We start from the raw sequence: 57,671 nt of genomic DNA on the forward strand, positions 1-57,671 counted from the left end.
CATGACCTCAAACCCTTCTGGTATCTAGCTTTTATGAGAATTTAGCAAACCCTAATTATCTGCTTCTAATGCACCTTTCCCTTGGGATTCCTAGCCCAAATTGGGAATGTAAATTTTGATTACAGCATTTATCAGGTTAAACTCTTCATCATTCGCTACACCACCAAGTCTTTAAAGGAGGGAAACGAACCTGAAACCCATCGTCTTTATCGATACCGAAATTGAACCGAAAAGTGGAAAGATACTTGATATCGGCGGTATCAAGGGCGTTGGCAGTTCGTTTCACTCCAATTCGATGGTTGACTTCGCCAAGTTTCTCTATGGGTCGGAATATGTTTGCGGTCACAATATCCTCAACCATGATTTGAAGTACATTCGCAAGGCCCTCATTGATGCTGGCCTTGATGATCCAAATATCATTGATACGCTGTTTCTTTCGCCGCTTCTTTTCCCAGCTAAACCTTATCATAAGCTGCTCAAGGACGATAAGCTGCAAACAGAAGACACCAACAATCCGCTGAATGATTCCATCAAAGCCAAAGACCTTTTCTTTGATGAGATTGCAGCTTTTCAGCAGGCAGATGCCGGTTTAAAACAAATCTATTATCAGCTCTTGAGAGACCAAAGGGAGTTTTTTTCCTTCTTTCATTTTCTTGGCTACCAAGTAGATACTATCAATCTCGAACAAGTAATTCGTGAAAAGTTTCATTCCCAAATCTGTGCAAACAGTGATCAGGCCATGATAATCGTAGACTATCCCATCGAACTATCCTACTGTCTGGCGCTGATCAATACGGATAACCGGTATTCCATTACCCCACCCTGGGTTTTGAAGAACTATCCGGCAGTAGAGCGGATCATGTTTTTATTAAGAAGCAACCCGTGCCTGACAGGCTGTGGGTATTGCGATCAGGCGCTTGACGTTCATCAAGGGTTGAAACGTTTCTTTGGCTTTGATGATTACCGAACCTATGCCGGGGAACCTTTACAGGAGAAGGCCGTCCAAGCCGCCGTTGACAACAAATCTCTGTTGGCCATCTTTCCTACCGGTGGCGGGAAGTCTATTACCTTTCAAGTACCGGCCTTAATGAGCGGGATCAATACCAAGGGGCTGACCGTGGTCATCTCCCCTTTGCAGTCCTTGATGAAAGACCAGGTGGATAACCTGGAAAAATTGAATATCACAGATGGGGTGACGATTAATGGTTTGCTGGACCCCATCGAAAGAGCCAAAGCTTTGGAACGAGTAGAAAATGGTTCAGCCTCTATTCTTTATATATCGCCGGAATCGTTGCGTTCCAGGACCATTGAACGTTTGCTTTTAGGGAGAAATGTGGTCCGTTTCGTGATCGATGAAGCTCACTGCTTTTCATCCTGGGGTCAGGATTTCCGGGTGGACTATTTATATATCGGGGACTTTATTAAAAGCTATCAGGAAAAGAAAAGTCTTCAGGAAGGGATCCCTGTTTCTTGTTTTACGGCGACAGCCAAGCAGAAGGTGATCGAAGATATTCGGGCTTATTTCAAGGAAAAGTTATCTCTGGATTTGGAAGTTTTTAGTTCCAACGCCTCCAGAACCAATCTTCATTATGAGGTGTTCGAGAAGCATGATGAGGAGGACAAGTACAACACCCTTAGGAATATGATCGAAGCAAAGAATTGTCCGTCGATCATTTATGTCTCACGTACCCGTAAAGCAGAAGGATTGGCGCAACGATTAAGCCAAGACGGTTATCTGGCCAGAGCCTACCATGGTCAGATGGACAATCAGGAGAAAACCGAAAATCAGGATCTCTTTATGCGGGGAGAGATTCAGATCATGGTAGCCACCTCTGCTTTTGGCATGGGGGTGGATAAGAAAGATGTTGGTTTGGTCATTCATTACGACATCTCCGATTCCTTGGAAAATTACATACAGGAGGCAGGAAGAGCAGGACGGGACGAAACTATTTCGGCCGCCTGTTTTGTGCTGTTTAATGACGATGACCTGAGTAAGCATTTTGAGATGTTGAATCAGACCAAGCTGAGTATCCAGGAAATCCAACAGATCTGGAAGGCTGTTAAAGATATCACCAGATCACGGGCCAAGGCATCCCAATCCACCTTAGAGATTGCCCGCAAGGCCGGTTGGGATGATAGTATCATGGACATTGGTACCAGAGTGACCACGGCGATTGCTGCCTTGGAAAACGCAGGTTATCTGAAAAGAGGTCAAAATAGCCCGAGACTCTACGCGAACAGTATTTTGGCCAAAAATGCCGAAGAGGCCATTCAGAAGATTTACAGTTCCAGTCGTTTTAGTGATCAACAAAAGGAACAGGCCACGAGGATTATTAAGAAGCTGATTTCCAGTAAAAGCAAAGGACGCTCCGGTGATGAAGTGGCGGAAGCAAGGGTCGATTATATCTCCGATCATTTGGGTATTGTGAAAGAGGAAGTCATCCAGATTGTCAGTCTTTTGCGGGATGAAAAGATTTTAGCGGATTCTCAAGACCTGAATGCCTTTATCAAGAAAAAGGATAGTAAGAAAAATTCCCTGAGTATCCTGAAGACCTATGGGCAAATCGAAAAATTCCTCCTCACCATAATCAGCGATGAGGAAAAAATCATTCACCTCAAGGAGCTGAATGAGCAGGCTGAAGCGTCGGCCTGTGAAGATGTCTCGCCCAATAAGATCAAAACCATTCTGAATCTTTGGGTGATCAAAAACTGGATCAAACGACAGACGACACCCCATTCTAAAAACCATCTTGCCGTTCTTACGCTTTTTGACACAGAAACCTTGACAGCAAAGCTGGAAAAACGCAATGATATCGCCCAATTTATTTTAGATGAACTGTATGAGCTAAGCAAAGCAGACTCCGGTACGGAGGAAAGCAGTCAGGAGGAAGTGCCGGTTGCTTTTTCTGTTTTGGAATTAAAAGATAAATATGCCCAGAGATCCACTCTCTTTCGGAGCAGCGCGACGACGGAAGAGATTGAAGATGCACTTTTCCATCTTTCCAGAATCGAAGCCTTGAAGATAGAGGGCGGCTTTATGGTGGTTTATAATGCGCTGACGATTGAACGTCTGGAGAAGGACAATAAAAAGCGTTACAAAGTAGAGGATTACCAGAGACTGGAACAGTATTACCAGAACAAAGTCCAGCAAATCCATATTGTTGGCGAATATGCCCGGAAAATGATCAGGAATTATCAAGAGGCCCTGCAATTTGTTGATGATTATTTTAAGTTGAATTACCTATCCTTTCTGCATAAATATTTTCCGGGCAGCCGTCAGGACGAAATCAAACGAAACATTACACCCTCAAAGTTCAAACAGCTGTTTGGCGAATTATCACCGACCCAACTTAAAATCATCAATGACAAGGAGTCGAAAACCATTGTCGTCGCCGCCGGACCGGGAAGCGGTAAGACGCGGATTCTGGTGCATAAGTTGGCATCTCTGTTGTTAATGGAAGATGTCAAGCACGAGCAATTGCTGATGGTGACATTTTCCAGATCGGCTGCTACGGAATTCAAGCAGCGTTTGTTAAAGCTGATCGGCAATCCCGCCCACTTCATCGAGATCAAAACCTTTCATTCCTACTGTTTTGACTTATTGGGCAGAGTGGGATCCCTGGAAAAGTCAGCCGAGATCATTCTGGAAACGATTAAGCGGATCAAGAACGGACAAGTAGAACCGGGCAGGATTACGAAAACGGTCTTGGTCATTGATGAAGCACAGGACATGGATGCCCATGAATTTGCCTTGGTCAAGGCTTTGATGGAACAGAACGAGGGGATGCGGATCATTGCCGTTGGAGATGATGACCAGAATATTTTTGAATTCAGGGGCGCAAGTTCCAAATATATGGAGAATCTGATTACGGAACCAGATGCCGTAATGGTTGAACTGGTTGAAAACTACCGGAGCAAGCGCAATCTCGTCGATTTTACCAATCAGTTTTTAAGGCGCATTCCGAACCGCTTAAAGCAGACGCCCATTATGGCTGTCCAGAGTGACAATGGCAAGCTTAAACGGGTCCGTTATCGAAGCCGTCATTTGATTACTCCGTTAGTCCAGGACATCCTCGCGGAAGAGCTGACCGGAAGCACCTGTGTTTTGACGAAGAAGAATGAGGACGCTTTACAGATTGCCGGACTGCTCATCAAGAACGGCAGGCAGGCCAAACTGATCCAGTCCAATGAAGGGTTTAATCTCTATAACCTGTTGGAAATTCGGTATTTTCTGAGCCGCCTCAATTTGGCGGACGATGTTTACATTATCCAGGATGATCTTTGGGAAACTGCTAAAAGGAAACTGGCAGGGCAGTTTAGCAGCAGCCTGAATTTAGAGAGCTGTCTTAATCTGATCCAAGAGTTTGAGGCGGCGAATCCGAAGTATAAGTATAAGTCTGACCTGGAGATCTTTATCCGCGAATCCGTGCTGGAAGATTTCATTGGCGAAAATAAGGAAACGATTTTTGTGTCAACTATTCACAAGGCCAAAGGCCGGGAGTTTGACAATGTCTTTCTGATGTTGGACCAATTCAACCCTGGAACGAACGAGGGGAAACGTCAGCTTTATGTTGGGATGACCAGGGCAAAACACAATCTTACTCTTTACGATAACGGGAGCTATTTGGATTCCATTAAAACCGAGGGGATGCAGGTGGTTCTTGATTCCCAAACCTATCTGCCACCCCCGGAATTGGTTATGCAATTATCCCATCGGGATGTTCAGTTGGATTTTTTCCTATACTATCCGCATTTGATTAAGGAGCTGAATAGTGGGGATTTCCTTGCTTTTGACGAGAATGGCTGTAGTAATTCCAAGGGACAAGCCGTTGTCAGATTCTCCAAACAATTTTTAACACAAATAGGGTCACTGAGGCATAATAATTATGTGCCGAAAACAGCCAAAATAAGATTTATTGTCTACTGGCAGAAAGAAAACACTGAGCGTGAGGTTAGAATTGTTTTGCCGGAGCTTTACTTTGAGAAAATATTGCCATAATCGTTCTGGTCTTTGATACCGTACTGATGGAATCAAGGCGGCAGATTAGCATGGGCAACTTTGCCCTGGGTTAAAGTTAATTTCGGCAACGGGTCCCCGGAGGTCAAATTCGTCAGCGCTGACGAATTTGACTTACTACCAGGCCATTCTCCTGCTGGGAATTCAGGAAGATGAGTGGGAGGAATTTATCCAAAGAAACTCTACTCACTGATAAGTAAGCAGAGTTTCTTTCTCATTTGGAATTAAATTCTTCTTTATTAATTCCGAGTTGCTGTTTTAGAATCCGACTGAATAATCCTTTGCCGATTTCACCAGTTGATTTTGAAACCGCCGTCCTACGAATTGATCCATCGGACATAGCTTTTTCGTAGATTTTATCTCTGCCGTCTTGCCGAAGTAACTTCCATCCATGCTTTTTTAGGTAATATTCTAAATCGCTCCAACTAGCCATGTAACATATTTACCACTGCTTCAAGATCATCTTCTAGCAACACTCGAAGGATATAGTTGGCGTGGGATCGGCGATTGGTGCTATTGTAATAACGGCTAAAGTCGGCATAGTAATCTTTGGCATATTCGATAAGGTGATCAGCTAATTCATTTCGTAATTCATCTAAAGTGGCACCATCGGCAATAATATCGGGAATCTGCTCGATACTACCAGCATAACGACCATCTTCATCCTGATCAAATTCGATTGTAAATTCATAAATGGATAATGTATCTTTTAAATAGCTTTGTGACAAAGCCACAATAACATCGCGATTTCGCTTAACTACTTGGGGCTTTTGGTGAACTACATCGTCTATAAAGCCTCCAAAGTTAGCTCTAACCTCTGTTGCGCTCAATAATGCTTGCATAAACATCCTCTCCTCACCTCCAAGTATAATGCAAAAAGTACGGAATGTACATAGTGTACTTTTTGCATTATACTCATATCATTGACTAATGATACCTAACTACGATCAGAGCGATCTAAAAAAATTCTTCCCTCAGAGGATGGCTTGTTAATGAAATTGATGTTGAAAATAGAATTGATATTTACTATGATTTCTACTCTACAGTATGCGGAAACTATTCTTTTACTCTTGTAAAGCCTTGGAAAGAGTGGAAAATGGTTCGTTAAACCGTATACGGTGTGATTCGTTTCAGCCGTGTTTGGGCTATCCCAAAGGATAAAGAAAAGTCGATAGATGCTTGGTTGAAATCGGAATGAAAAAATGATGAGAGATTGTATTGATTTATTCTCTGTTTACATTGGCGGGTTATAATATCAGACAGGTGGTGATAGAAATTGAATAAAATTCTGTTGGTGGATGATGACCAAAACATCCGTGAACTTGTATGTACTGTATTGAAAAACGAGGGGTTTCTCGCCTTTGAAGCATCTGACGGGCGGGAGGCTCTTAAAAAAATGACCGAGGTGAATCCAGAGCTTTGCATTATTGACATTATGATGCCCAATATGGATGGGTTTGAGCTATGTCGCCATCTTCGGCAGTCTTATGAAGATATGCCAATCCTTATGCTGACCGCGATGGACGACATAATGCAAAAAGTTAAAGGGTATGAGCTTGGAACAGACGATTACCTCACCAAGCCGTTTGAAGCGGTGGAGCTTATCATTAGAGTAAAAGCATTGCTGCGGCGCTATAAAATTCTAGCGTCGGAAATTATACAAATAGGCAATCTGACAATTGATAAGGGCAGCCACACAATTCATGTGGATAACAGCTGTATAGGTGATATACCCATGAAAGAATTTGAGCTTCTCTATAAACTGGCCCGCTCACGAGGTAAAATACTTTCTCGCGGGGATCTTATAGAGGATATTTGGGGCTATGACTTTGAGGGTAACGAACGCACACTGGATGTTCATGTCAACCGTCTGCGTGACCGCTTCCCGCCGGACCGGCATCATTTCAAAATCACAGCGGTGCGTGGTTTGGGATATCGACTGGAAGTGGTTTCGTGATAAAGGGCTTGAAGGCAAAATTACACTTCGCTTTGAATTCCTTTATCCTCATTGCCTGCGCTTTTACCGTTGGCTATTTTATAGCCGCACTACTTTTCAAGGTAACGGGGCAGCCGCCTGAATTATTACGGTATATCATTTCCGGATTCATCGGACTATTATTTCTTTGGGCAGCGTTTTCGCTCAAGCCTTATAAAGAAGACAAATGGATAGCTGGCATGTTTGATGCTCTGGAAAATATGGCCCAGGGGAATTTTAACGTGCAAATTGAAAAAGACAATCATGGATTTTTAGATGAACTTACCGAACGCATCAATATAATAGCCCAAGGTTTGGGGTCTATGGAAACATTGCGGCAAAATTTTGTCGCCGATGTTTCCCATGAGATACAGTCCCCCCTAACGTCTATCAGCGGATATGCAGCGCTTTTGGAAAACGATGCCCTCACCCACGCCGAGCGAATGCATTACATCCAAATAATCCAAGTGGAAAGCAAACGGCTGTCTAAGCTCTCCGCTAATCTGTTAAAACTCTCTTCATTAGACATCGGCGTCACTTCCCTCTCGCTGACAAAATTTCGCTTAGACAAACAACTACAAAACATCTCTATTTTACTTGAACCGCAATGGTCGAAAAAAAACTTGCTACTTGAAGCTGAGCTTGACAAGGTAACTATTTACGCAGATGAGGAACTTCTTTCGCAAATGTGGATTAACCTTATGCACAATGCCATCAAGTTTACAACCGAGGGCGGCACAATTCACATTGCCCTGACGAGAGACACGGAAAAAATATCCTGTACTATGGCTGATACCGGCGTGGGAATCGCGCCGGAAGATCAACTCCATATTTTTGAACGTTTTTACAAGGTCGATAAATCCCGCGACCGTACCATCGGCGGGAATGGTCTTGGCTTGTCGATGGTGCGGAAGATTGTGGAGCTGCATGGCGGCAAAGTGACGCTGGAAAGCGAGATTGGGAAAGGATCGACGTTTACGGTCAGCCTCCCTGTTTCAGACTGAGTTTACATTGGTTTATATTCAATTTATCCCCCGTTTATTTTGCGTTGGTACAATGACGTAGAAATGAACGGGGGAGGCGGAGCGCAAAGAACGCACTAAATTCGAGGTTGATGCTGTGATTTGCTGGCTAACGGGGTATGATAATTCTGGTTTGCAAGCGCAAATTGTGAAGAATGTCGATTACGAAACCTTCTTTTGCAAAGCCCCGCAGATCAACCCGAACGCCGATAAAATACGAGAGTAGTCTGCGGTGTTCGCGTAGAGAAAATCGATGACCCGCTTATGCAGAAAATCCGTTGGCTTGACAAATTGGCAAAGGGCAAGCCAATGGAGAAGGTTTTGAGGAGTTGAGGTTGAACCGACGCCTGGCATGAAGGCGCGGTTAATGTCGCCTATGCAGCCGACATGATGCTCTGCCCATCACAGTTCGTGGGTAAATAAAAATTATGCCAGCGATTGGAATCGCTTTGTCCGCCAACTCTCCGCCACCAACAAAGAAGAAGCGAGTAGATATCTGTTCAACGATAAGATGCAGTGGGTGGATATTGCTGTTTAGTCCGTGCTCTCATCCAAGATCCAAGTGGTGATCTAACGTGGAACCTAGAGGTTCCTTCTTAATTATTATAGTATATAATGTGGTTGTATTCATGAAAAGACAATGTGTGTGCAACATTCAAATTCATAGTACCTTTTGAAGGAATGATATTAATGGATAACAAACCGCGAATTCTAGTTATTGAGGACGAAAAGCCTATTCGTAATTTTATGTGTGTATCCCTTGAAGCACAGGGCTACAAGTGTATTGATACCCAACATGGTAAAACAGCCGTTTCCCTAGTTTCCGCTCATAATCCGGATATTATAATTATAGATCTGGGACTTCCGGACATTGATGGCCTTGATGTGATTGCCATGGTAAGGCCGCTTACTAAAGCCGCCATCATTGTGGTATCGGCGCGTGGGCATGAACGAGAAAAGGTTGAAGCCTTGGACAGCGGTGCAGATGACTATTTGACAAAGCCTTTTAGTGTGGTGGAGCTGTTGGCCCGGATCAGAGTAGCACTTAGACATTCAAATCAACGCAGTCAACCTGAAAATCAATCTCCTGCCGTATTTTTAATTGGCGACTTAAAAATTGACTATGAAAAACGCCGTGTTTTTCTTGCCGATGATGAAATACATCTGACACCTATGGAGTATCGACTGATGGCGTTAATGGCCAAATATCCGGGAAGAGTATTAACTCATAAATTTATACTAGATGAAATTTGGGGTGCATTTTCGGGAAATGATACACAATCACTTCGGGTATTTATGGCGAATATTCGCAGAAAAATCGAAAAGGAACCTGCTCAGCCAAGATATATTCTAACAGAAGTTGGTGTGGGATATCGACTGGCGGACGAATAGACGAAATAGACGAAATAGACGAATAGATGAAAAAAGATAGTTTGATCTAAGGGATACCTTGAATGTTTTCAGGGCAGCCCTTTCTTTTTTTGTCTAAAAATCTTTACACAATACTTATACCAGTCATGTTGTTCTTAACACTGTCTTTATAGGTTTTCTGTCAAACTATGAATTGTAGAAATTAATTTATTAAGCTGATTCGAGGTGAAATTGATGAAAGTCGGCACAGGTGTACGTGGTTCTTTTGAAAAAAAAATTGAACAGGCTGTAAGTGCCTTGCAAGCAAAGGATTATGTTACCGCACAGGAGTATCTCAAATATGCAATGTTAGAGAATGAAAATAATAACGCTCCTGAAGTTCACAATCTTTATGGTGTACTTGCCGAGTTTACAGGAGACTTGAGCTTAGCTGGTAACCACTACCGGGCCGCTTATGCACTTGACCCGACCTATAAACCGGCAAGCAGAAATTTAGAGAGAATAACATCGTTCTACTACAGTCCTAGGGATATGAACCCGGATTTTGGCGACCAGCCCGAAAGGGAAGAGGTAACAAATTATGTCCTTGAGTTTGACAACAAGAATATTGGACATTTAAGAAAAAGGAGCCAATAAAACGAAGTGCTAGTGGGTAGTCAAAATGCCAGAAACCACGTTTCTTGCAAAATGTTCCAATGGGTAGAGTAACGTATAAAATGCATGGACATATATGGTAAGGAGTTGATAAAAATGGGAGCAGTTTTAGCGATTTCAGCGCTCATTGCCCTGGCGTTGCTCATTTATCTATTCTATGTTTTATTTAGAGGTGAGGAATTATGAGCCATATTGTCTTAGAGGATATACTCTATTTGGTCCTATTGATTGGGCTTTCCATTCCCTTGGGCATTTATATGTATAAGGTTATGACCGGGCAAAAGGTGTTTTTAACCCCTGTGTTTTCTCCCGTTGAGAAGGGAATCTATAAAATTATGGGGGTTCGTGACGATGAGGAGATGGGGGCGAAACAATACGCTTTGGCGGTAATCGTCTTCAGTGTCATATGTCTTATTTTTCTCTGGGGGCTGCAAATGTTGCAAGCATTTTTGCCTCTAAACCCCGAAGGTATTGAAGGAACAAGCTGGCATTTGGCGTTCAACACATCTGCAAGCTTCGTTTCAAATACAAATTGGCAGGCTTATTCCGGCGAATCTGCGTTGGCCTATCTGTCACAGGCCTTGGGACTTACCGTCCAGAATTTCGTGTCGGCAGCGGCAGGAATTGCCGTATTGTTTGTCTTAATCAGAGGATTTATTCTCAAAAAGAAAACTACCGTCGGAAACTTTTGGGTGGATTTGACGAAAACAACACTCTATATTTTGATTCCGCTTTCATTAATTGTCGCGATTCTGATTGCATCTCAGGGCGTGGTACAGACTTTCAGTCCCTATAAGGATGTTGTGACGCTGGAAGGCGGAGCTGTTCAGACCATACCCTTAGGTCCGGCGGCAAGCCAGATCGCGATTAAGCAGCTTGGAACAAATGGCGGTGGATTTTTCGGTGTCAACTCAGCTTTTCCCCTGGAGAATCCGACGCAGCTCTCCAACTTGATACAGCTTTTGTCCATCTTGCTGATTCCAGCGGCGCTTTGTGTCTCTTTTGGAAAAGCGGTAAAGGACAGTAAGCAAGGCAGATCAATCTATAGTGCCATGATGATTATATTTGTGCTTTCCCTTGTAGCTGTAACAGTCAGTGAACAATTTGCCGCTCCGGGCTTTGCGGGGGTAACAGCATCGGCCAGTATAGAAGGAAAAGAAGTCATTCACGGCATGGGAACATCGGCATTATGGGCGACGGCAACTACTGCGGCTTCCAATGGTTCGGTAAACTCCATGCATGATAGCTTTACTCCCCTCGGTGGGATGGCCCTCATGTTCCTGATGCAACTTGGTGAAATTGTCTTCGGAGGAGTTGGGAGCGGACTTTACGGGATGCTGGCTTTTGTCCTGCTCACGGTATTTATTGCCGGATTAATGGTTGGCCGGACGCCCGAATATTTAGGCAAAAAGGTTGAACCCTTTGACATGAAAATGGTGTGTCTGATTGTTTTGACTCCTCCGCTGTTAACGCTCCTTGGTACGGCTGCTGCCGTTATAATGCCCGACGCAGCGTCATGGTTGACAAATTCCGGTGCTCACGGATTTTCGGAGATTCTATATGGCTTTTCATCCATGGGCAACAACAACGGAAGTGCTTTTGCAGGGTTTAACGCGAACACGATATTTACCAATCTCACAGGTGGGATTATCATGCTATTGGTTCGCTTTATTCCAATGGTGGCGGCAATTTTTCTGGCAGGGAATCTTGCCCAGAAGAAGACAGTGGCTGCCGGCGAAGGAACGCTGTCAACCACCAATACCATGTTCGTCGGGCTGTTGATTGCCGTAATATTTATTATCGGAGCCCTTAGCTTTTTGCCCGCCTTAACCCTTGGCCCGGTAGCGGATTATTTTACAAATCACTAGAATGAGGGGATAAGATATGTTAGAAAAAAGTTTCAACAAAAGTATCTTCAGAGACGCGATACGCCAGTCCTTTATAAAGCTTGCGCCTCGCGTACAGGTTAAAAATCCTGTCATGCTGGTAGTGTATATAGGGGCTATCCTTACAGCTGCTTTGTATATACTATCATTGACAGGAATCAAGGATGAGAATTCAGGATATATCCTTACTATATCCCTTATATTGTGGTTCACGGTATTGTTCGCCGATTTTGCGGAAGCCATTGCGGAGGGACGCGGACGTGCGCAGGCCGACAGCCTTAGGAGCGCTCGAAAGGATGTTAAAGCTAAAAAGCTAAAATCAGCATCCAATATCGAAGACCATACCGAGATAATATCCAGCAATCTGAAAAAAGGGGACATCGTCTTTGTAAAAGCAGGTGAACAGATACCGATGGATGGTGAGGTAATTGAAGGAGCTGCGTCCGTGGATGAAAGCGCCATTACCGGTGAATCCGCTCCGGTCATCCGTGAATCCGGAGGCGACAGAAGCGCAGTTACCGGAGGTACAACCCTGGTTTCCGATTGGCTGATCCTCCGGGTCACTGCTGAGCCGGGAAATAGTTTTCTTGATAAAATGATCGCTATGGTGGAGGGAGCCTCCAGAAAGAAAACCCCGAATGAAATAGCACTTCAGATACTGCTTGTAACCCTCACTGTTATTTTCCTTGTGGTAACCGCGACACTGTTGCCTTTCTCAGGTTTCGCCAGCAGTCAGGCAGGAGCAGGCTCGGCAATTTCTGTTACAAATGTGATCGCCTTGCTTGTATGTCTGGCACCGACAACCATCGGGGCACTCCTTTCCTCCATCGGCATTGCAGGTATGAGTCGCTTGAATCAGGCCAATGTGTTGGCCATGAGCGGCCGCGCTATCGAAGCGGCGGGTGATGTGGATGTGCTCTTATTGGATAAGACAGGTACTATTACACTTGGAAACAGGCAGGCCAGTGAATTCATCTCATTAAAAGGGGTAACAGAGCAGGAGCTTGCCGATGCCGCACAGCTTTCCTCCCTAGCGGACGAAACTCCCGAAGGCAGAAGCATTGTAATACTCGCCAAAGAGCGCTTCGGCATCAGGGGCCGCGATCTATCCAAGCTTGGCGCAACCTTTGTTGGATTTACGGCCAATACAAGAATGAGTGGCATCGATTATCAGGGCAATGAAATTCGCAAGGGTGCTGCCGATGCGATAAAGACTTTTGTAATTGACAAAGGCGGTGATTATCCTGAGGAATGCGAGAGGGCCGTCGAACGGGTTGCCGGTGAAGGCGGGACTCCTCTTGTGGTTGCTAAAAACAACATTATCTTGGGCGTTATTTATCTGAAGGATATTGTCAAGAACGGCGTTAAAGAACGGTTTGAAGATTTGCGAAAAATGGGCATTAAGACAATCATGATAACCGGAGATAATCCAATGACAGCTGCCTCAATTGCGGCGGAGGCGGGCGTAGATGATTTTCTCGCCGAAGCAACACCGGAAGCCAAACTGAAATTGATTCGGGATTATCAGGCGAAAGGGCATCTTGTGGCCATGACCGGTGACGGTACCAACGACGCTCCGGCACTTGCTCAGGCAGATGTGGCAGTGGCGATGAACACGGGAACCCAGGCCGCCAAGGAAGCGGGAAACATGGTGGATTTGGATTCAAGTCCCACCAAGCTCATTGACATTGTGAGGATTGGAAAGCAGCTTTTAATGACCAGAGGATCACTGACTACGTTTAGTGTGGCAAATGATGTAGCAAAGTATTTCGCCATCATCCCGGTGCTTTTTTTCGGTATCTTTCCTCAATTGACAGCGCTTAACATTATGGGTCTTACCAGCACTACAAGTGCTATACTTTCGGCTATTATCTACAATGCGCTGATTATTATTGCCCTGATTCCTTTGGCACTGAAGGGTGTTAAGTATCGTGAAATGTCGGCTGGAAAGCTACTCCAACAGAATATGCTGGTTTATGGATTGGGAGGGATTGCCGCACCCTTTGTGGCAATTAAACTGATTGATATGTTGCTGACCGCCTGCGGCATTGTGTGAGGAGGATGGATATGAGTAAGATTATAAAAGTGTTTAGACCTGCGATTTTATGCTTTGTTGTGATGACTTTACTCTGCGGTGTCATTTACCCCGGTGTTGTGACCGGAATTGCACAAGCGGTGTTTCCCAAGCAGGCTAATGGCAGTATCATTAGCGTGACATTAAACGATGGAACTAAGAAAGATTTTGGCTCCGCATTGATCGCGCAAGAATTTACAAAACCTGAATATATGATCGGAAGACCCATGGGTACGACAAATCTGTCCCCTGTCGGAGAAGAACAGGAAAAGCTTGTGAAGGAACGGATCGATTGGTGGCATGCCCTTGATCCAAATAATACTGCGGATATTCCTATGGACTTGGTGACCGCATCCGGCAGCGGCGTTGATCCTAATATTACGCCGGAGGCTGCTGAATATCAGATTGCCCGCATCGCAAGGGAAAGAGGTATCCGTGAAGACGCGGTAAGAGAAATAATTAATAAAAATACTACAGGAAGATTTCTGGGCTTTTGGGGCGAACCGGCGGTAAATGTTCTGAAGGTAAATCTGGGGCTTGATAGCTTGCTTTAGAACGAATATACTGAAATACTTAAGAGGGTGATTTTATGGTAAATTATGATAAAGAGCGACCGAATCCGGACATTCTCTTAGAAGGTATTCGTTCTAGTGAATCACGAGAAACAGGAAAACTGAAAATTTTCTTTGGTTACGCTGCAGGTGTTGGAAAAACTTACGCTATGCTTGATGATGCCAGAGAACAATTGAAAAGTGGCATTGATGTGGTTGTCGGGTATGTAGAACCGCATACTCGGCCTGAAACGATGCAATTGCTTGATGGATTGCCAGTATTGCCACCAAAGGTTGTGGCGCATAAAACTATTCAACTTAAAGAATTCGATTTAGACGCGGCTCTCAAAAGAAAGGCTCAACTGATATTGGTTGATGAACTTGCGCACTCCAATGTTGATGGAGTGCGCAACAAAAAACGATATCAGGATATAGAGGAGCTTCTCAATGCAGGTATTGACGTCTACACAACAATTAACGTTCAGCATATCGAGAGCCTGAATGATGTGGTGCAGGATATCACAAAAATAAATGTGCGGGAAACCGTTCCTGATTATATGTTTGACAGCGCTGACCAGGTGAAATTGATAGATATTGAACCGGATGAATTATTAAGGCGTTTTGAGAGAGGAAAGATTTACCGACCGGAACGGGCTGAAACAGCTCTAAACAATTTTTTTACCAAGGAAAATCTGCGGCTTCTGCGTGAAATTGCCATGAGGAAAGCGGCGGACAGGATTAGCCATGATAATCAGAACGAGCGGTGCATGGCTGAAAAGATGGCCAGCATTAAGCTGCTTGTTTGCATCAGTACCTCGCCATCTTCCGCAAAATGTATTCGTTGGACGGCAAGAACCGCCGAAGCATTTCATGCTCCATGGATAGCGGTTTATGTGGAGAATATGGAAAGCCAGTATTTTACGGAAAGCGAAAATAATTACATTCGGGCTAATTTGGATCTGGCTGCACGATTAGGGGCCGAGATCGTGACCCTCAATGGGCATGACGTGGCTACTGTTGTCGCGGAATATGCAAAACTTTCCGGAATCACTAATATTGTCATAGGAAAAAGCAGGAATAGAAAAAGCCTGAAGAACATATTTGAAATGAATCTTGAGGATAAGCTCATTTCCCTGCTGTCAAGTATTGAAATTCATATCATTCCAGGCGATCCCGCGCAAAATCCATATCGGAAGCCAAGAAGGAAGCAGACTAGGAAAAATCTGTTTCTGTCATGGTATGATACGCTTAAAACCAGCGGCCTTTTGACGGCAGCTACCTTGCTTTCCATGGGTCTGCGTTCTCTGGATATCGGTGACCATAATATTATTATGGTGTACATCCTATCCGTATTGCTTGTTTCAAGGATTACTATGGGATACTTTTATGGCATTGTAGCCTCTGTATTAAGTGTGATTGCATTTAATTTCTTTTTTACTGTCCCGTATTATACACTTAATACAATACAACCAGGTTATCCGATTACCTTTGTCATCATGTTCCTCGTGGCATTTATTACAAGCGCGTTGACCGTCCGCATTAAAATACAGGCGCGGCTTGCAGTGGAAAGAGAGCACCGTACAGAAGTGTTATATGAAATCAATAAAAAGCTGCTCGTAACCAGGGGACTTAAAAATATCGTAGCCTTGACGAATGAATATATTACAAAGCTCTTTGTCCGTTCAGTAATTTTTTACACCCAGGATCCTGGAAATAGCTCGACAGGAGCCTTAATGCAACCGCCTTCAGATACCGACGCTTCTTTCATGTTAACGGAAGATGAGCGCGCAGTTGCTCATTGGGTATTTATTAACAAAAAGCGAGCGGGTGCGGGCACGGATACCCTCATGGGCGCAGGCGCTTTTTATATGCCCGTGATCTCACAGGGTAATGTTCTTGGTGTGATTGGCTTATCCTGTACCAAGGGAAACCTCAGCCAAAGTAACCGCTCGTTTTTACGAATGATTGCTTCACAGGTGGCAATGGCCTTGGAACGCCAGTATTTATCGGATGAACAACGCCGAATATTACTGGAATCTGAAAAGGAAAAAATGAGAAGTAATCTGCTGCGTGCGATTTCGCATGACTTGCGTACTCCTCTTACGGGTATTTTGGGTGCCAGCTCTGCCATTCTTGAAAACCGTCTGGACCTGCAGACCCATGATAAATTGGTTACACATATTAAAGAGGACTCTCAGTGGCTTATCCGCATGGTTGAAAATCTCCTCTCCGTCACGCGTATCAATGAAGGTACAATGAATGTCGCAAAAGCACCTGAAGCTGTAGAGGAAATCGTGGCGGAAGCCATCAGCCGCATCCGAAAAAGGTTTTTGGATCGAAAAATATCCGTAAAGGTTCCCGATGAACTGTTGATGGTTCCCATGGACGGTACACTTATTGAACAGGTCCTGATTAACCTTATCGAAAATGCCATCAAGCATTCACCAGAGGACTCTGTGATTGAGGTGAAAGTGGAAAACAGCGGGGGCCATGCAGTGTTTGAGGTAATCGATAGCGGCAAAGGAATTGCCGAACAGGATTTTCCCTATTTATTTGAGAGCTATATCCCCAATGGGCAGCGAAGTTCAGATTCTTCAAGAGGTATGGGAATCGGCCTAACCATCTGCATGTCCATCATTAGGGCGCATCACGGAAAAATGGAAGCAGCCAATAAAAAGACAGGCGGCGCGATCTTTCGGTTTACCTTACCTCTGGAGAGAGGTGAAGATAGTGAACTCGTTCAACTAAAGTAGAACATCGAGTCTTCGGTGGACTCTACCCCCACCGAAGCAGATCCGGGGTACCACTCCCACTTGTAGAAAGTGGGAGTCTCACGCTTGGATCAAATGGCTTCTTTAACAAATCCTCCTGACAAGCATCTGAAATCATGTTACAATATAAGTGTTAAAGTAAAAAATTGGGAGTCATTTATATGAGCGAGTTTCTCTCAAGGCTTCCGGAGGAATTTCAAAAAGATATATACTCTGCAATCGAGATCCTTAAGAATGCCGGATGCAAAGAGATATTCATTTTCGGCTCATTGGTTACGGATACTTACAGGGAAGATTCTGATATAGATATTGCTATAAAAGGATGTTTACCTGAAAATTATTTTACGTTGTTAGGGAAATTATTGACTACATTAAGTCGTCCTGTGGATTTGATCAATTTAGATAGGGACGACTCATTTACACAATACCTTGAAAAGGAAGGTAATCTTTATCGCGTCTCCTGAAAAGATATCTCAAAATGGAATGAGTTAAAAAAACTGACAGACCCTGTGATTATTGTATGGTTAGAATTTAAGATTGAATTGAAGACATTTATGGATAACCGAATTTGAGTAAAGACGTTGCCAAAACGTCTTTTTTTAGTATCAGACCCGCATATTATCCAGAGACATTTAATCAATCGTACCCATATTTCTATGAACTCTTCTGTGTTCTCGACAGCTTCAAGCCAGACAGAAAGTACAAAGTAAGGAATGAATCATTGATGCCTACGATATATAATAATGTTTGTTCCGGCCTTTGTCCGGCGAGTTGCAGATTAAAAACACACGTGCAAAATGGGATACTTACTGAAGTTAAAGGGGATCCCCATGACCTCTATACCTTAGGAAGATTATGTGCCAAGGGTTATACATTATTAGAGAGTGTTTATTCACCGGAGCGGGTCATATACCCTATGAAACAAATCGGAAAAGGAACGAATTCCTGGCAGAGAATTTCCTGGGAACAGGCCCTAACAGAAATTGCCAAGATTATTATCCGCATTAAAGACGAACAGGGGAATTTATGGCCGGTTTGCCTTGACCAATCTTTAGGCACCAAGGGTGTACTTAACCGAAGTGTAGAAGGCTTTTTTAACAGTATAGGGTTAATTACGAAGATCATCGGTTCACCTTGCGAATCTGCCGGAAGTGACGCTTTGAGGTTAAGTTATGGCTCTTGTAAAAAGCCTGCCCCAGAAGACATGCTTAATTCTCAATTGATTATCATATGGGGTGGAAATCCTGCAGTCACTTCCCTGCATCAGATGCGTTACGTTTTTGAGGCCCAGGCAAGAGGGGCTATGATCGTGGTTGTTGACCCGATCTTTACGGCAACTGCTGCAAGGAGTGATTTATATTTCCAAATTAATCCCGGAACAGACGGAGATTTGGCTTTGGGAATTGCTAAAGTTTTATTGGAAGAGGATCTCCTTGATCGTTCTTTCTTAGAGAACTATACGAAGGGTTGGCCGGAATTTCGTTCGTTACTTAAGAGACTGGATTTAAAGGATCTAGCCTCAAGAACAGGAATACCAGTGTCTGAAATCACTGAACTGGCCCGGATTTATGGGGGCCATAAACCCGCTACCCTTTGGTTGGGATGTGGTGGACAACATACTCCAACCGGGGGGCAAAATTACCGCTTAATTAATGTACTGCCGGCTCTGACGGGCAACATCGGAATTGCCGGGGGTAATGTCCATTACTTTAGTAAGGATATAGGGGATTTCCCAAGCGTATTTACTGATCTAAGCGCTACAGAGGCCTGGAATAGTCAAGACAAGAAAGAGCTTTTAGAGCATCGTAGACTAGGGACAGGGGGGGTGGCATCCCTCAGGACACTGGACCCCCCAATTCAATTGCTCTGGGTAGCCGGTCGAAATCCCGCGAGCCAGGATCCGGATTCAGATAAGGTTAAACAAGGGTTTCGAGAAATTCCGACGATTGTGGTTGCTGATTTATTTATGACTCAGACTGCTCAATTTGCTGATTATTTTTTGCCCGTCACAACTCCCTTTGAAGCCGAGGACATTGTCATTTCATGCTGGCACTATGGAACGGCAGTCAATGAAAAAGCCATTGAGCCTGTGGGTGAGTGTAAATCAGATTTCCAGATTATAAGAGAATTAGCAGCGGTATTGAATCGTATGACACCTGGTTTTAGCAGGTTTCCGGTAGAACGTGAAGCTGCAGAATGGTTAGATCTGGAGATGCAAAAGCTCTATCCCTTGTTAGGAATAGATCATTACCTTGAACTCGCCGGTGGATATCAGCGGGTAAATTTAGCACCGGTGCCTTGGCAGGATAAGCTATTTCTAACTCCCTCAGGCAAGTATGAATTCCCTCTTGAGTATAGTAAGGTTCAAGGAACTCCACCCTTTTTAAACCCTTCTGCGGTGCCGGGATCTTCGAAGGTATATCCTTTTCGGCTTATAAGTAGACGAAGCAGCTTTTTGCTCAATTCACAATTTGGAAATTCGGCGCGTTTAAAGAGCCTGGAGAATTCATCGGTTATCTTGATTAATCCAGAAATCGGCCGATTGAAAAATATCGTTACAGGAGATAAAGTAAAGCTTTACAACCAGCTGGGTGAGCTCGGTTTTGAAGCCTATCTTACTCCCAGTGTTCCACCGGAGGTGGTCGTGGCTTACGTTGGAGCGGAGTCTGGAGGAGATGGCTTGAACACGCTTGTTCCTTTGGCAGAAAATGATTTGGGTGATGTTATTATGGGGGTAAAAGGATTTTCCTTCCACCAAAGTTATGTAAATCTATATAAGGTTATTAAATGATTAACCAAAAAATATTTTTAGTTGATCCAAATCGTTGTCTCGGGTGTAAAACTTGTCAAATAGCCTGTGCAGTTCAACACGGTTTACCCCCGGGGGTCTTTTTGCGTAAGGTTGAACTTGTAGAGCTTTCAGGCCCAGCGCAAATTATTAAGTACTATATTTCCACTTCCTGTCACCATTGTGCCAATCCTGAATGTTTTCGTCTCTGTTCGGAGGGTGCCTATCGAAAACTAAGGAACGGGGTCGTTGTATTTGACCAGGCTAAATGTACGGGTTGCGGCACATGCCTGGGTAGTTGTCCTTTCGGAGCTCCGATCATTAACCCTTTGAACGGAAAAGTGATTAAATGTGATATGTGTTACGGAAAAATAGAGGATCATGAAAGCCCCTATTGTGTTGCCTCCTGCCCTGTCGGGGCCCTGAAAGTTATAGACGCCGAAGATGTTAAGGGGATGGCTTTAGACTTAAAACGAAGGTTACCGGGAATGCCAAGAATTGAGATTACTCAACCTTCCGTCCGTTATGTTGCTGTCGCGATGGGGCAACAGATTTTTCGCAGGAGGGTTCCAAGAGAGGGCGGAAGAGAGTGAATTCGAGAACTAAAAAAGTCATCTTTTCTTTGAAAGACATGAAAAGGTTTATTCGGAAAATATTATTAGTTTAGATTAGGAGTTCTTTACTTTCGTGACAGAATAAAAAGGGGTTTTCCAAAGTGGAGAACCTCTTTTTATTGTGAGTTTCAACACAGGTGCTGGGTGAATGTATGTCGAATCTATAAAAAATTGCAAAGTATTATGAGCATAATACATATAATTACAGAAAAATGAGAGACACAGAATAGATCCTGAGCATGTTAATGGGATGGATTTAGACAAAAATGAACTTTACCAGGACTTCCAAGAATTCAGATTATTCAACCTTCGGTCCGCTATGTTGCTGTAGGATGGGTAAACAGATTTTTCCTAGGAGGGTTCCAAGAGAGGGCGGAAGAGAGTGAATCCGAAGGACGAAAGAAATAAGTTCTTCTACGGATTAATTTCTAGTTTGGCACAAGGAAAAGATATCCCCTATTTGACTCTGCTGCTGGCACAGGAAATGGGCGGTCCGGTGCTTGTAACCAATGGGGTAAATAGAGTTCTCGCCTTTCATGATCCAATCGGCACAGGACCTAAGGTTGGGGAATTTTTCCCTGTCCCAGTAAATCTTAATACGAGTCCTCCGAAACAAAATTCAAGAGATTTTGCGGAAATCGATCTTCACTATGGTCAATTTGAAGAAGAAGAACGCCTACTGAAGTATTGTTTCTTGCCGATCTATGTGAACAGTCGTGTGCTTGGTTACTTGATCGTGTTTGTTGAAGCCTGGGATCTTGAAGGTTCGAAGAAGGAATCCCTATGGTCAGCAAGCCTGGCATTTTCCTTGGCCCTAAAAAGTATATGGGAAAAAAGCAATGAGCATGAACTGTATCAGGATGAATTCATTCGTGACGTATTGTACAATGATTATGAATCAAAGACCAGTATCTATGAAAAAGCACATTTATGGGGTTGGAAGTTTCAGGGCCCCTTAGCAGTCGCTGTTGTTGAAATGGACCCAAGTAAACTAAAGATTGCTCGGGAGCTTGGCCCAAGACTTTTTAACCGGCAGATTCCTATTTATGCACTCATCAACGATCAAATGATTATAATCCTTTCTTTGGAGCACTTAAAAAAACCTACGGCGAGAGACAATCTTGATAAGTTTCTTTATGAATTCTTGAGACGGTTAGAAGGTTCAGGGATTAAGGCGGTTAAGTTGGGCGTGGGTTCCACGGTAGAAACGGTGACGGATCTTTACAAAAGTTATCAGGAAGCCAAAGTCGCTTTGGAACTGGGACGTATATTTAAAAAGGGTACAATTTGTCATTTTGAGGACATGAGAGTTCTCAAATTCGTTTTAACTCAACCTGCTCGAGAATTAAAGGATTTCTTTCAATCGAATCTAGGTGCACTTCTTTTGTATGATAAGGAAAAGGAAACTGACCTTATATCTACGCTGCAGACCTATTTTGATTGCCATTGTCAGGTTTCGAAATGTGCCAATACCCTTTACATACATGAAAATACCTTGCGAAACCGTTTGAAAATAGTCCAACAGGTTTGTGGCTGCGATTTGCGCCGAATCGATCATTTGTTGAATCTCTACATTGGGTTACACATTTATAAAATGGATGCCGAAGAGTGAAATTAAGTTGTTTCTCCACCTTCATGGTGGAATGTTAATGGGATTTTCCATAGGGAAGAGCCCTTTTTTTTGTGGTTTTCGACATAGGTGCCAGATAAATAGATAACGAATTAAGTAGGTTAGTAGGTTTTCTTTTAGTATATTAACCTAATTAAAGAGAATTTGGAGAATCAGTGAAGGGAGATTGCAATAGTTATAATTAAAAACTTCAAAACGATAGATAAAGGCAAACTTGGTGAAAGCCAAGGACGCAAAGCCATGGGTCTTCCATGTTAAGCTGAAGATAGCCGGGTTACCATGTATATTACTTTGCTATTAACAAAGCCTTTGTCGTCGCCATGCCTGTTTAGGATGGCGATTTCTTTATTCTTTTATACTAAAAAGCCCTAAGTAACACGGGATAGGATAGGAGAGGTGAAGTTAGATGAAGAAATTGCTTATTGTGGATGATGAAGCTTTCATGCGGCTTACCATTCGAAATATGATGAATCATTATGATATAGAAATCGTCGGAGAAGCTGCCAATGGAGTGATAGGCGTTGAAATGTATAAAGAATTTCGCCCTGATGTTGTGACCATGGATATTACCATGCCGGAAATGACGGGTATTGAGGCTCTCAAGAAAATTAAGGCCTTTGACCCTCAGGCAAAGGTGATCATGCTCTCGTCCTTGGGAGAGGAGGGGATGGTTATAGAAGCTATACGCAGTGGCGCAAAAACATTTATCGTTAAACCATTTAAAGAGAAGTTTTTCAATCAAATAATTTATGATGTGCTAGGTATTTAAAGTGAACTCCAAGTTAGAAGGGGGGGATTAAATTGTCGAACGGGTTTGTCAATGAACCTATGCTGGATCTCTTCATTTTTGAATCAATGCAACTGATTGAGCAAATGGAAAGCTTGATCATAGCTAATGAAAGGTCCGGCTTTTATACTTCCGACGCCATCAATGAGATCTTTAGAATAATGCATACCATCAAAGGATCCTCAGCAATGATGCTCTTTAACACTATCTCAACCTTGGCCCATTCTATGGAAGATCTCTTTTTTGTCCTGCGTGAGGACAAGCCCCAGAATGTTGACTATACGGATTTATCAGATTTAGTGTTTGAGGGGCTTGATTTCATCAAAGTGGAGATCCATAAAATTAGAAATGGAGATGAAGCAGACGGCAATCCTTCTGAATTAATTAATAGTTTGCGAGTCTTTCAAGCCTCGATCAAAGGTCAAGATTCCAGCCCCGAAGCAATGAATTTTGCGGGTCAAACAGACTCTCATGAAAATCCTTCCCCGGAGAAGCAACAATATTACATAAGTAAAGTTAGTAGGGAAACCACGTCCTTACAGAACACATTTCAGGCAACCCTTCGTTTCGAACCAGATTGTGGCATGGAAAACCTGCGAGCCTTTGGGGTGGTTAATGATCTGGGAGATCTTATGGAGGAGTATTACCATGTGCCGGAGGATCTCGATCATGAGGATAGTGCCCGAGCTATTGGTGAACAAGGATTTACACTATTTCTAAAAACAGATCGTTCCTGGGAAGAAATTCATAGAGTTCTGATTCAAACAATCTATTTAAAGGACCTTCAGTTAACCCAGGCGCAAAATAGTGATCTATTAAATAATCAAGACTTAGAAAGGAAAATTTTGCTGGAAGACAGCTCAGATAAAGTTTCTGATTCTTCGAATCGAGACCGGGTGACCAGGGACTTTGAAGGGAAAGAAATTCATTCTGCGGTAACCCAGCAGAGTATTATCAATGTTAGCGTCGCTAAATTAGACCAGCTGATGGATTTAGTGGGAGAAATGGTGATAGCCGAAGCCATGGTTATCCAGAACCCAGATTTAAACGGCCTGGAGTTGGACAACTTCCAAAAGGCTGCACGGCAGTTACGCAAAATCACAAGCGAGATGCAGGACATGGTCATGGCGATTCGCATGGTCCCTCTCACAGCGACCTTCCATAAAATGCACAGGATAGTACGAGATATGGGCAAAAAACTGGGTAAGGAAGTGCAACTTGAGATTATTGGTGAGGAGACGGAAGTTGACAAGAATATCATTGAGCATATCTCCGATCCGCTGATGCACCTGGTGCGGAATGCTCTTGACCATGGGATTGAATCCGCTGAAGACAGGCAGGCCAAAGGTAAGGTACAGGGCGGAACCATTTCTTTGGAAGCAAAAAACGCCGGAAGTGATGTCCTTGTTATTGTAAAAGATGATGGAAAGGGATTGAGTAAGGATAGGATTCTGAAGAAGGCCAGGGAGAATGGATTGCTCTATAAGTCTGAAGGTGATATGACAGACAAGGAAATTTTCAATCTTATCTTCCTTCCGGGTTTCTCCACCAAAGATAGTGTCTCCGAATTCTCCGGACGGGGTGTGGGGATGGATGTGGTCACGAAGAACATTGAGACTGTAGGAGGGTCGGTTTCCATAGCTAGCACTTTGGACAAAGGAACGACGATCACCTTGGCAATTCCCCTGACTCTGGCAATCATAGATGGGATGAATATCAAGGTGGGAAACTCCCGTTATACCATACCCATTATCTCGATTAAGGAGTCTTTCAGACCAAAAGAAGAAGACATAATCACTGACCCAGATAGTCATGAAATGATTATGGTAAGAGGTCGGTGCTACCCGATCTTGCGTCTGCACGAGCTATATGGAGTTAAGACTGAGATTATTGACTTTGTCGATGGAATCATCATTATGGTCGAACATGACAAGAAATCCCTTTGTGTCTTTGCAGACGAACTTTTAGGTCAGCAGCAAGTCGTGGTAAAGGCTTTGCCTGAATATATACAGAGATTAAAAAAGATAAGCGGACTGACCGGATGTACACTGTTAGGAGATGGAAGCATCAGCCTAATCCTAGATACTGCAGGGTTAATAAGTTTATAAGGATCTTGGCGTCCTTTTAATAATTAGTGGTATAGATGGAAAGGGGATGAAGACATGGCTGACGTTATTGAAAATACTATGGAATTGGAGGAAGATACTCAAACAGGTAGATTTTTAACCTTTTCACTGGGCCGGGAAAGCTATGGTATTGAAATCAAATACGTAACAGAAATCATAGGTATCCAGGCTATCACAGAAATCCCTGAACTCCCCGAATATGTCAAGGGCATAATTAATCTGAGAGGCAAGATCATCCCTGTCATGGATGTCAGGCTTCGTTTCAAAAAAGAGGCCAGAGAGTATAACGATAGGACCTGCGTGATTGTGGTGGACATCAAGGATGTGTCCATAGGACTTATTGTGGACAGTGTTTCAGAGGTGCTTACAATTCCGGAACAAGGGATTGTTGAACCTCCAAAAATGAATAAAGGCTTCAATAATAGGTATATCAAAAATATTGGCAAAGTGGGGAACGATGTGAAGCTGCTGCTGGATTGTGAAAAGCTGCTGACAGAAGATGAACTGGAAGATTTAAGTGAAGTACAATAATTTTGAGGAGGAATTTCTTATATGAAATGGTTTTATAATTTAAGGCTTGCGGCGAAGTTAATAATTAGCTTCATACTTGTTGCAATTTTGGCTGGCGTTGTTGGTGTTGTTGGTATTGTCAACATAAAGAGTACTGTTACAAATTATACAGACTTATTTGATCAGTATGGGAAGCCATTAAGTTCCCTTGGAGATGCAATGTCAAATTTTCAAAGAACGCGTGGTAACTTAAGAGATTTGATGTTAGAAGAAGATCGCAGCAAATATATAGATAATATTAAGAACTATGATGAGAATGTAGATATTAGTTTAACGGAAATTGAGAAAACCATTAATACCGACGCGACAAGGTCTGAATTTAATGATATGAAGTCAAATTTGGTCAAATATAGGGCTATTGAAGATAAAATTATTCAAAGTGCTGTCGCAGGCCGTATAGACGAGGCACATGCCCTTTTTCGCGGGGATGCTCAAACATTAGCAACATCCATTGATAATTCTCTAAATAAGCTGCAAGAGATCAAAGTGACTAACGGAAATCAGAAGTCAGACGATTATTCGGCCACGGCCGATAGAACAGTAATCATAATGATCGTCGTTGTTGCGACGGCAATGATAGTTGCAATTATACTTGGTATCTTCATATCCCGTATCATAAGCAAGCCAGTTACTAAAATGGTTGAGGCAGCTGATAAGCTCGCAATTGGGGATGTCAATGTAAATGTTGAGGCAGACACTACGGATGAAATCGGTAGCCTGGCAGAATCCTTTGACAGGATGATAGCTAATATCCGTGGTCAGGCTTTGGCTGCTGAAAGGATAGCCTCGGGTGACCTGACTGTCGAGGTTGATGTTAAATCAGACAACGACCTGCTCGGTAAAAAGTTGTCTGAAATGGTGCTCAATAATAATGAAATCCTATCGAACATCGCCTCTGCTTCAGAACAGGTGGCAGCAGGATCGAAACAGGTATCAGATTCAAGTATTGCCCTTTCACAAGGAGCTACTGAGCAGGCAAGTTCCATCGAAGAGCTGACGGCATCTCTTGAAGAAATATCCTCCCAGACAAAGCTAAATGCCCAGAATGCCAATCAGGCTAACGAACTGTCGGAAAACGCCAAGGTAAACGCTGTAGAGGGTAATGCTCAAATGAAGGAAATGCTCAAAGCTATGGAAGAAATCAATGATTCTTCGGCAAATATTTCTAAAATTATCAAGGTTATTGATGAAATCGCCTTCCAAACTAATATCCTGGCTCTCAACGCTGCAGTCGAAGCTGCCAGGGCAGGTCAGCATGGTAAGGGTTTTGCTGTGGTAGCAGAGGAAGTAAGAAACCTTGCCGCACGTTCTGCAAACGCAGCCAAAGAAACGACAGATATGATCGAAGGTTCCATCAAGAAGGTTGAGGGAGGTACTAAGATCGCCAGAGAGACTGCCGAGGCTCTCATTAAAATAGTCACCGGCATAGAAAAGGTTGCCTACCTTGTCAATGACATTGCGGTTGCTTCCAATGAGCAGGCTACAGGCATTGGACAGATTAATCAGGGAATCATGCAGGTATCTGAGGTTGTGCAAACTAATTCCGCTACTTCCGAAGAAAGTGCGGCTGCAAGTGAAGAACTTTCCAGCCAGGCTGGACTTTTAAAAGAAATGGTTAGCAAATTTAAACTTAGACAGACTACAAAAACCTCTGGCAAGTTCGATGAATTAAGTCCGGAACTATTAGAAATGCTGGAGAGTATGTCCAAAAATAAAAACCGAAATTCAAGCCCTATGCAAGAGGCCTATGCCGAGGCGGCTGCAACAAAGACGAAGATTGTCTTAAGCGACAAGGAATTCGGTAAGTATTAACAAGTAGTTCCGTTGAACCGGCGCAAAGGTTTTCGTTCAGTATGCGGATGTGTTTCAGGCACACAAGAAATGGTATGGAGTGAGCCGCAAGGTGCGCTCCATACCATTGAAAGGCAGGTGACTCTATGCTTACAATGACCAATCAAGAATTTAGTCAATTGGCGGCTTACATAAAAGCAAATTACGGAATTAATTTGAAAGAGGAAAAGCGAGCTCTGGTAACCGGTCGGCTTCATCATGTGCTTATCCAAAACAACTTCAGAAACTTCTCGGAGTATTATGAGCACATTCTTACGGATAAAACCGGAAATGGGGCAGCTACCCTAATCAACAAAATCACGACCAACCATACCTTCTTCATGAGGGAAACCGACCATTTCGAATATTGCAAAGCTCAAGTGCTTCCTTACCTGGCCAACCAAGTCAAGGCAAAGGATTTGAGGATTTGGAGTGCTGGGTGTTCCTCCGGGGAAGAGCCATATACCCTGGCCATGGTTATCGATGAATTCTTCGGGAAAGAAAGACTATTGTGGGATGCCAAAGTATTGGCGACGGATATTTCAAGCAGAGTGCTTGAAGAGGCAAAAAAAGGTGTCTATAAAAATGCGGAGATAGCTACCCTTCCTGCTCAGTGGCGGCTCAACTATTTTAGGAAAATTGACAATGAAAAATCTGTCCTTGTCGATAGGATAAGGAATGAAGTGATATATAGAAAATTCAATCTCATGGACAGTTCCTTCCCCTTCAAGCGTAAGTTCCATGTGATATTTTGCCGGAATGTGATGATCTACTTTGATGCCCAAACAAAATGGGAATTGGTTAATAAATTTTTCGACTTATTGGAGTATGGAGGTTACCTGTTTATCGGACACTCAGAATCACTTAACCGTGAAGAATCAAAGTTTAAGTACATCATGCCTGCAGTATATAGGAAGGAATAAAAAACAAATTGAAAGAGGCGAAGGTTAAATGAAGAAATTATTAATTGTCGATGATGCGGCTTTCATGCGACTTTCCATTCGAAATATGATGAATAATTATGATATAGAAATAGTAGGGGAAGCTGCCAACGGGTTAATGGGCGTTGAAATGTATAAAGAATTACACCCTGATGTTGTGACCATGGATATTACCATGCCAGAGATGTCCGGTATCGAAGCACTCAAAGCCATCAAGGCTCATGATCCTCAAGCTAAAGTAATCATGGTATCAGCCATGGGGCAGGAGGGAATGGTCAAAGAGGCTATCATAAATGGAGCAAAAACCTTTGTGGTTAAACCGTTTAAGGAAGAGTTTCTATATCAAACCATTAGTAAAGTGTTAGGTCTTTAAAGTGATTTTAGTCTGCTAAGCCAATTGAGACAATATTCAATGGAGCATACCCAATACAGCTGTGGTATGTATACCCTTGTTATTTGAGAATGAATCACAAATTGAGATTAACCTATCATTTGTCGAAGATATATCTTAAGGAAAGCTGTTGGTGAAGCGATGGATAGTATAAGAATGCAGGTTTCCCAGTGTAAGGTTGGAACTATTCTTGCTGAAGATGTAAAAACCTATCATCGTATCACTTTGGTTGTCAAAGATTCAGTTTTGAATCAATATATCCTAGATCGCTTAGTTGATTATGGACTTACCCATGTTTGGGTTTATACTTCGGATGCATTAGTACCGAAGGAAGAAACTAATAGAGAGAAAGAACTAATCCAGACAAGTTATGCAGAAGCCGCTCAAGTCCTTAAACAGGTTCTGCGAGAACTATCCTTAGGTAAGAAATTAAACTATACCCAGATTACACAACTTTCAAAGTTAGTGCTCGGAAACATTACGAATCGTGTCAATGTTATTAAGTACCTAAATAATATTAAAGACAAAGACGAGTACACTTATACTCACTGTGTCAATGTTGCTTTTTATGCCATGCTCATAGCCAAATGGCTTAATTTATCAAATGGGGAAATTGAGGAAGTCATACAAGTTGGGTTGCTGCATGATATTGGAAAAGTCTTCGTGCCTGATGAGATCTTAAATAAACAAGGAAAATTGTCAGAAGAAGAATTCGATGTCATGAAAAATCACGTGCTACTGGGATACTATAGCATCAAGGAATTGATGGACATTAGTCCATTGATTAAAGAAGGTGTGCTTTCACACCATGAGAGGTCGGATGGTTCAGGTTATCCCTATGGTTTACGTGAAAATGAAATCCATTTATTTGCTAAAATTATTGCTATTGCGGATGTCTATGATGCTATGACTCAGGATAGAGTCTACAAAAAAGGGGTAAATCCTTTTGAGGCCTTTGAAATGTTCCAAACCCTCGGCATGGGTATATTCGATATTGAAGTATTAACTGTCTTTCTTAAAAATTTAGCCATGAACTTAACGGGTTTGAATGTGATTTTGGAGAACGGTGAGAGGGCTGAAATTGTGTATGTTCCTCCATATGAGATCACTAAACCAGTGCTTAGGACAGGAACAACCTTTATTGACATGACCCAGTCGAAGACTAAAATATTGAGCATCTTTTAGGCAAAAAATAGGTGATATCGTCCAAATCCAAAGCACGATGTTGAAAGCATGACCAGAGTGGAATTGCAACAGGCTGTCAAGGACAGAGACCAGGCTATTCAGGAGAAGAAATCCCTCCAAACATAAAGTCAAATGGTGTGGCTTTAATTCTGTTTACGCTCAGATTAGGATTCCGCAGTGATCGATCTCATGCTGAATGATCTGCGCAGCATAGCCGGCAAAATACAATGCAGACGCTGCAAATCCAACTTCATTTATTCCGTCAATATAATAGGGTGAAATTTGAGGGGGGTATCCCCTCTTTTGTTATTATTTATGGTTAAGGAAGGTATTTGCACACCATAAAAAGTTTTTCAAGGATACAGAAAAGATAGATTGGTGTGCTAACCTATACTTGGAGGCGAAAAAAATGGCTTTTGAATTTTTATTGGTTGAAGATGATCCAGAGATTAGAGAAATCATCACAGACTATTTTATGGAGAAAAGCGAGGGGACTTTTAAGATAGATTCTGCCGAGTCAGGGAAGGAAGGTCAGCAAAAATGTCTCGACCAGGACTATGATTTAGTTCTGCTGGATGTCATGCTGCCGGAGGTGGACGGATTTACAATTTGCCGGGAGGTTAGAAAAAGGAGTAATGTGCCTATTATTTTTATCACGGCCAGGCACCAGGAGCAGGATAGATTGTATGGGTATAATCTGGGCTGTGATGATTACATAGTTAAACCTTTTTCCCTCCCAGAGCTTTATGCCAAGGTTACGGCTCTGATTAGACGGGCCAAAGGCACGGTGAGAAACGAAGTAATGACAGCGGGGAGGATAAGCTTGAATCCCTACCGTTATACGGTTATGGTCAAGGACACAGAGGTATTCCTGGCCCCCATGGAATTTGCCGTTCTAAAAATACTCATGGAGAATTGCGGTCGGTTAGTGAGCCGGGAAAGCCTGCTCATCCGAATTTGGGGATATGATTTTGAAGGGAATGACAGAGTGGTGGACAACCATGTAAAAAAATTGCGGAAGGCCTTAGGGGATGCCTCAAAGCAAGTTAAAACCGTGATCAAGAGAGGGTACAAATTGGAGGGGTAGACATTGAAACGGAACAAAATTAAGCGGACAATCTATATCCGCATTTTTGGTGCTTTATTTGCCACCTACCTGGTGCTTATGACAGGCTTTAGCCTATTCCTGATAGCTCAGGAAAAGAAAGAGGGGGGCTGGGAACTCCGCACCTTAGCCTTACAGGTCAATAATACCATCAGTGGTATACTGCAGGATAATCTTGACAGTAACAATCAGCTTGCGGATATGGGCAAGCTTAAAAAGGAATTAGTGGGAAAGCCTTTTTTCGGCTATTTAGGGACGGAAGTCGCCATATTCTCAGGGGATTATCGTCTGATTTTCAATACCAATGACAACTGGTTATGCAGCTATACAGAGTATCGTGAAGGAAGTAAAAATTATATAGGCAATGGATCTTTAAACCCCAAGGATTGGTTCAAGGAAAAAGAAATTAACGAGCTGGAAAATTACTTGAATGCCAATCCCAAGGCGGAAAAGGCTGGTGATCTTTCCGGGTATTCCCTTCATTTGGAGGGGTTCTGGGTGGATAATGAAATGATTATTCCTGACAAAATAAGTGTTGTGACCATGTATGCAGAAACCTTTGATGAAGAGGGAAGTGTAAGGTCAAGCGGTGGAACCCATTTAAATGACATAGTCTATACTTCAGGTTATGAAAACACCAAAAACTTGCCCTATTTTGAACATGGTCAAATCCAGCCTGTTAATGAGGGTTTCCAGGATAAGGAGCAAGCAATCAATCTGCGTAATTTGGTGTCGGATCAAGAAAAATTAAAGGAGGCTGTTAAACAGCCGGGGATTGTCTTATGTGAAAGGGTTAATTGGCTGACCTATCGCTATTACTTGCCCCAGCCATACCAGAATACTGTAAAAGTAACCGATGACCAGAACAATTACAGTGAATTCTGGACAGTTTTTGCCCGTGATGTGAATCTCTGGGATAAATGTGCCGGGACTTTGATTTTCGTATGGGTCAGCTGCTGGATAACCTTCGTTATGGCAGGCCTTATACTTGCAGCCCAGACTTATAAGACTTACCAAAAGAGGGAAGAGCTTGAAAGATTTCGCAAGGAAACAACCAATGCTTTAGCCCATGATTTGAAAACCCCTTTAAGTATTATTTCCGGGTATGCCCAGAATCTTATGGAAAATGTCCAGACAGAGAAACGGGAGCACTATGCGGCTGGTATCCGGACTAATGTCAATCGGATGGATAAGATAATCCGGGAAATGCTGGAGTTATCAAGATTAGAGTCTGATTTATTACCAATAAAATTTGAGGAGGTATCTCTTGGTGAAGTGTGTGCTGAAATAATTGAACGTTACAAGCAAGTAAGTGCTGAAAAATCCATCCTGACCCTCCTGGAAGGGGATGCAGTGATCAAAGCTGATCATTCTTTACTGGCCAGAGTGGTTGACAATTTTTTTGTCAATGCCCTTGACAGCACACCTGATGGAGGAACTATTCGGATAAGTATAGCTGACAATAGATTTGAATTTTATAATAGCGGCAGCTATATCCCTGAAGAGAAGCTGAGGGAAATTTGGCAGCCCTATAGAAAAGCGGATGCATCACGCGGCAATACAAAGGGCACAGGCCTTGGTCTAGCTATTTCCCGTACAATTCTGGAACTATATCACTTTTCCTATGGGGCTCAAAATGGCGATGATGGGGTAATATTCTGGTTCGAATTTGTTTAAATTAACAAAGCATCTGCTGGATAAAGGAATGTTTTTCCCAAGGAACCAAAGAGCATGAATCCAAGTCAAGGTATGGGATTCATGCCCTTTGGTTCTGGAGAGGGAAGCTTGCACCCTATTCCCTTATACCTTTCCGAGGAGGATAGCCCTTGATTTTAGTAGACTTCTCGGGGGGGATTGAATATTTAATGAGTTAATTTCGCACGATTAATAGTTTGTGGTACTTGTTCCAACCAACCATTCTCAACCATTATGTCTACTCCATCCTTGTCAAATTCCAAAATCTCTAAGGTGAGACGGGTAAAGTCCGTAATAATATCTTTCCTTGAACTACCAGTCAGTCCAATTCCATAAGCTAAAATTATACGTGCCATAGCTATTGTTGTATGAAATACCATAAGTCTGTCACTGTAAGGAGATTGTGTTGAGTCTGTAATGAGGTCATTAAGAATTTTAGGTTTAGGTAAATCATCGTTTTCTAATAAAGAGCCCAATACTTCTAATTGTTTATCGGCTATTGTTATCCCATGGTTGAGGAAATTTCTTACTTGATTGGATTTTGTAACTTGGGCAAAACCTTGTTTTAGAGCTCTCATTCCGATCTTGAAATCCATGATATTGAAAATATTACTAATCTCGATTGCGTTCAGAGGTCTAACGCTTTTTGAGAAAAATGAGCCATAGTAGGTTTTATCATGGACAAATTCTATGCGATCAGGAAGTTCAATATTAGGTGACTTGGCGAAAAGCCCCTTCTCTAAGAGGACTTGATCCACTTTTTGAATAACGTCTCTTGATTTTCCGATAGCTTCAAAAAATAAGCTTTTAATATCGGTGCGGGAAGAATCACTAAAAGCTAAAGTATGATTAGCTAAAATATATTTTGTCATAAGTTTTGTATACCTAACCGAAAATTCTTCAGCAAACAAGGGTGGAGCATTTATATCAACATCTTTTTCGCCAAAACCCTTTGGAACAGGGTGATGGATGGCATTGAATATTCCCTCCATAGCGCTTATATTTTGGCTGGCTACATCTAGAGCGAGTTGTAAAACCTTATGAAAAGCTGGGTCCAGGGATCTTGCGACCATATGTTTTAGCATGGTCACAGACATACATTCGGCCATATACGTTACCCAAAGATGACTTATTTCTGAGGATGTTGCATGAATGTTAGCTAAATTGTGGTGTGTAGCTTCAATCGGAATAGGCTGGGGTTGGTTTTGATTTAATTGCTGCAAATTGTCCATAATATTACCTCCTGTTGATTTATAGACTTAGGTTACCTTTGGATGTCCATAATTATTTTGGTAAGATTTACCAAAACTGAAAAGGGAAAGAACAGCGTTTTGTATTGCCGGTGGTGGTAGATTGACACGGCATCATTTTATCTCCTCAAGGCATGTGGAGTGCGCGTTAGCCATTGGATGTATAGATAACATTCAATGGCTTTTATATTAGAGAACATATTCAGAAATTGATATGCGTTGTGCCATGCCAGTTCTTGGGAGAAACCGTATTCACTCAATGCGGTAGAGGAATCAAAATAGCCGAGAAAATACCTGACACCAGAAAAGGTTGATGCAACCAAAGATCTTTAAAGAATTTTCAATGTATTTTTTAATACTAACTAACCAATGCTTGCATTTTCAAAATGATTTGATAGACTGTAACAGAAATGTAATTTAAGAAAGGCACGAATTTTCATGAAAAGATTAGAGGACGTGGTCGAGCTGGTGAGTGGTTCGCCGCAATTTAGGATTAAAGAAGTGTTTGATGATAAAGCGCCACTTTACATCTATTATGGACAATCCGATCTGGAAGAAGATTTGGTTGGCCTGGATTCTAATCGTCGTGACAGCAAACAAGTGCGAACCTTTGACAAGGTAAATACCCTTTGTCCAGGTGACGTGGTTTTCAGTTTGATCTCGGGAAAATCCACTCTGGTTGGTGTGAATCATCAGAGGTATCTGTACACGCAAAACTACGTTAAGTTAGTAACTGACGAAAAGGTTGCTGCGAAATATCTTGTTTACTTACTTAATGAAGATCAATCCATTAAGAAACAGGTTCAAATGGGCTTGCAGGGTTCTCAAGTTCTAAAATACACGCTGAAACAAGTGAAAGAACTTGAATTGCCGGATTTGCCGGCCATAGAAACACAGCGACTGATCGGTGAACTTTATTTCAACCAATTGCGGCTGGAAGCCTTAAGAAATAGAGCGGCAAATTCAGAAACCATCATCGTATTGGAAAAGCTTAGGGAGGCGAGCAGGAAATGAAGGAGAAGGAATTTGAAACAGAACTCATTCAGTACATGACCAGTGGCACAATCGCCAAACCGGAGCATCTGGAAGGCATCGGCGACTTTATGGCCAAAGATGCAAAGGCTGATTATGTAGTGAAAACCAAACTGTGGAACTATGAACCCAATATTAAAACAACAGCACAACTCTGGGATAACTTTAAGGCGATCTTGGAACAACACAATCAAAACACCCTTGACCATCCTTTAAGTGCTGTGGAATTTAATCAAGTGAAGAAAATCATCTCGGACCTTCGGACACCTTACGAAGCGGGGCAGTTCTTGTATGGCTTAAATGGTGTGTCCCAAATCGAGATTGATTTAGATGATGGACGTCATGTCTTCCTGACGGTTTTTGATCAAAAGCAAATCGGGGCCGGGGATACGGTTTATCAAGTGGTCAATCAAATTTATCGACCGGCAGTTATCACTGGAAAACAAAAGTGCTATTTTGACACGACCCTCTTGATTAATGGTCTGCCCATCATTCAAATTGAGGAAAAGCGTGACACACGTAATGTCAATGACGCCCTCAATCAAATGCACCAATATGCCAATGAAAATCAGTATCGTGATATTTTCTCTACGCTGCAGATTTTGGTGGCCATCACGCCCAACAATGTGAAGTATATGGCCAATACTACGCCGGATAAATTCAATAAGGACTTCGCCTTTAACTGGCAGCGCAAGAGTGACAATACCATCGTGCGCAACTGGAAGGAATTTGCGGATTCCATGCTTTCCATCCCCATGGCCCATCAAATGGCCACCAACTACATGATTTTGGACGGAACAAAGAATAAACAAATGTTAAAGGTGATGCGTCCTTATCAGGTGTATGCGACCCAAAAGGTGATCGAGAGCTTAAAAGGTGTCGATTTTGAATTCGGTATGAATAAGGTTGGTTATATCTGGCACACAACCGGCTCGGGAAAAACCATTACCAGTTTTAAAACCGCCTGGCTGGCCAGCCGTATGCCTAAAGTGGACAAGGTTGTCTTTGTGGTGGATAGAATCGCTTTAACCAAGCAAACCATGGAAAACTACCAAGCCTATGATCCGGATGCTGCAGAAGACACTTGGGGCAGCGTTCAAAACACAGACAACACGACGGATTTGAGCCGTAAGCTCAAAAGTAAAGACAATAACATCATTGTGACTTCCGTGCAAAAGTTGGATACGTTGGTGAAACGCAAAACTTTTAAAGCCCCGGATAAGAACATCGTATTTATCGTGGATGAAGCCCACCGTTCAACCGGCGGCGACTCATTTAAGGCAATTCAAAAAGCTTTTAAGAAATCCGCTTGGGTGGGTTATACCGGAACCCCTATGTTTGATGAAACAACCAGCGGGCTGCGCACAGAAGAAATTTTTGGCCCCCTATTACACGCTTATACCATTCGTGAAGCCATTGCGGACCGCAATGTTTTGGGCTTCAAAGTGGACTTTGAGACAACCATTGATGAAAAACAAATGAAAGAAAACTATCTTCCTGGGTTTTACCGGGAGCGCCATCCTAAATGGAGGGAAGAGCAAATTCAAGAGAAAATCAACCATCTCACTCAAGAGGATATGGATGATGCCATTGAACCCAGTTTCTACGATGAAAATCCGGATCACATCAAGTTGGTCGTGGAAGACATTTTCAAAAATTGGCGTAATCGTTCCAATGGAGGCAAATATAATGCGTTATTTACCACTCACGTAGGTGGCGGTAAGGCAAGTACGCCCATGGCCATGATGTATTTTCACGAGTTTCAGCGTCTTAACGAAGAACATAAGCAGAAGGGCGGGCAGACCTTAAAAGTCGCCGTTACCTTCAGTCAAAATACATCGAATAATGATAGCATGTTAGCCGCAAATCAAGGCTTGCACGAGGCCATGAAAGCGTATAATGCTGAATTCGGCACAGCTTTTGGGATGGAGGATGTTTCAGGCTACACTCAAGACGTGACTTCACGGTTAAATAAATCAGCTACGGACGGGAAATCCCTGGATTTGGTGATTGTGGTGGACCAACTATTGACCGGTTTTGACGCGCCGGAACTGAACACCCTTTATGTGGATAGAACCCTGAAAGGTGCCGGGTTAATTCAAGCTTATTCCAGAACGAATCGTATTGCGGATATGCAAGAGAAACCATGGGGACGTGTGGTCAATTACCGCTGGCCTGCGCAAAACGAGAAGTTGATGAATAAAGCCCTGGCTGTTTATGCCAATAAAGACTCAGCCATTTTGTCTGTTGATGAACAGCGTAAGTCTAACCAAAAGGATGGTATTATCGCTAAACCATTTGAAGATGTATTAAATGAAGTGAAAGAAGTAGTTGGGAAATTGAGCAGCATGACGACTGGATTTCAACAGCTGCCACCCTCTGAAAAACAAAAGGACCATATGCTTGAACTGCTCCGTGAATATAACAGAGGCATGGCAAAATTAAAGCAATATGATCCCGATGAAGTTGAGGGTGAAAACGTCGGATTTAACTATGATAATCCGGATGAACTAGTAGAAAGGCTGGGGATGACTTCAGAGCAGGAAGTCATGTTGACAACGGTCTTAACCAATGAACTCAAGTCCCACATTGTCAAAGAGAAAAAAATCCCTCTTTATCAAATCGAACTGCGGATGACCCACGTGAAGGATGTTAAAGTAGATTATGATTATCTTACGGAGCTGGTAGAACAATTATTGAACCAAGTTCACGAAGGCAAAAATGAAAAAGCCAAAGAGACCCAAGAGAAAATCAACCAATTTGCCAATGGGCTGGATGACCGCAACTATGCTACGAAGATTATCAATGCGGCTGTGGCCATCGTCAAAGGTTACTTCCCGCCTGCAGGTTCCGGCTTCAAGTATCCTGCGCGGCTAAGTGACAGTGAACAAATCATCCGGCAGGCGAACAATGTTAGCCTGGATCGCATGTTTCTTGACTTCCGGGTGAAGTGGGGAATCACGGATATTATCACCAGTGCGGGGATGCGTGAGCTGTTCAGCCGTCATCGCTACGGTTTGCAGGATTTGGATGATACCGGGCAAATCCGCGACATTATCTCTCAAGCAAGTTCCGGTTATCAGACCCTTGCCCATGCTAAAGATATACAGGCCTTACCTAAAATGAAATACCGGAACGGTTTGCGTGAAGCAATTTACCAATTAGCGGATGAATTGGCGGAAAGTTAAACCGGTCGAAGGAATTGCAGGGGAGGGTATAATGAAGGAAATACAGTTTTTAATGTATGACGCCGCTGAAAAAGTGGAGGTCCTTGTTCAAGATGAAACGATTTGGGCAACCCAAAAGACGATTGCAGAATTGTTCGATGTTGGCATTCCAGCCATTAGCAAACACTTGAAAAATATCTTCCAGTCTGGAGAATTGGATGAAAAAGTGGTGGTTTCCATTTTGGAAAATACCACTCAACATGGCGCAATGGAAGGGAAGACACAGACGAACTCTGTTAAATACTACAACTTGGATGCGATTATCTCCATTGGCTATCGTGTGAATTCCCAAAAGGCAACGAAGTTTCGTATATGGGCCACGGATGTCTTAAAAGAATACATCCAAAAAGGCTTCAAGATTGATGTGGAACGGATGAAACAGGGAAAAGCTGTTTTTGGCAAGGATTACTTCCGTGAGTTGCTTGAAACCGTTCGTTCCATTCGCGCCAGTGAGCGGAGGATATGGCAGCAGATCACAGATGTCTTTGCGGAAATTTCATTCGATTATGATAAGAACTCAGATATTACCAAGAAGTTTTATGCGACAGTACAAAACAAGTTTCATTACGCGATTGCAGGGAAAACAGCTGCTGAAATTGTTTATGACAGTGCCGATAAAGACAAAGAGCATATGGGGCTTACTTCTTGGCAGAATTCACCTGACGGACGAATCTTACAGACAGATGTTGTGGTTGCAAAGAATTATCTCTCCCAAAAAGAAATTCGCAGCCTGGAGCGTAACGTATCAGCCTACTTTGACTATGTAGAGCGTCTGCTTGAAGGTGAAACCTTATTGGGAATGCAGGACTTTGCGGTAAGTATTGATGAATTCTTGAAATTCAGCCGCTATGAGATCTTGGAGGGGCATGGGTACATTTCGCAGAGTGCAGCTACGAAAAAGGCGATTGGTGAATATAAAGAATTCGACAAGCATCAAAAAATTGTTTCTGATTTCGATAGGGAAGTTAAGAAACTACAGGGAGAGCAGAAATGAGCGAAAGCAAAGAAAAGGTGCCCAAGATAAGGTTCCCGGGATTCACTGATGCGTGGGAACAGCGTGCATTAGGTAAAATGGGCGATACATTCACTGGACTGTCAGGCAAAGCTAAGGAAGATTTTGGACATGGTGATGCTAAATTTGTCACTTATGTTAATGTCTTTAGTAATGCAATCTCTAACCCTAATGGTGTGGAAAGTGTTGAGATTGATGATAAACAAAAACAAGTTAAGTATGGTGATGTGTTCTTTACAACGTCATCTGAAACACCTGAAGAAGTTGGAATGTCGTCTGTATGGCTTGAAAATACTAAGAATGTGTACCTAAATAGTTTTTGTTTTGGTTACAGACCAACAGTAGAATTTGATCCGTATTATTTAGCATTCATGTTACGCTCATCATTAATTCGGGAGAAATTTATGTTCTTGGCCCAAGGTGTTTCGCGATACAACATATCTAAGAACAAGGTGATGGAGATGAAAGTTCCAGTTCCCAAACTTAACGAACAACGTAAAGTGGGTGCGTTCTTCGCTTGCCTTGACCACCTCATCACCCTTCATCAGCGTAAGCTAAATAACCTAAAAAATTTGAAGGCTGGGTTGTTTCAAAAAATGTTTCCGAAAAATGGCGAGGATTTTCCAGAAGTTCGTTTCCCCGGATTTACTGACGCTTGGGAACAGCGGAAGCTGGGGGAAATATACACAGAGAGGAAAGAACGAGGATACGATTCGTTACAGATCCTTTCCGTTTCCATCCATCATGGTGTTTCAAACGAAGAATTAGATAGTGATAATTTAGGGAAGAAAGTGCGCAGAAGCGAAGATAAGTCTCTATATAAACAGGTTCATTTCGGTGATCTCGTTCTTAACATGATGCGTGCGTGGCAAGGGGCAATTGGAGTTGTAAAGTCAGAAGGGATGGTAAGTCCTGCATATATTACAGCTATTCCCAGTGCAGAGCTTTACCCTCTGTTTATGGATTATTGTTTACGCCGGGATGAAGCAATTATTCAGATGGACAATCTCTCTTATGGAGTCACCGACTTCAGAAAAAGACTATATTGGGACTCGTTTATTAACGTTTTGTGTCGCATACCTTCTGTGCCTGAGCAGGAGAGAATTACGGCCTTTTTCACCAACCTCGACCACCTCATCACTCTTCACCAGCGTAAGCTGAAACACTTGCAAGAACAGAAGAAAGCATTACAGCAACAAATGTTTGTCTAGGAGGAAAACACAACATGAGTAACATACAAACCATTACAGCAAAGCTGTGGGCGATGGCCAACGAGCTGCGTGGCAACATGGATGCCTCAGAATACAAGAACTACATTTTGGCCTTTATGTTTTACCGTTATCTGTCCGAACATCAGGAACAGTATTTAGTGGACAATAATGTTCTTGATGTGGCCGATGGCGAATCCATCAATAAAGCCTATTTAGAACAAGCCAAGGTTGACGATTTGAATGACTACTTAGAAGATATTTCTTCAAGTTTAGGCTATGCCATTGCCCCCCTTGATACTTGGGAATCTTTAGTTCAGAAAATTGATAACAGCATGGTGGTTCCAAGTGATTATCAAACGATTTTTGATAACTTCAATAAGAACGCCGAATTAAACAAAGAAGCCGTAAAAGATTTCCGTGGTGTGTTTAACGACATCAACCTGGGCGACTCCCGTCTTGGTTCCTCGACCAATGAACGGGCGAAATCACTGAACCGTATTGTCAAGCTGGTTAATGGTATTGATTACAAAGGTGAAGATGGCAAAGATATTCTTGGCGCAATCTATGAATATCTAATCGGTCAGTTTGCCGCCAGTGCAGGCAAAAAAGGCGGGGAGTTCTACACACCTCATGAAGTTTCTAAGATTTTGGCTAAAGTCGTAACGGATGGGTTAGAAGAATCGGATCATACGTTTTCGGTGTATGACCCGACTTGTGGCTCCGGGTCATTGCTGTTAACCGTTCAAGATGAGTTGCCTGGCGGCGATAAGCCAGGGGGGATCAAATTCTTTGGTCAGGAAAAGAATACGACAACCTACAACCTAGCTCGTATGAACCTGATGATGCATGGCGTTTCATTTAACAACATGACTCTGTCTAATGCCGATACCCTTGAAAGGGATTGGCCCGACGGACCGGATGCCAAGGGTATTGACCACCCGCGCTCTTTTGATGCCGTGGTTGCCAATCCTCCTTATTCTGCTCATTGGGACAATAGCGAAACAAAACTAAAAGATCCACGTTTTAGCGAATATGGTAGGCTCGCTCCGAGAACTAAGGCAGATTATGCCTTCATTTTACACAGTTTATATCACCTGAATGATAGGGGAGCAATGGCCATTGTCTTGCCCCATGGTGTCTTGTTCCGCGGTGCGGCAGAAGGTGCCATTCGTCAAACCATCATTGAGAAAAACTACCTAGATACAGTGATAGGGTTACCTGCCAACTTGTTTTACGGTGTAGGAATTCCAACCACGATTTTAGTATTCAAGAAAAATCGTAAAACAAAAGATATCTTGTTTATCGATGCCAGCAACGAATTTGAAAAAGGTAAGAATCAAAATAAACTTACTCATGAAAACATCAATAAGATTATTGCAACTTACAAAAATCGTGTGAATGTTGATAAATACGCTCACGTGGCATTACTTGAAGAAATCAAAGAAAACGAGTTTAACTTAAATATTTCTCGCTATGTAGATACGTCTGAAGAAGAACAAGCCATTGATCTTGATGAAGTGAATAAGCAGCTAGAGCAAGATAAACAAGAAATCGCGGAGCTGGAAGCTAAGATCAATGAACAGTTGAGAATTTTGGGAATTAATGTCTAGGAATTGATTGGAAGGGTCAAGGATATTGTTTCTTGACGCAAAGAGCTAAAAGCACGATGCGTTTTTGTAGATGCCGCCAAGGGGATAACAGCTTCGGGGGCATCTTATTCAAGGTTGGCCATTACCGATGTTCAACAAGAATATAATGAGGTTATAAACAAACTTTCCGTTTAATACCATATATTTTGCTCCTGGTGACAGCTACGCTGGTAATACCCCTACATGGGCGCAATACTCAGCTTATCTTAAGTGTTGCTGCCGTTTCTACTCCCTCTCTCCTTGATGTTATAATTAATAGGTATACTAAATGTAATTGTATACCTAGGTATACCACGGTATTATTAAGTGTTTAAGGTATACTTAAAGTGAGTGAAATTTAAAGCGCATGGGTCTATGATCAAGCCAAACAACATTTTTACTTTAATACTGATTTGGAAAAACACTTCACCGAAAATCTAATAAACAATTCCGTTCTTTCTAAAAAACTGTAAAAAACGTTATTTTTTACAGTTATGACATATTACTCAACGATAACTCACAGCGATTAATATTGATTTAAAAAACTTGGGTAAACTGTTAGTTAAACTAGCGCATGAATGTGGCAGGTTAATGATATATCACGAACCCTAGTCTAACATAGCACCAAGGTGTTTAGGTAGCCAATTAGGGCTTTTGCAAGCCCGCTTCAAACGCCTTTAGGTGCCAAGCTATGGGTGATTGACTACGTGCTTATGCAACACTACTGAACCCTTACTTCAAATCTTTCAATTTAAGCTCTGAGCAAAGAGAACTCAGAGCTTAAATCACAAACTTGCCGCCTACTTAGGGAATGGGATTACCTAATAGTCACTAAAAATGTTTAAAAATTTTATTGCATTAGTTAATATAGCTAGTATTATATTTATTAGTACCTGTTATTAAATTATGACCAATCCTAATACCACCCAAACCTTTAATGCCTATATAATTCCCGATATCATATTTATAATCAAGTACCAATTTAGAACTGCTAGTTGAGGGATTTTCTACTGAAGTCTCTAATTTAATAATATCATCTATTGCATAATAAATGGTTCCTGCTTGGGCGGTAACCATTGTGATATCTGCTCCTCCCGCTGCCTCTGTCCAATATTTTGTTGTACCATTTTTATAATATTTTCCAGAACATGTGTATCTCACTACAGGTCCGTCATTAAATACTTCAGAATTTTGAGCAACAGTTAGAATACCATTAGCCATAGGAGTAATTTCATAAGGAGTTATACCAATAGAAGATAATTCTTCATTAGTAGGATTATTTTTATCGATTACAATCATTTTAGGTATTCTCTTTGCTTCATTTAGCGCATCTTCTAAATTGCCCACTGTAACATCTCCAAATGACTTATCATCTATATCTTCTCTAAGTGCACTTCTATCTAAACCGTAGTAATCGAGAATTTTATAAATATTATCTTTTGTAATTAGGGTATCTTTTGTAAAAGCTGACTCTTTAATACTATTACAGTTTTCTGCATTATTTGTTGAGGCAAATGCTGAACAAGTTATTGAGAAAGTCATAACTACAGCTAAAATTAAACAACTAAAAATCCTTTTTTTCATAATATACCCATTCCTTTCGCTTCGCTCAAGGCACAAAACGTTATGAAATATATTGGCTTTGAGCTACTTTTATACTATTCTTCAGCCATTGGGATAACAGTTAACTACAAATCACGATTGACGGCCTATTCTGCAACTAATTATTACTTTTTAGGAGAACCCCGTGATAATGGATTTAAAATTATTTTCACCTCCTCGTATAATAGACTCAGGGATAAGCCTACCCTATCTCAATAATTAAACATAAGTTCAAGATATTCTTTGTTGGTTTTTGGTAAATAATGTATAATTATGAAAATATTGAAGAGTAATTAATCCCCCCACCTAAGTGAAGACATTAAAGATTTTATTGACAGCGGCTGGGCGATCTAACAGAAAACAGAAAGGATTAGTTATCGGCCAGGTGCCGCCCATCTGGGTGATGCGGTCGACGGGCAGAGGAAAAATTAAAAAAAGGAGATTACTTCTCTTTTTTGTATATGGCAAAAAAATAGAGCACTTTGGAAGCTGAAAACTGAGCATAGTAAACGCCAAACTGTACCCACCTTGTTTAATTACCCAATTTATGGGGCAATCTTCTTCAAACATATAAAGGGGAGAATTTTCAATGCCCCAAGCAGAAAAGCGCATAGAATGGGAGTCCCGAGTGGACGCACAAGGCTAGGGGACAGAGCGCAACGGCATGGTGTGCAGCCCATGACTTACTGAGCAAAAAACTGGAAAAACCATTGCCAACACCCCAGCTTTACCTTACCCTTTAGTTGTCGAGGCTAAAAGGGGGTAAGAAAGGATGTTAACAATGGCTCAAGTACAGAATATCAAATTTTTAAGGGATCATAAAGGGTTATCCTTACGGTCCGTAGCTAAAGAAACCGGACATTATTACAAAACAGTTAAGAAGTATGTGGAAAAGACGATTTTAACCTCCAGTTACGAGAAAAGCAACACTGAAAGGTAAGCTTGATCCTTATAAACATCTAATTGATCAGTGATTAAAGAATGATATGTTAGATAAAATCCCGGGACGTCTTTTAGAAACGTAAGCCCTATGGCTAAAGCTAAATTTAGCGCCGGTATACAGGAGAAAAGTAAGTAAGCAGAAAAGCACGGATAGTAAGCAAGGTCCTCCTAGAATAAAGAGGGCAACCCCGTAAAAAAAGACACTGAAAAGCTGATGGATACATTTTGCCTAATCCGAAAAACCGAGAAAAAATCGCCAACTTTGTTGTTCATACTAGACAATCACAATCCAGGAATATTCGTAAAGGTTGTGAAAGTCGGGCTTGGTCTTGTTATTTTTTCTCACAAGGAATGCACTAGCTTTCACACAAACCTATATAGGTTTGATTAGGTAACCGGGGTAGAACCCCCAGTAAACCCGTTTTTCTGAAAATATATTGAGGTGCAAAATTTGCCAAGCTTTAACCTTGATAAATGCCGAAACACTCCCTATTTTTTTTTTGCTATTTTCCATATATTTTGAAGGAAACCAGATACATTTAGTCTAAATCGATATATTATTCTTGTAATAATTCCCGTAAATAATATTAAAAAAATTGATAATTTTAAAGCTTCAATATCCATAGTTTTAATACACCACTTTGCAAAAATTCTAATTATTTTAAAGAAAACTACAGATCATATTATACTAACAAAATCTGGCTTTGTCAAAAGGTGTAACTTACCTCAGTAGTGTTGCATAAAGCAAGGTAAGCGTAAAAGTGTGTCGGCAGAGGCGCGCTTGCTCATTCAGGAGACAGCAAAAGCCGTCTATCGCGCCTTGGGATGTAGGGGACTTGCACGGGTGGATATAGTTCCTGAAGGAAGATGAAAAAGTAATCCTTAACGAGGTTAATACGTTGCCCGGTGTGACCTCATGCAGCCGTTATCCGAGAGTGATGGCAGCCGTAGGGCTAACCTATGCCGAAGTGATCGACTGGATTGTGGCCTTGACATTGACAGGAAAATAATGCTTCAGATTTAAGGTTAAGGGACAGTTTGCTATAGAGCAGACTGTCCTTAAATTCTCTATAAATTCAGCAAATTTATTCTTAAACACCTTGCTATTGATAAACTTGATATTTATATTTGGTTGTGAAAGACTATCAGTAGCACGATATTCAGAAAGTCTATAACCATTGAATGTTTTGAAGTCGTCATCGCCATAATACCAAGATGTTATGGCATCAGCCATTTTAATAAAGGCTATGGGTAATATTTTTTGTCTTGCTATACTGCATTCAGCTCCTTTAATGGTTTCGAAAAACAAATCAAGTTCAATATGAAGAGATTTTTTCACAAAGTTCAGTTCGAAAATGATTAGGTCTTTAAAGTCCATCTTACAATTGTTTGAACGCGTAAAATACGTTGATTTAGTACGTGTTTCACACATAAACACAATATCATTAGTAAGCTGATTTGTAATGTTTAATCCTTCTAAAAATGTCTTTTTTTCAATTATTCTTATCACCACTATCAAATTGATATACCAATAAATGATATCTGCGCTGATTATGGTGGCCGATTTGAAATGTCAAGCGTTTTTTGCTATTGTTAAAACATTTTTTGCAGTTTGAAAGGGCTATTTCCTATTTGTGTAAGGATAGCCTGATGACATTAGGAATCAAGTCTCCTTCAGGAAAAGGAAAATGGTGTAAGCGGGCGATTGATGTAATGCTCAGTAATGAAAAATACACAGGAAATGTCCGGTTGTTGGATAATGGAAAGCATGATGCCTATTATCTATCAGAGGAAAATAATCCGGCGATTATATCGAAGGAAGCATTCCAAGCGGTGCAGATAGAAAAGCAGAATCGAAGCAATGTCACAAAGGCCGAAGATGGAAGCAAGAGGAAAAGCAAAAAATACAGTTCAAAGAAGTAAAGATACAAAATAGCCTAATGGAAAATATCGTTTTGGTGAAAACCATACAGGAAAGGAAAGTGCATCTGTGAAAAAATTAAATGATTATTTATACTCAGGCGATACCGTTCTAAAGATATTACAGATATATGCTGAGGATTTGAAACAGTCGGCGAAAGAAACTCATAATCAGATTGATCTTTTGCACTGTAATTTTCTGCTTCAAATGGCGGAACTTTTGCAGCACAACGAATTCCTGACTTCGCAGTCTCAGCGGATTCGGGAATTCTATAAACTTATGGCAAATGAATATCCTTTTCTTGCCTTTACTTTTAAGGGCCGAATTAAATCTTTGATACGCGCGGAAGCAAAATTTAACGGATACATCGTAGAATATATTTACGAGTATTATATTATACATGGCAATTACCCGTCTCTTCCTGAACTGAAAAACTATTTGAACTGTTTTCGGGACCTGATTGCCTACCGAATCGTGATTTCTCTTCCCAAATGTCATTTAAAAGAAGGTGAGATTTGCGCGGATGAAGAAAATAAATATCTATATGATGTTGCCAACAAGTTGCTTGATTTCCTTGAGGAACGCGGATTTACTGCAGAACTGTCTTCATTTATAGGTCAGAAAAAATCGACCTTGTTAAGAGAGAGCGTAAGCCCATACTATAGAGATTACGTTGCAAATCCAGAGTCTAGTGGCTATCGTTCCCTGCATATAACATTTTATGATAACATTGCTCGTTGTTATGTGGAAGTACAACTTCGTACCAAAGAAATGGACGATTTTGCTGAAATTGGTCCTGCCAATCATTTAGGTTACGAAAAGCGACAGGAAAGTGAAAGAGTTAAACGAGATGCAATTCCAAAAGGAGAAAATATTTATTTTGATGATGCTTATGAAAGGTATCATGTTGCAGCAGCTTGAATTGTCAAAATTGGATGTAAATATGTTTTCGGCAATGAATAATTCCCTTATCAACGATGGTTGCGGCCTCTACCGTGGAAGACTTATTCTTCCGTACGAGCATCTTTCAAAATTCCAAAATGACCTTATTGATTAATTAATTGCTGAGCGAGTTCACTCTGAAGAGGAAAAAAGATAATCGCGTGCCAGGCAATTATCCTCCTGGGAATTCCCCCTGACAGATTGATGGAAATTGCATATGATATTCCAGCATCTCAAATCAGGAGGAGTGAACTCAGGCCATGCTGTTTGAACGGGAAGACTGGAAATTATTCAGGAATATTGAAACCCTGCCCCAAAAGGCGGGGGTGCCTAAATATAAGCTGTCACTGCTGGTTTGCAAAGAACTCACGGACAATGCCCTGGATGTGTGCGGTGAGTGTGAAATCGGCTTTGAGGACGGTTTTTTTTATGTCAAAGATCAGGGACCCGGCATGGATCCCGGCTTGTTTGCCATCAACAGGCCCCTTAAATCCTCCAAATACTTGCGCCTGCCCACCCGGGGAGCGCTGGGGAACGGCCTGCGGGTGGTGTCCGGGGCGGTGGAGGCCACAGGCGGCCGGCTTTTGGTTGCCACCGGGGGGGAAAACTACCGGATCCATTGCCAAAAGGACGGTTCAGCCCTGACGGAAAGTTTAGGCCCCTACGGCGAAAGGGGGACTAAAATCAGCTTTTCCCTGGGCCAAATGGAGATTGATCCGGCTTGGGCCAAATTGGCACTGCAATATGCCCGAGGTCAAACCTACCAGGGGAAGACATCCCCTTATTGGTATACCAGCGAAAACTTCTTTGAATTGTTTCAGGCCTACAGCGGTCCGGTCCGGGAACTGATCGCCCAATTTGACGGCTGCAGTAAGAAAGCCGGGAAACTATCCCGCAGGTATCCCTACGGGGCAGCCGCCGCTTCCCTGACCTTCGCCGACACGGAAGCACTGTTGGCCGAGCTCAGGACCCTGGTCACGAAAACGAACCCGGAGAGGCTGGGGCGGATCGGCGAGCTGGAGTACTGGAAAGGCTATTACAGAAGCTGCGGCACTTTTACGGTAGGATCCGTCAGAGGGGTCCATGAGGCAGAAATCCCCTTTGTGGTCGAAGCATACGCCGACTTTGCCGACGAACCTCAGATCACGGTTTTGCTCAATAAGTCCCCGGTGACGGGAGATGTTCACATCTTCCGTGATAAAAGTGAGCTGAAGATTTTCAGCTGCGGCTTCAGCCATTTTTTAAAGGCCAAACCCGCCAGGCTTTTAATCAATGTCATGACACCCTATGTGCCGATTGTGACGGACGGTAAAGAACCGGACCTGGGAGTAATGGCCGAGACTATCGGGGCCAGTATTACCAAGGCGGTGAACAAAGTAAAAAAGACCCTCCCCGCCGCCCAGGCGAAAATGAGGTCCCAGAAAGAAATCGTCGCCGCCTGCCTGGAGGAAGCCATTGCCAAAGCCGGCGGCAATGGGGAATACCGCTTCAGCCTGCGTCAGCTCTATTATGCCGTTCGGCCTTATGTGATCAGGGAACTGGGCAAGGAACCGGATTACGCCTATTTCTGCAAAGACCTGATCGGCGGTTATGAAGCGGAGCACGGCGACATCCCCATGATGTACAGGGATGACCGGGGGACCTTGTATCATCCCCACGAAGGCCGGGATATCCCTATCGGCACCATTGCCGTGGAGAATTACCGCAAGCCCGCCTGGACCTTCAACAAGGTTTTGTATATTGAAAAAGAAGGCTTCTTCAATGTACTTAAAGAGAAGAAGCTTCCGGAGAAATACGATATGGCACTCCTCACCAGCAAGGGCTACGCCAGCCGGGCAGTCAAGGATTTGCTGGACGCACTGGGAGAGGAAGGAGGGGAAGGAGGGGAAGAAATCACTTTTTTCTGCATTCACGATGCGGATGCCTACGGCACAACTATCTACGATACCCTGCAAAATGAAACCAAAGCCAGACCGGGCCGCAAGGTGAAGATCATCAATCTCGGCCTGGAGCCGGAAGAAGCGGTGCTCATGGGGCTGGAGGTGGAAAAAGTGGAAGTATCAAGCCGCCAGAGAGGCGTGGCCGGCTATATTAGTCCTGCCTGGAAGGACTGGCTGCAAGAGTATCGCGTCGAACTGAACGCCATGAGTACGCCCCAATTCATTGCCTGGCTGGAGGAGAAAATCCGCTCCTATGATCAGGGAAAGGTGATCCCGCCGGAAAAGGTCATGACGGAGTACCTGGACGGCAAGCTGCTGACCGAGCTCAAGGAGCGGATTGCAGATCGCATACTTTTGGAAAATAACCATGAGGCCCAGGCAGCGGCAGCCTTCCGGGAGGTTAAACAAAGCTTCAGTGACCGGCAAATCCGTTTAACGGAGATTGTGCCGGCTGAATTGGCACGGCAGCCTGTGCAGCTCTGGCGGGAGGTCGTTGCGGAAGTGGGAGGCGAGGTTTTGCGAAATTGCCCTTTTTGACGGGGATTAAGCTAGCTTACTGAAAGGCGGAACTGCCCGAACTTCCAAATCTCCCATTCGTGCTGGCAACAACAAAGCCGGATTTGCCATAGAAGTCAATAATCCCTTCCAAGCAAATGCCGCCTACGCCTTTTGCTAATAAAAAGATTGACTATCCCCTCTAGTAGTGATATATTTGTAACATAAAGATACAAATATATCACTACTAGAGGGTTTCGGCGTGAACAGAATAATTTACAGTATGGCATTAGGCGTCATTAGCCTGCTTATATGAAGAACTGGTTTCAGGCAAAGCGGGACACTTTTGGCAACATTGGAGCAAAGGCTTCCCATTGTGACTTGAAAAGCCGAAACCGACTTATGGCATTATCCGCGGAAATATGCGGTGCCGCTTGTAATGACGCTGCTGCACAATGTGTCGTTATTGTCCACTTAAGCGGCCGGAATGAAAAGCTCGCTAAACTAGTATGAAGGGAGAAAATCATGCAAAATCAAAGAAAGCAGCCGAGAAAATATCAGAGGTTTACATGGTTCTTGGGATTTTTGGGGTTTATGGGGTTTAAATACTTTGCTTCCCATGATCCTGCTACTTTGTTTTACTTCGGATTTTTTGGCATGTTCAGCTTCTATTTTACAGCTAAGCTGGCGATGGAAATGCCGGATGAACGGTATGTAGTTGACCGTAAACGCGCACAGGCGGTAACAATGTGGGTGCCGGCGTTTGCCCTGCTGATTATCGGGCTAAGCTCCCTGTTCTCATTTGGAACAAGAGAATTTATGATTCTTGTCAGCGCCATTGGATGGGCTGCCACTTTTTTGACTTATTCCATAGCGTTCTATTATTTCGAAAAACATTAATATTTAAAGGAGAAGCTCATGGAACAATTTAAATGCAATCTGAAAAAATACCGCCAGCTTGCAGAGCTTACCCAGGAGGAACTGGCAGAGATGGTAGGCGTGCGCAGGGAAACCATTATCCGCCTGGAATCCGCCAAGTATAATCCGTCATTAAAGCTGGCTATTGATATTTCCAGGGCGGTTCATGCGCCGATAGAAGAGATATTTGTTTTTGACTAGAAAAGGGGGGGCGAAATGAAAAATTCACAGACATGTCCTAAATGCGGATCAAAGGAGATACTGAGAATTCCGGATAATACGAGGAGGCATGCCAGCGGCAACAATATTTATACTACGAGTGCAACTCTGTTCGGAAAAATTCCTGTAATCAGATATGTCTGTTGTAAATGCGGATATGTTGAGAATTGGATCGAGCATAAGGAAGAGATTCAAAAGCTGATAAAAGCTTTCTGATAAGCGGATTCATATATTGGCACCTGCTTCCATAAATCAAAGAAAGTCTACATGCGAAAATGAAGCACATGTGCCATGTGATTTTTAAAGGGTAAAGAAAAGTTAATGTGTTTGCGAGTCGGTACATACCGAGTGATTTTCGAAATTAATCATACGAAACAAATCGTATATTTACTATTGATAATCGTGGAGGCATATATAAATAAAAGCTGATTCTCCTGCAAGTAAGGAAAATCGGCTTTTTGCCTTTTCTGCATGGCTATTTAAGCGTATTTTAGAACGAATTGTGGCCTTGAAGTACAATAAAATTGTATCTTTAACAAAGTGAATTTTCAGATATAATTAAATTTATCACTTGTTCATTAACGAATCATTATTCTAACGGATTTGGCTTCATGATGGAGAGACCTGCTCAGCAAGGACAGCAATGGAAGGCAGGAATCTGAAGGAGATAATAAATGACGACGGAAGAACTCATACTCGATGCTGAGAAGAAGGCCTTAGCGGGGGAATCCCTCCCCAGAGATACCATGATCAAGCTGCTGGAGATCCACCCGGATTCCCAAACAGCAGATGTTCTCGGTGCGGCTGCCAGGCGCGTTGCAGCGGCGGTAACAGGAAACAAGGCGCGGATCTGGGCGTCAATCGGTGTGGATTACAAGGCTTGTGCCATGAATTGCCGCTTTTGCTCCTTTGGCCAAGCCTGGGGTGCGGCACAGGATACCTACACACTGACCGCAGAGGAAATCCTTTCCTATGCCGGAAAATTTGTCAGCAACGGTGCCGACTGGATTACCCTCCGGACGACGGAAGACTATGCCTTTTCCCACCTGGTCGCTCTTGCCGGGAAAATCCGGCAGGAAATCCCCGGCGGCTATCGTCTTGTCGCCAATACCGGCGAAATGAATGCTTTAAGAGCTGAGGAACTGAAAAGCGTCGGGTTCAGTATTGCCTATCATGCCATTCGGCTCAGGGAGGGCATTGATACGCCCTTTTCTCCCAGCGAGCGGGGTGAAACCCTCGAAGAAATTCGCGGTTCTGCTCTGGACTTGGCATTTCTGGTTGAACCCATCGGCGTCGAGCACACAAATGAAGAAATTGCCGACACTTTCCTGCTGGCGATGAAACACGGTGCCAAGCTATCAGGTGCTATGGCCAGAGTGCCTGTCAAAGGCACTCCCCTGTATGATCAGGGGCTGCTGGCTGAGCGGCGGCTGGCGCAGATCACTGCCGTGACACGCCTGGCCTCCGGTTACAGTGCCCCGGATATCTGTGTGCATCCGCCCTCCAAGACGGCAATGGCCTGGGGGGCAAATGTGGTTGTTGTGGATGTGGGCGCTGTACCCAGGGCTATCGGTGTTTCAGCATCTGAATGGAATGGGTTCGATATCCAAAGGGCCCGGGGGTGGTTTGAAGAATCCGGATATCATCACGGTACATAACCGGAAAATAAACTTGAGGAGGAATATATGCGCACAGCTACAAAATTTGCTGGCCTGATCATGGCGGTTATGCTGCTGGCCCTGACCGGCTGCTCGGCAGAAAAGCCGGCGGCAAGTCAAAGCTTCAAGGTCGGTACCTGGAAAACAGCTCAGACAATTCAGCCCTTTTATTACGGCGATTATCTGCCGGCGTCCCATACCGTTGAAGTACTCCCTTTTACGAATCCCGGCGATCAAAAGACGGCACTGCTGGCCGGCGACCTGGATATGTGCGGGACAACCTGGGTCACCGCAATCTCAGCCGCATCCAAAGGGGAACCCGTCAAAGTAGTCGCCAATCTGACTAATAAATGTTCGGCTCTCGTCGTTGGTGCTGACAGCGGCATTAATAACGTGGCGGATCTGAAGGACAAAAAAATCGCTTATGTACCGGGAACTATGCATCAGATCCTGCTGCTGGAAGCTCTGAAAAGAGCCGGGCGTGATCCCGGGAAGGATGTCACCCTGGTTCAAATCGATTTTTTTGATATGGGGCAGGCTCTGGCCAACAAGCAAATCGACGCCTTCTGCAGCGGCGAACCCTATCCCTCCATTGCCGTCACAACCGGGTATGGGAAAATCCTGGAGTATCCCTATTATGACGACAGCATCGGCTATCTTAACGGGGCAATCCTGTCGACGGAAAAGGAAATTAAGGATAACCCTCAGGGTATTCAGGCTCTTGTCGACGCCCACGCCAAGGCCACAGAGTACCTCCGGCAAAATAAAGACGCCTGGCTGTCAAAGGCAGCGGAATTCGGCACCGACAAGGCGGTTCTGGAGGAAGCGTCGGGCAACATGGAGCTGGCCTGGAACATCACACCCGCAATGGTCCGGCAGGTTAAAAATCTCGCCCAGCGGATGTGCGATCTGGGCATCATTAAGGAAATTCCCGATATTGAGGCCATGATCAACCTGCAGTTTGTCCAGAATGTAAAAAGTTAGCATGAAAAAGCGACTAAGGTTTAAGCTCGATATTTTAGGCCTGCTGCTGCCCGCTGTCCTTCTGGCGGCCTGGTGCACGGCTTCCTATTTGCTGCGGGTGCCGGGATATATTCTGCCTGGGCCCGGGCAGATTGCTTTAGGCCTCGCGGACTTTATGACCGGCAACAGCCGGTTGTCGCCATATTCGGGGCAATTCCTGATGCACTCCGCCGCCAGCATCGGGCGCGTTATGGAGGGCTTTCTGCTGGCGCTGTGCTTCGGCCTGCCCCTGGGGATTCTCACAGGGAGTTTTTTGAAAGTCAAACGGGTCTTTGATCCTCTCGTTCATCTGATCAGGATGGTGCCGGGGATCGGCTGGCTGCCGATTGCCATGGTTTGGTTTGGCGTGGGACATTCGACAGCCGTATTTTTGATTGCCCTGGCCGCATTTTTTCCTGTCTATCTCAACACAGCCATAGGTGTCAGGCAAGTCCCGGGTAAGCTGATTCAGGCTTCCCGCGTGCTGGGGGCCAAGGGGTGGGCAGTTTTTTTTTATGTCATCATACCCGCGGCGGCGTCCAGCATTTTGTCGGGAATGCGGTTGGGTCTGGGAATCTCCTGGGCCTATGTGGTGCTGGGAGAACTGACGGGGGTTTCCCTAGGGCTGGGTGCTGTCATGATGAATGCTAGGATGCTGGGTGATACGGAAATGATCATCATCTGCATGATCGTCATCGCCCTGCTGGGCTGGATTTCAGACAGACTTCTTGTCGCCCTGATCAGGAAGCTGCACCCCGGAAAAGAGGTGATCAGACATGAATGATCATTCTGACGGTTTATTGATAATCCACCATCTCCATAAGAGCTATTGCCCTGATAATAGGGAAACTGAAGTACTGAGGGATGTATCCTTCCGGGTAGGCCAGGGTGAAATTGTTGGCGTTGTCGGCCCCAGTGGCTGCGGGAAATCAACGCTGCTGCATCTGGTTGCCGGTTTTGATCAAGATTATCGGGGGGATATTGCCTTCTGCGGGCAGAAAATCACCGGCCCAGCCCCGGAGAGAGGCATGGTCTTCCAGAGCCCGCAACTGTTTTCCTGGCTGAAAATCAAAGACAATATTGCTTTCGGACCGAAACGGCAACACATGGCGAAAGAAAATATCACTGCCCAGACCCGCATCTTTCTTGAACGCGTCGGCATGCTGGATTATATGGATTATTACCCGGAACAGCTCTCCGGTGGTATGCAGCAGCGTGTCGCACTGGCCCGGGCTCTCATCATGAAGCCGAAGCTGCTCCTAATGGATGAACCCTTTTCCGCCCTGGATTATCAGTCCAGGCTGGAAATGCAGGGGCTGACCCTCAAGCTCTGGGAGGAGTACAAGCCTTCTATCCTTTTGGTAACCCACGACATCGAAGAAGCCCTGCTCTTGGCCGACCGAATTATTGTCCTCAGCAAGAGTCCGGGGGAAATCATACGGGAGTTATCTGTAAACTTTGACAGGCCCAGAGATTTATCCCTGATCAAGAGCCTTTCATTTCACCAACTAAAGTCACAAATTCTGGACCAGCTGTCAGTGTTAATGTAAAAGTAGAATAAGAGAACTTTACAAAATTATGGATAGAGATAGTTAAATGGTATGCCCCGTCAGATGAACAAGATATTCAGAAACCCGTTGCAAATACGCTAGATATCCGACATATTGCCTTTGCTGTTGAAGAAGATAATTGTGTTATTATTGGAGTTAGATAATGAATCCCATTTTAATCGCAGAGGATGGAAGAAAAAATGAGTGAGTTTTCGATTAAAGACCGGCTGGAGGGTTTAAGTTCCAATGAACTCATAGAGTTAATCATGAATCTCACCCAAAGAGACAGACAGGTAAGATTGCATGTGCTGGAATGGCTCGAAGAAAATTGTGCTACCAATAAGAAAGTTTCAAATTCAAACAAGAAAAGTAAAGCTCCCGAAATTCATGATGAGCTATTACTAGAGTATTGGCACAATTCCCAGAGCATAATTGCTGAATTTAATTGCTACGGAGGAGGACCTGAGGAGGAAGAAGAGGAGGCTTATGAATGGTTAGAGAAGATTTCTGGCTTGATAAGGGAAAATAAGATTACACCTGAAGCAAAGCACCGTTTTATGGATGAAGCGTTTATTGAATACGATGCAGGTAATTCCGGTTTTGACGACAGTTTGATGGATCTGTTTTTTGAATTGTGCAAAGAAAAGGATGAATGGGAATTTCTTGTGCAAAAGCTTAATAGTGGGAAGTCTGATTGGGGAAAGAAGCTTGTCATGGAGATTTACAGGGATCATCTGAAGGATGATTCCAGATACTTGGAGGAGCGACTTGAAAACCTTCAATATGGAATGGATTATTGGGATTTAGTTCAATACTACACCGACAAAGGGAATGAGGAATTGGCGCTTGAAATAGCGCATAAGGGCATCAAGCATGGAAATGGAAGACTAACCGAGCTGTATGATTATCTTATTGACCATTATTCGCAGCTGCGGGACAAGGACCGGTTGGAATCAATTGCTGAAACCGCAATGCAAAGAGAAAATGATGAAAGCTATGTTTTGGAAAGACTATTTACATTTTATAAGGATGATGACTACGAAAAGGCGAAAGAAAAGCTGATTCTGGTATATAAAACGACAAAACACAAAAAGTATTTTGAAGAATATAAGAGAATGAAAAACTATCTATCTGAATTGGATTGGAAGAAAATAGAACCGGAGATTGTTAATGAGGCCCAAAAAAATAACATGCATGACTATTTAAGTATTTGTCTGCAAAAGGGAATGAAGGACATTGTTATTAAAACTATCATATCCTCGCCGGTGAACCAATGGGGATATGCCGGTTTTTCTGATTTCGACATATTCGCGCAAAAGCTTGAAAAAGAACACCCAAAAGAAATTCTGGAGTACTATTACAACAAAGCATATGCTAGAATTCCAAATGGTAATAGAAATACCTACAAAGAAGCTGTAAAATATCTTGGGAAAGTTAAAGCAATTTATTTGAAGCATTTAAAGAACGAGGATAGCTGGACACATATGCTTAGTAAACTGCTTATGGAGTTTAAGAAAAGACCCGCATTTATTGATGAGATTAGGAAGAGTAAGTTATAAGAGAATGGGTTCAAAAGCTATTGAAAGGCATATGAAACCGGGACTCCCTGGGCCTCACCGGCACGAATTTATTTTGACATTGGACAGACTTTTTAGAACTCGTTAAACGAACCGCCAGATGAAGATCCCGCACAATGTATTATTTTGCCAAAGTATAAACTAGTTTCCCCTGCTGAGTCTCTCTTCTGACCTTGCCCTTACCTTCCAAATATTTGAGATGAGCAATCGCTTCCCCTGTTGCAAACCATTTCTGCGTAACCGGAAACATCTCCCATGACTCATATGTCATATCCCAAGTCATCTGAGCAGCGACTTGGTAACCATTCAAATTACCTCTGCTTAATATGGCGAGAATCTCATCCACCCGTTCCTGATGGTGCAGCTTGAGTTCCTGAATTCTTTCCCTGCAGGAGGTAATGAGCCCTCTGTGACCTGGTAAAACAAGTTCCACGTCGAGGATACTCACTTTGTCTAAACTTTTTAAATAAACACCTAAAGGATCCCAATCATCGCCCCAAAGGGAAATGTTTGGGGTTATGTTGCTAAGAATATGGTCCCCAGATACAAGAATTTTTTTACT

Annotated in this window: 44 protein-coding genes, 4 pseudogenes and 1 riboswitch (1 of these 49 running past the window's edge); of the genes and pseudogenes, 43 read left to right on the forward strand and 5 right to left on the reverse strand. The window is 43.0% G+C overall.

Features of this window, described 5'->3' with window-relative positions; all coding sequences use genetic code 11:
• The first annotated feature begins 295 nt into the window (after window positions 1-295).
• Complete coding sequence (locus LJE72_RS18545; protein WP_396391448.1) at window positions 296-4,999, forward strand: RecQ family ATP-dependent DNA helicase; 4,704 nt, start codon at window positions 296-298, stop codon at window positions 4,997-4,999.
• A 100-nt stretch (window positions 5,000-5,099) separates the two neighbouring features.
• Window positions 5,100-5,189, forward strand: a pseudogene (locus tag LJE72_RS18550) (DUF3102 domain-containing protein); the annotation flags it as partial.
• Between the two features lie 42 nt (window positions 5,190-5,231).
• On the opposite strand, the gene LJE72_RS18555 reads toward LJE72_RS18550, so the two are convergent.
• Both LJE72_RS18555 and LJE72_RS18560 read right to left on the reverse strand, forming a co-directional pair.
• Window positions 5,232-5,450 (reverse strand): type II toxin-antitoxin system HicA family toxin, encoded by a 219-nt coding sequence (locus LJE72_RS18555; RefSeq protein WP_229249488.1) that lies wholly within the window; start codon window positions 5,448-5,450, stop codon window positions 5,232-5,234.
• Entirely contained in the window at window positions 5,443-5,859 is a 417-nt protein-coding gene (locus LJE72_RS18560; RefSeq protein ID WP_229249489.1) for a hypothetical protein, read from the reverse strand. Before LJE72_RS18560 ends, LJE72_RS18555 begins: the two co-directional genes overlap by 8 nt.
• Before the next feature lie 434 nt (window positions 5,860-6,293).
• On the opposite strand from LJE72_RS18560, the gene LJE72_RS18565 reads away from it, so the two are divergent.
• From LJE72_RS18565 to LJE72_RS18675, 23 genes and pseudogenes are all read left to right on the forward strand, one after another.
• A complete protein-coding gene (locus tag LJE72_RS18565) occupies window positions 6,294-6,974 on the forward strand; it encodes a response regulator transcription factor (protein ID WP_229249490.1) in 681 nt (226 codons plus the stop codon).
• The gene (locus LJE72_RS18570; protein WP_229249491.1) at window positions 6,971-7,996 is read left to right on the forward strand and encodes a sensor histidine kinase; all 1,026 of its coding nucleotides are present in this window, start codon (window positions 6,971-6,973) and stop codon (window positions 7,994-7,996) included. Before LJE72_RS18565 ends, LJE72_RS18570 begins: the two co-directional genes overlap by 4 nt.
• 73 nt (window positions 7,997-8,069) lie before the next feature.
• Window positions 8,070-8,347: pseudogene (locus tag LJE72_RS18575) on the forward strand (DUF2200 family protein); the annotation flags it as partial.
• Window positions 8,348-8,704: 357 nt separating this feature from the next.
• A complete protein-coding gene (locus LJE72_RS18580; RefSeq protein ID WP_229249492.1) occupies window positions 8,705-9,406 on the forward strand; it encodes a response regulator in 702 nt (233 codons plus the stop codon).
• 213 nt (window positions 9,407-9,619) lie between these two features.
• Window positions 9,620-10,021, forward strand: coding sequence for a tetratricopeptide repeat protein (locus LJE72_RS18585; RefSeq protein ID WP_229249493.1), 402 nt, complete (start codon window positions 9,620-9,622; stop codon window positions 10,019-10,021).
• A gap of 114 nt (window positions 10,022-10,135) precedes the next feature.
• Window positions 10,136-10,225 carry a K(+)-transporting ATPase subunit F gene (kdpF, locus tag LJE72_RS18590; protein ID WP_135552491.1) on the forward strand — a complete coding sequence of 30 codons (90 nt, stop codon included), beginning with the start codon at window positions 10,136-10,138 and terminating at the stop codon, window positions 10,223-10,225.
• Window positions 10,222-11,907 (forward strand): potassium-transporting ATPase subunit KdpA, encoded by a 1,686-nt coding sequence (kdpA, locus tag LJE72_RS18595; protein WP_229249494.1) that lies wholly within the window; start codon window positions 10,222-10,224, stop codon window positions 11,905-11,907. Before kdpF ends, kdpA begins: the two co-directional genes overlap by 4 nt.
• A 16-nt stretch (window positions 11,908-11,923) precedes the next feature.
• Complete coding sequence (gene kdpB, locus LJE72_RS18600; protein WP_229249495.1) at window positions 11,924-13,981, forward strand: potassium-transporting ATPase subunit KdpB; 2,058 nt, start codon at window positions 11,924-11,926, stop codon at window positions 13,979-13,981.
• 11 nt (window positions 13,982-13,992) lie between these two features.
• Entirely contained in the window at window positions 13,993-14,553 is a 561-nt protein-coding gene (gene kdpC, locus LJE72_RS18605) for a potassium-transporting ATPase subunit KdpC (RefSeq protein ID WP_229249496.1), read from the forward strand.
• 35 nt (window positions 14,554-14,588) lie between these two features.
• Complete coding sequence (locus tag LJE72_RS18610) at window positions 14,589-17,303, forward strand: sensor histidine kinase (protein ID WP_229249497.1); 2,715 nt, start codon at window positions 14,589-14,591, stop codon at window positions 17,301-17,303.
• A gap of 179 nt (window positions 17,304-17,482) precedes the next feature.
• Complete coding sequence (locus LJE72_RS18615; protein WP_229249498.1) at window positions 17,483-17,785, forward strand: nucleotidyltransferase family protein; 303 nt, start codon at window positions 17,483-17,485, stop codon at window positions 17,783-17,785.
• Window positions 17,786-18,045: 260 nt separating this feature from the next.
• Window positions 18,046-20,112 (forward strand): molybdopterin-dependent oxidoreductase, encoded by a 2,067-nt coding sequence (locus LJE72_RS18620; RefSeq protein WP_229249499.1) that lies wholly within the window; start codon window positions 18,046-18,048, stop codon window positions 20,110-20,112.
• Entirely contained in the window at window positions 20,109-20,702 is a 594-nt protein-coding gene (locus LJE72_RS18625; RefSeq protein ID WP_229249500.1) for a 4Fe-4S dicluster domain-containing protein, read from the forward strand. Before LJE72_RS18620 ends, LJE72_RS18625 begins: the two co-directional genes overlap by 4 nt.
• Before the next feature lie 403 nt (window positions 20,703-21,105).
• Entirely contained in the window at window positions 21,106-22,335 is a 1,230-nt protein-coding gene (locus LJE72_RS18630) for a PucR family transcriptional regulator (protein ID WP_229249501.1), read from the forward strand.
• A gap of 215 nt (window positions 22,336-22,550) precedes the next feature.
• A riboswitch (cyclic di-GMP riboswitch) is annotated at window positions 22,551-22,635 on the forward strand.
• 124 nt (window positions 22,636-22,759) lie between these two features.
• Entirely contained in the window at window positions 22,760-23,122 is a 363-nt protein-coding gene (locus tag LJE72_RS18635; RefSeq protein WP_229249502.1) for a response regulator, read from the forward strand.
• 32 nt (window positions 23,123-23,154) lie between these two features.
• Complete coding sequence (locus tag LJE72_RS18640) at window positions 23,155-25,248, forward strand: chemotaxis protein CheA (RefSeq protein WP_229249503.1); 2,094 nt, start codon at window positions 23,155-23,157, stop codon at window positions 25,246-25,248.
• A gap of 54 nt (window positions 25,249-25,302) precedes the next feature.
• Window positions 25,303-25,797 (forward strand): chemotaxis protein CheW, encoded by a 495-nt coding sequence (locus LJE72_RS18645; protein WP_229249504.1) that lies wholly within the window; start codon window positions 25,303-25,305, stop codon window positions 25,795-25,797.
• A gap of 21 nt (window positions 25,798-25,818) precedes the next feature.
• Window positions 25,819-27,648, forward strand: coding sequence for a methyl-accepting chemotaxis protein (locus tag LJE72_RS18650; protein WP_229249505.1), 1,830 nt, complete (start codon window positions 25,819-25,821; stop codon window positions 27,646-27,648).
• Between the two features lie 125 nt (window positions 27,649-27,773).
• A complete protein-coding gene (locus tag LJE72_RS18655) occupies window positions 27,774-28,589 on the forward strand; it encodes a CheR family methyltransferase (RefSeq protein WP_229249506.1) in 816 nt (271 codons plus the stop codon).
• A gap of 28 nt (window positions 28,590-28,617) precedes the next feature.
• On the forward strand, window positions 28,618-28,980 hold the full coding sequence (locus tag LJE72_RS18660) for a response regulator (protein WP_229249507.1): 363 nt from the start codon (window positions 28,618-28,620) through the stop codon (window positions 28,978-28,980).
• Window positions 28,981-29,139: 159 nt separating this feature from the next.
• Window positions 29,140-30,183, forward strand: a complete 1,044-nt coding sequence (locus tag LJE72_RS18665; RefSeq protein WP_229249508.1) for an HD-GYP domain-containing protein — start codon at window positions 29,140-29,142, stop codon at window positions 30,181-30,183.
• A gap of 409 nt (window positions 30,184-30,592) precedes the next feature.
• Window positions 30,593-31,270, forward strand: coding sequence for a response regulator transcription factor (locus LJE72_RS18670; RefSeq protein ID WP_229249509.1), 678 nt, complete (start codon window positions 30,593-30,595; stop codon window positions 31,268-31,270).
• A gap of 3 nt (window positions 31,271-31,273) precedes the next feature.
• Window positions 31,274-32,965, forward strand: a complete 1,692-nt coding sequence (locus LJE72_RS18675) for a sensor histidine kinase (protein ID WP_229249510.1) — start codon at window positions 31,274-31,276, stop codon at window positions 32,963-32,965.
• A gap of 185 nt (window positions 32,966-33,150) precedes the next feature.
• On the opposite strand, the gene LJE72_RS18680 is transcribed toward LJE72_RS18675, so the two are convergent.
• The gene (locus tag LJE72_RS18680; RefSeq protein WP_229249511.1) at window positions 33,151-34,215 is read right to left on the reverse strand and encodes a DUF3231 family protein; all 1,065 of its coding nucleotides are present in this window, start codon (window positions 34,213-34,215) and stop codon (window positions 33,151-33,153) included.
• 456 nt (window positions 34,216-34,671) lie between these two features.
• Here LJE72_RS18680 and LJE72_RS18685 point away from each other — a divergent pair, with 456 nt between their 5' ends.
• From LJE72_RS18685 to LJE72_RS18705, 5 genes are read left to right on the forward strand one after another with little or no spacing between them, the layout of a single operon-like run.
• The gene (locus tag LJE72_RS18685; protein ID WP_229249512.1) at window positions 34,672-35,247 is read left to right on the forward strand and encodes a restriction endonuclease subunit S domain-containing protein; all 576 of its coding nucleotides are present in this window, start codon (window positions 34,672-34,674) and stop codon (window positions 35,245-35,247) included.
• Window positions 35,244-38,453, forward strand: a complete 3,210-nt coding sequence (locus LJE72_RS18690) for a type I restriction endonuclease subunit R (protein WP_229249513.1) — start codon at window positions 35,244-35,246, stop codon at window positions 38,451-38,453. The genes LJE72_RS18685 and LJE72_RS18690 overlap by 4 nt, the downstream gene beginning before the upstream one ends.
• 31 nt (window positions 38,454-38,484) lie before the next feature.
• Window positions 38,485-39,486 carry a RhuM family protein gene (gene rhuM / locus LJE72_RS18695; RefSeq protein ID WP_229249514.1) on the forward strand — a complete coding sequence of 334 codons (1,002 nt, stop codon included), beginning with the start codon at window positions 38,485-38,487 and terminating at the stop codon, window positions 39,484-39,486.
• Window positions 39,483-40,715: a restriction endonuclease subunit S gene (locus LJE72_RS18700; protein ID WP_229249515.1), complete on the forward strand. Its 1,233-nt coding sequence runs from the start codon at window positions 39,483-39,485 to the stop codon at window positions 40,713-40,715. Before rhuM ends, LJE72_RS18700 begins: the two co-directional genes overlap by 4 nt.
• Before the next feature lie 14 nt (window positions 40,716-40,729).
• Entirely contained in the window at window positions 40,730-42,325 is a 1,596-nt protein-coding gene (locus LJE72_RS18705) for a type I restriction-modification system subunit M (RefSeq protein WP_229249516.1), read from the forward strand.
• A gap of 876 nt (window positions 42,326-43,201) precedes the next feature.
• Here LJE72_RS18705 and LJE72_RS18710 read toward each other — a convergent pair.
• Window positions 43,202-43,927: a hypothetical protein gene (locus LJE72_RS18710; protein WP_229249517.1), complete on the reverse strand. Its 726-nt coding sequence runs from the start codon at window positions 43,925-43,927 to the stop codon at window positions 43,202-43,204.
• Window positions 43,928-44,717: 790 nt separating this feature from the next.
• Between LJE72_RS18710 and LJE72_RS18715 the strand changes: the two genes are divergently transcribed.
• From LJE72_RS18715 to LJE72_RS18775, 13 genes and pseudogenes are all read left to right on the forward strand, one after another.
• Window positions 44,718-44,885 carry a hypothetical protein gene (locus LJE72_RS18715; protein WP_229249518.1) on the forward strand — a complete coding sequence of 56 codons (168 nt, stop codon included), beginning with the start codon at window positions 44,718-44,720 and terminating at the stop codon, window positions 44,883-44,885.
• A gap of 765 nt (window positions 44,886-45,650) precedes the next feature.
• Window positions 45,651-45,897 (forward strand): annotated as a pseudogene (locus LJE72_RS18720) (D-alanine-D-lactate ligase, vancomycin B-type resistance protein VanB); the annotation flags it as partial.
• 640 nt (window positions 45,898-46,537) lie between these two features.
• On the forward strand, window positions 46,538-46,810 hold the full coding sequence (locus tag LJE72_RS18725; RefSeq protein WP_229249519.1) for a recombinase family protein: 273 nt from the start codon (window positions 46,538-46,540) through the stop codon (window positions 46,808-46,810).
• A 67-nt stretch (window positions 46,811-46,877) separates the two neighbouring features.
• A pseudogene (locus tag LJE72_RS18730) lies at window positions 46,878-47,865 on the forward strand (guanosine polyphosphate pyrophosphohydrolase).
• A gap of 145 nt (window positions 47,866-48,010) precedes the next feature.
• Window positions 48,011-50,227, forward strand: coding sequence for a hypothetical protein (locus LJE72_RS18735; RefSeq protein WP_229249520.1), 2,217 nt, complete (start codon window positions 48,011-48,013; stop codon window positions 50,225-50,227).
• 483 nt (window positions 50,228-50,710) lie between these two features.
• Window positions 50,711-51,085: a DUF3796 domain-containing protein gene (locus LJE72_RS18740; RefSeq protein ID WP_229249521.1), complete on the forward strand. Its 375-nt coding sequence runs from the start codon at window positions 50,711-50,713 to the stop codon at window positions 51,083-51,085.
• Window positions 51,086-51,103: 18 nt separating this feature from the next.
• Window positions 51,104-51,304 (forward strand): helix-turn-helix transcriptional regulator, encoded by a 201-nt coding sequence (locus LJE72_RS18745; protein ID WP_229249522.1) that lies wholly within the window; start codon window positions 51,104-51,106, stop codon window positions 51,302-51,304.
• A gap of 15 nt (window positions 51,305-51,319) precedes the next feature.
• Window positions 51,320-51,538 carry a hypothetical protein gene (locus tag LJE72_RS18750; protein WP_229249523.1) on the forward strand — a complete coding sequence of 73 codons (219 nt, stop codon included), beginning with the start codon at window positions 51,320-51,322 and terminating at the stop codon, window positions 51,536-51,538.
• A 458-nt stretch (window positions 51,539-51,996) separates the two neighbouring features.
• Window positions 51,997-52,980, forward strand: a complete 984-nt coding sequence (locus LJE72_RS18755) for a radical SAM protein (protein WP_229249524.1) — start codon at window positions 51,997-51,999, stop codon at window positions 52,978-52,980.
• Between the two features lie 27 nt (window positions 52,981-53,007).
• The gene (locus tag LJE72_RS18760) at window positions 53,008-53,964 is read left to right on the forward strand and encodes an ABC transporter substrate-binding protein (RefSeq protein ID WP_229249525.1); all 957 of its coding nucleotides are present in this window, start codon (window positions 53,008-53,010) and stop codon (window positions 53,962-53,964) included.
• A 1-nt stretch (window position 53,965) separates the two neighbouring features.
• The gene (locus LJE72_RS18765; RefSeq protein WP_229249526.1) at window positions 53,966-54,766 is read left to right on the forward strand and encodes an ABC transporter permease; all 801 of its coding nucleotides are present in this window, start codon (window positions 53,966-53,968) and stop codon (window positions 54,764-54,766) included.
• Window positions 54,759-55,532, forward strand: coding sequence for an ABC transporter ATP-binding protein (locus tag LJE72_RS18770; RefSeq protein ID WP_229249527.1), 774 nt, complete (start codon window positions 54,759-54,761; stop codon window positions 55,530-55,532). The genes LJE72_RS18765 and LJE72_RS18770 overlap by 8 nt, the downstream gene beginning before the upstream one ends.
• Window positions 55,533-55,732: 200 nt before the next feature.
• A complete protein-coding gene (locus LJE72_RS18775; RefSeq protein ID WP_229249528.1) occupies window positions 55,733-57,091 on the forward strand; it encodes a hypothetical protein in 1,359 nt (452 codons plus the stop codon).
• A 139-nt stretch (window positions 57,092-57,230) separates the two neighbouring features.
• On the opposite strand, the gene LJE72_RS18780 is transcribed toward LJE72_RS18775, so the two are convergent.
• Window positions 57,231-57,671, reverse strand: partial view of an MBL fold metallo-hydrolase gene (locus tag LJE72_RS18780; RefSeq protein WP_229249529.1) — the 3' portion only. It continues 147 nt past the right edge of the window; 441 of the gene's 588 nt are visible here — the last part of the coding sequence; the start codon falls outside the window, past its right edge — the gene reads right to left on this strand; its stop codon occupies window positions 57,231-57,233.

The organism is Desulfosporosinus shakirovi (genome assembly GCF_020595055.1).
Classification (GTDB): domain Bacteria; phylum Bacillota; class Desulfitobacteriia; order Desulfitobacteriales; family Desulfitobacteriaceae; genus Desulfosporosinus; species Desulfosporosinus shakirovi.

What these genes read in the sequence shown, in the direction of transcription:
- LJE72_RS18750 (WP_229249523.1), top strand. Translation starts at nt 51,320, where the DNA reads ATGAAAAATTCACAGACATGTCCTAAATGCGGATCAAAGGAGATACTG.
- LJE72_RS18555 (WP_229249488.1), bottom strand. Translation starts at nt 5,450, where the DNA reads ATGGCTAGTTGGAGCGATTTAGAATATTACCTAAAAAAGCATGGATGG.
- LJE72_RS18690 (WP_229249513.1), top strand. Translation starts at nt 35,244, where the DNA reads ATGAAGGAGAAGGAATTTGAAACAGAACTCATTCAGTACATGACCAGT.
- LJE72_RS18645 (WP_229249504.1), top strand. Translation starts at nt 25,303, where the DNA reads ATGGCTGACGTTATTGAAAATACTATGGAATTGGAGGAAGATACTCAA.
- kdpF (WP_135552491.1), top strand. Translation starts at nt 10,136, where the DNA reads ATGGGAGCAGTTTTAGCGATTTCAGCGCTCATTGCCCTGGCGTTGCTC.
- LJE72_RS18670 (WP_229249509.1), top strand. Translation starts at nt 30,593, where the DNA reads ATGGCTTTTGAATTTTTATTGGTTGAAGATGATCCAGAGATTAGAGAA.
- kdpC (WP_229249496.1), top strand. Translation starts at nt 13,993, where the DNA reads ATGAGTAAGATTATAAAAGTGTTTAGACCTGCGATTTTATGCTTTGTT.
- LJE72_RS18735 (WP_229249520.1), top strand. Translation starts at nt 48,011, where the DNA reads ATGCTGTTTGAACGGGAAGACTGGAAATTATTCAGGAATATTGAAACC.
- kdpB (WP_229249495.1), top strand. Translation starts at nt 11,924, where the DNA reads ATGTTAGAAAAAAGTTTCAACAAAAGTATCTTCAGAGACGCGATACGC.
- LJE72_RS18725 (WP_229249519.1), top strand. Translation starts at nt 46,538, where the DNA reads ATGACATTAGGAATCAAGTCTCCTTCAGGAAAAGGAAAATGGTGTAAG.
- LJE72_RS18650 (WP_229249505.1), top strand. Translation starts at nt 25,819, where the DNA reads ATGAAATGGTTTTATAATTTAAGGCTTGCGGCGAAGTTAATAATTAGC.
- LJE72_RS18715 (WP_229249518.1), top strand. Translation starts at nt 44,718, where the DNA reads ATGTTAACAATGGCTCAAGTACAGAATATCAAATTTTTAAGGGATCAT.
- LJE72_RS18665 (WP_229249508.1), top strand. Translation starts at nt 29,140, where the DNA reads ATGGATAGTATAAGAATGCAGGTTTCCCAGTGTAAGGTTGGAACTATT.
- LJE72_RS18625 (WP_229249500.1), top strand. Translation starts at nt 20,109, where the DNA reads ATGATTAACCAAAAAATATTTTTAGTTGATCCAAATCGTTGTCTCGGG.
- rhuM (WP_229249514.1), top strand. Translation starts at nt 38,485, where the DNA reads ATGAAGGAAATACAGTTTTTAATGTATGACGCCGCTGAAAAAGTGGAG.
- LJE72_RS18765 (WP_229249526.1), top strand. Translation starts at nt 53,966, where the DNA reads ATGAAAAAGCGACTAAGGTTTAAGCTCGATATTTTAGGCCTGCTGCTG.
- LJE72_RS18545 (WP_396391448.1), top strand. Translation starts at nt 296, where the DNA reads ATGGTTGACTTCGCCAAGTTTCTCTATGGGTCGGAATATGTTTGCGGT.
- LJE72_RS18680 (WP_229249511.1), bottom strand. Translation starts at nt 34,215, where the DNA reads ATGGACAATTTGCAGCAATTAAATCAAAACCAACCCCAGCCTATTCCG.
- LJE72_RS18615 (WP_229249498.1), top strand. Translation starts at nt 17,483, where the DNA reads ATGAGCGAGTTTCTCTCAAGGCTTCCGGAGGAATTTCAAAAAGATATA.
- LJE72_RS18620 (WP_229249499.1), top strand. Translation starts at nt 18,046, where the DNA reads ATGCCTACGATATATAATAATGTTTGTTCCGGCCTTTGTCCGGCGAGT.
- LJE72_RS18705 (WP_229249516.1), top strand. Translation starts at nt 40,730, where the DNA reads ATGAGTAACATACAAACCATTACAGCAAAGCTGTGGGCGATGGCCAAC.
- LJE72_RS18775 (WP_229249528.1), top strand. Translation starts at nt 55,733, where the DNA reads ATGAGTGAGTTTTCGATTAAAGACCGGCTGGAGGGTTTAAGTTCCAAT.
- LJE72_RS18660 (WP_229249507.1), top strand. Translation starts at nt 28,618, where the DNA reads ATGAAGAAATTATTAATTGTCGATGATGCGGCTTTCATGCGACTTTCC.
- LJE72_RS18685 (WP_229249512.1), top strand. Translation starts at nt 34,672, where the DNA reads ATGAAAAGATTAGAGGACGTGGTCGAGCTGGTGAGTGGTTCGCCGCAA.
- LJE72_RS18770 (WP_229249527.1), top strand. Translation starts at nt 54,759, where the DNA reads ATGAATGATCATTCTGACGGTTTATTGATAATCCACCATCTCCATAAG.
- LJE72_RS18635 (WP_229249502.1), top strand. Translation starts at nt 22,760, where the DNA reads ATGAAGAAATTGCTTATTGTGGATGATGAAGCTTTCATGCGGCTTACC.
- LJE72_RS18760 (WP_229249525.1), top strand. Translation starts at nt 53,008, where the DNA reads ATGCGCACAGCTACAAAATTTGCTGGCCTGATCATGGCGGTTATGCTG.
- LJE72_RS18585 (WP_229249493.1), top strand. Translation starts at nt 9,620, where the DNA reads ATGAAAGTCGGCACAGGTGTACGTGGTTCTTTTGAAAAAAAAATTGAA.
- LJE72_RS18740 (WP_229249521.1), top strand. Translation starts at nt 50,711, where the DNA reads ATGCAAAATCAAAGAAAGCAGCCGAGAAAATATCAGAGGTTTACATGG.
- LJE72_RS18745 (WP_229249522.1), top strand. Translation starts at nt 51,104, where the DNA reads ATGGAACAATTTAAATGCAATCTGAAAAAATACCGCCAGCTTGCAGAG.
- LJE72_RS18560 (WP_229249489.1), bottom strand. Translation starts at nt 5,859, where the DNA reads ATGCAAGCATTATTGAGCGCAACAGAGGTTAGAGCTAACTTTGGAGGC.
- LJE72_RS18580 (WP_229249492.1), top strand. Translation starts at nt 8,705, where the DNA reads ATGGATAACAAACCGCGAATTCTAGTTATTGAGGACGAAAAGCCTATT.
- kdpA (WP_229249494.1), top strand. Translation starts at nt 10,222, where the DNA reads ATGAGCCATATTGTCTTAGAGGATATACTCTATTTGGTCCTATTGATT.
- LJE72_RS18710 (WP_229249517.1), bottom strand. Translation starts at nt 43,927, where the DNA reads ATGAAAAAAAGGATTTTTAGTTGTTTAATTTTAGCTGTAGTTATGACT.
- LJE72_RS18700 (WP_229249515.1), top strand. Translation starts at nt 39,483, where the DNA reads ATGAGCGAAAGCAAAGAAAAGGTGCCCAAGATAAGGTTCCCGGGATTC.
- LJE72_RS18755 (WP_229249524.1), top strand. Translation starts at nt 51,997, where the DNA reads ATGACGACGGAAGAACTCATACTCGATGCTGAGAAGAAGGCCTTAGCG.
- LJE72_RS18610 (WP_229249497.1), top strand. Translation starts at nt 14,589, where the DNA reads ATGGTAAATTATGATAAAGAGCGACCGAATCCGGACATTCTCTTAGAA.
- LJE72_RS18655 (WP_229249506.1), top strand. Translation starts at nt 27,774, where the DNA reads ATGCTTACAATGACCAATCAAGAATTTAGTCAATTGGCGGCTTACATA.